This is a genomic window from Nitrosomonas ureae, from assembly GCF_900108305.1.
Taxonomy (GTDB): Bacteria; Pseudomonadota; Gammaproteobacteria; order Burkholderiales; family Nitrosomonadaceae; genus Nitrosomonas; species Nitrosomonas ureae_B.
Genome location: NZ_FNUX01000012.1, coordinates 57,311 through 97,925 on the forward strand (window position 1 = coordinate 57,311; position 40,615 = coordinate 97,925).

General features: G+C 46.9%; 30 protein-coding genes and 1 pseudogene (1 of these 31 only partly in view). 12 read left to right on the forward strand and 19 right to left on the reverse strand.

Going from position 1 to position 40,615, the window contains the following annotated elements; translation table 11 throughout:
- Positions 1 to 65: the 3' portion of a tRNA (adenosine(37)-N6)-threonylcarbamoyltransferase complex transferase subunit TsaD gene (tsaD, locus tag C4S39_RS08345; protein ID WP_103966565.1), read on the forward strand. The gene continues 970 nt to the left of window position 1, outside the view; the window shows 65 of its 1,035 coding nt (coding positions 971–1,035); the start codon falls outside the window, past its left edge; its stop codon occupies positions 63 to 65.
- A gap of 88 nt (positions 66 to 153) precedes the next feature.
- On the opposite strand, the gene plsY is transcribed toward tsaD, so the two are convergent.
- Complete coding sequence (plsY, locus tag C4S39_RS08350; RefSeq protein WP_103966596.1) at positions 154 to 768, reverse strand: glycerol-3-phosphate 1-O-acyltransferase PlsY; 615 nt, start codon at positions 766 to 768, stop codon at positions 154 to 156.
- A gap of 107 nt (positions 769 to 875) precedes the next feature.
- Here plsY and C4S39_RS08355 point away from each other — a divergent pair, with 107 nt between their 5' ends.
- Both C4S39_RS08355 and C4S39_RS08360 read left to right on the forward strand, forming a co-directional pair.
- Positions 876 to 1,271: a dihydroneopterin aldolase gene (locus tag C4S39_RS08355; protein ID WP_103966566.1), complete on the forward strand. Its 396-nt coding sequence runs from the start codon at positions 876 to 878 to the stop codon at positions 1,269 to 1,271.
- A 145-nt stretch (positions 1,272 to 1,416) separates the two neighbouring features.
- Entirely contained in the window at positions 1,417 to 1,695 is a 279-nt protein-coding gene (locus tag C4S39_RS08360) for a hypothetical protein (protein WP_103966567.1), read from the forward strand.
- Between the two features lie 242 nt (positions 1,696 to 1,937).
- Here the strand turns inward: C4S39_RS08360 and C4S39_RS08365 are convergent, their stop codons facing one another.
- From C4S39_RS08365 to C4S39_RS08395, 7 genes are all read right to left on the reverse strand, one after another.
- Positions 1,938 to 6,482: a hybrid sensor histidine kinase/response regulator gene (locus C4S39_RS08365; RefSeq protein WP_103966568.1), complete on the reverse strand. Its 4,545-nt coding sequence runs from the start codon at positions 6,480 to 6,482 to the stop codon at positions 1,938 to 1,940.
- A 40-nt stretch (positions 6,483 to 6,522) separates the two neighbouring features.
- Positions 6,523 to 8,628 (reverse strand): methyl-accepting chemotaxis protein, encoded by a 2,106-nt coding sequence (locus C4S39_RS08370; RefSeq protein WP_103966569.1) that lies wholly within the window; start codon positions 8,626 to 8,628, stop codon positions 6,523 to 6,525.
- Between the two features lie 305 nt (positions 8,629 to 8,933).
- A complete protein-coding gene (gene ilvA / locus C4S39_RS08380) occupies positions 8,934 to 10,445 on the reverse strand; it encodes a threonine ammonia-lyase, biosynthetic (RefSeq protein WP_103966571.1) in 1,512 nt (503 codons plus the stop codon).
- Between the two features lie 274 nt (positions 10,446 to 10,719).
- On the reverse strand, positions 10,720 to 10,881 hold the full coding sequence (locus C4S39_RS15150) for a hypothetical protein (protein ID WP_181023794.1): 162 nt from the start codon (positions 10,879 to 10,881) through the stop codon (positions 10,720 to 10,722).
- 26 nt (positions 10,882 to 10,907) lie between these two features.
- On the reverse strand, positions 10,908 to 13,436 hold the full coding sequence (mdoH, locus tag C4S39_RS08385) for a glucans biosynthesis glucosyltransferase MdoH (protein ID WP_103966572.1): 2,529 nt from the start codon (positions 13,434 to 13,436) through the stop codon (positions 10,908 to 10,910).
- Positions 13,429 to 14,964, reverse strand: coding sequence for a glucans biosynthesis protein MdoG (gene mdoG / locus C4S39_RS08390; protein WP_103966597.1), 1,536 nt, complete (start codon positions 14,962 to 14,964; stop codon positions 13,429 to 13,431). Before mdoG ends, mdoH begins: the two co-directional genes overlap by 8 nt.
- 548 nt (positions 14,965 to 15,512) lie before the next feature.
- Entirely contained in the window at positions 15,513 to 16,583 is a 1,071-nt protein-coding gene (locus C4S39_RS08395) for an AI-2E family transporter (RefSeq protein ID WP_103966573.1), read from the reverse strand.
- 706 nt (positions 16,584 to 17,289) lie between these two features.
- On the opposite strand from C4S39_RS08395, the gene C4S39_RS15795 reads away from it, so the two are divergent.
- Positions 17,290 to 17,418 (forward strand): hypothetical protein, encoded by a 129-nt coding sequence (locus C4S39_RS15795; protein ID WP_258039359.1) that lies wholly within the window; start codon positions 17,290 to 17,292, stop codon positions 17,416 to 17,418.
- A 303-nt stretch (positions 17,419 to 17,721) separates the two neighbouring features.
- Here the strand turns inward: C4S39_RS15795 and C4S39_RS08400 are convergent, their stop codons facing one another.
- The 3 genes from C4S39_RS08400 to tadA form a co-directional block, all read right to left on the reverse strand.
- Complete coding sequence (locus C4S39_RS08400) at positions 17,722 to 18,015, reverse strand: hypothetical protein (protein WP_103966574.1); 294 nt, start codon at positions 18,013 to 18,015, stop codon at positions 17,722 to 17,724.
- A gap of 885 nt (positions 18,016 to 18,900) precedes the next feature.
- Entirely contained in the window at positions 18,901 to 19,380 is a 480-nt protein-coding gene (locus C4S39_RS08410; RefSeq protein WP_103966598.1) for a L,D-transpeptidase, read from the reverse strand.
- A complete protein-coding gene (gene tadA / locus C4S39_RS08415; protein ID WP_103966576.1) occupies positions 19,370 to 19,861 on the reverse strand; it encodes a tRNA adenosine(34) deaminase TadA in 492 nt (163 codons plus the stop codon). Before tadA ends, C4S39_RS08410 begins: the two co-directional genes overlap by 11 nt.
- A gap of 141 nt (positions 19,862 to 20,002) precedes the next feature.
- Between tadA and prmB the strand changes: the two genes are divergently transcribed.
- The gene (gene prmB, locus C4S39_RS08420; RefSeq protein ID WP_103966577.1) at positions 20,003 to 20,899 is read left to right on the forward strand and encodes a 50S ribosomal protein L3 N(5)-glutamine methyltransferase; all 897 of its coding nucleotides are present in this window, start codon (positions 20,003 to 20,005) and stop codon (positions 20,897 to 20,899) included.
- 810 nt (positions 20,900 to 21,709) lie between these two features.
- Here the strand turns inward: prmB and C4S39_RS08425 are convergent.
- Together C4S39_RS08425 and C4S39_RS08430 are read right to left on the reverse strand one after the other, a co-directional pair.
- Positions 21,710 to 23,467, reverse strand: a complete 1,758-nt coding sequence (locus C4S39_RS08425) for a GNAT family N-acyltransferase (RefSeq protein ID WP_103966578.1) — start codon at positions 23,465 to 23,467, stop codon at positions 21,710 to 21,712.
- 272 nt (positions 23,468 to 23,739) lie between these two features.
- A complete protein-coding gene (locus C4S39_RS08430) occupies positions 23,740 to 24,714 on the reverse strand; it encodes a Gfo/Idh/MocA family protein (RefSeq protein WP_103966579.1) in 975 nt (324 codons plus the stop codon).
- Between the two features lie 307 nt (positions 24,715 to 25,021).
- On the opposite strand from C4S39_RS08430, the gene C4S39_RS08435 reads away from it, so the two are divergent.
- Together C4S39_RS08435 and C4S39_RS08440 are read left to right on the forward strand one after the other, a co-directional pair.
- Complete coding sequence (locus tag C4S39_RS08435; RefSeq protein ID WP_181023796.1) at positions 25,022 to 26,140, forward strand: radical SAM protein; 1,119 nt, start codon at positions 25,022 to 25,024, stop codon at positions 26,138 to 26,140.
- Positions 26,141 to 26,147: 7 nt separating this feature from the next.
- Positions 26,148 to 28,040 (forward strand): alginate lyase family protein, encoded by a 1,893-nt coding sequence (locus tag C4S39_RS08440; RefSeq protein WP_103966581.1) that lies wholly within the window; start codon positions 26,148 to 26,150, stop codon positions 28,038 to 28,040.
- A gap of 162 nt (positions 28,041 to 28,202) precedes the next feature.
- Here C4S39_RS08440 and wecB read toward each other — a convergent pair whose 3' ends face one another.
- The 4 genes from wecB to C4S39_RS08465 all read right to left on the reverse strand — a co-directional run bounded on the left by wecB (position 28,203) and on the right by C4S39_RS08465 (position 32,078).
- Complete coding sequence (gene wecB, locus C4S39_RS08445) at positions 28,203 to 29,261, reverse strand: non-hydrolyzing UDP-N-acetylglucosamine 2-epimerase (protein ID WP_103966582.1); 1,059 nt, start codon at positions 29,259 to 29,261, stop codon at positions 28,203 to 28,205.
- Positions 29,258 to 29,821 carry an SGNH/GDSL hydrolase family protein gene (locus tag C4S39_RS08450; protein WP_103966583.1) on the reverse strand — a complete coding sequence of 188 codons (564 nt, stop codon included), beginning with the start codon at positions 29,819 to 29,821 and terminating at the stop codon, positions 29,258 to 29,260. Before C4S39_RS08450 ends, wecB begins: the two co-directional genes overlap by 4 nt.
- Before the next feature lie 491 nt (positions 29,822 to 30,312).
- Positions 30,313 to 31,068, reverse strand: coding sequence for an alpha/beta fold hydrolase (locus tag C4S39_RS08460; protein ID WP_103966585.1), 756 nt, complete (start codon positions 31,066 to 31,068; stop codon positions 30,313 to 30,315).
- Complete coding sequence (locus C4S39_RS08465; protein ID WP_258039360.1) at positions 31,065 to 32,078, reverse strand: M14 family zinc carboxypeptidase; 1,014 nt, start codon at positions 32,076 to 32,078, stop codon at positions 31,065 to 31,067. The genes C4S39_RS08460 and C4S39_RS08465 overlap by 4 nt, the downstream gene beginning before the upstream one ends.
- A 224-nt stretch (positions 32,079 to 32,302) precedes the next feature.
- Between C4S39_RS08465 and C4S39_RS08470 the strand changes: the two genes are divergently transcribed.
- From C4S39_RS08470 to C4S39_RS08485, 4 genes are all read left to right on the forward strand, one after another.
- Entirely contained in the window at positions 32,303 to 33,112 is an 810-nt protein-coding gene (locus tag C4S39_RS08470; RefSeq protein ID WP_103966587.1) for a UDP-2,3-diacylglucosamine diphosphatase, read from the forward strand.
- Positions 33,113 to 33,118: 6 nt separating this feature from the next.
- Positions 33,119 to 34,045 carry a patatin-like phospholipase family protein gene (locus C4S39_RS08475; RefSeq protein ID WP_103966588.1) on the forward strand — a complete coding sequence of 309 codons (927 nt, stop codon included), beginning with the start codon at positions 33,119 to 33,121 and terminating at the stop codon, positions 34,043 to 34,045.
- Between the two features lie 200 nt (positions 34,046 to 34,245).
- Positions 34,246 to 35,289: an MJ1255/VC2487 family glycosyltransferase gene (locus tag C4S39_RS08480; protein WP_103966589.1), complete on the forward strand. Its 1,044-nt coding sequence runs from the start codon at positions 34,246 to 34,248 to the stop codon at positions 35,287 to 35,289.
- Positions 35,290 to 35,318: 29 nt separating this feature from the next.
- Complete coding sequence (locus C4S39_RS08485; protein ID WP_103966590.1) at positions 35,319 to 36,311, forward strand: diacylglycerol/lipid kinase family protein; 993 nt, start codon at positions 35,319 to 35,321, stop codon at positions 36,309 to 36,311.
- A gap of 114 nt (positions 36,312 to 36,425) precedes the next feature.
- Here the strand turns inward: C4S39_RS08485 and C4S39_RS08490 are convergent, their stop codons facing one another.
- On the reverse strand, positions 36,426 to 38,549 hold the full coding sequence (locus C4S39_RS08490; protein ID WP_103966591.1) for a PhoX family protein: 2,124 nt from the start codon (positions 38,547 to 38,549) through the stop codon (positions 36,426 to 36,428).
- 272 nt (positions 38,550 to 38,821) lie between these two features.
- Here C4S39_RS08490 and C4S39_RS08495 point away from each other — a divergent pair.
- A pseudogene (locus tag C4S39_RS08495) lies at positions 38,822 to 39,060 on the forward strand (transposase); the annotation flags it as partial.
- A gap of 263 nt (positions 39,061 to 39,323) precedes the next feature.
- On the opposite strand, the gene C4S39_RS08500 reads toward C4S39_RS08495, so the two are convergent.
- Entirely contained in the window at positions 39,324 to 40,454 is a 1,131-nt protein-coding gene (locus tag C4S39_RS08500; protein ID WP_103966592.1) for a DUF3616 domain-containing protein, read from the reverse strand.
- Positions 40,455 to 40,615 lie beyond the last annotated feature (161 nt).

The window sequence follows — 40,615 nt, forward strand, 5'->3', positions numbered from 1 at the left end:
CCAGCAGTTTTACCGTCAAGGCACGCTGGGATCTGGAAATGCTTGAGATACCGGAAACTGATTAGGGAAGCACTGATTAATCCGGCGAACGGGATGAGGCACGAGCCGCGTAACGAAGTGATTCGCTCGTGCAGCCAATGAATCAGCGTTTTCTTAAATACCGGGAGATTTTTTTTCGCCAATGCGACCTTCCTTGCCTGCCAGTAAGTTAACAATATTCGACTGATGCCGCCAAATCAGTATCAATGACATCAACAACACAGCTAATGTATTGCTTTCAAAGCCCAACAGAGTTGCGGCATATACCGGAGCCAGCGCGGCTGCAATTAAAGCCGATAGCGAAGATATGCGCCAGATCAATGCGGCCAGAATCCAGGTTCCGATAGCCAGCAAACCCAACCAGAAATCCAATCCCAGCAATACACCCACTGCAGTTGCCACACCCTTGCCACCCTGGAAACGTAAAAATACCGGAAACACATGCCCCAGAAACACCGCCAAGGCAACCACCGCCACTGCTTCGTTCCCCAATCCCCAGGATGGGGCGTAAGTTTGTGTCAGAATCACTGCAACCCAGCCTTTTCCGGCATCGCCCAGCAGAGTAAAAACCGCCGCCGCTTTCTTGCCGCTACGCAAAACATTGGTCGCCCCAGGATTTTTTGAGCCGTACGTGCGCGGATCCGGTAATTTAAAAATCCAGCTGGATATCACGGCAAAGGAAACCGATCCCAGAAAATACGCCAACATAGCACATACCCATAACGTCATGTAATTAGCACCACCCGGACAAAATAGAATAGAATCGCGACTTGTTCGCACCCATGAAGCTTTTGATACCTCCAGAATAACCCCCATATTTTAGCGCTTAATCACCGATGGATATTATTTTTCTGCATGACTTCAAGGCCAAGACCCTGATTGGCATTTACCCCTGGGAACGCATCGTTCCGCAAACCATCCAGATCGACCTGGAAATCGCACTGCCCACCAGCCATGCCTGTCAATCCGATAACATTGCGGATGCACTGGATTATGCTTTGATCATTGAAAAAATTAATGAGATTCTGGCGACACATCATTTTTCACTGCTGGAAGCATTGGCCGAGCATATCGCACAAACTGTTCTGACGGAATTTCAATCCCCGTGGATCAAGGTCAGCGTTGCCAAGCTTGGTATAATACGAGGGGTTAAAAAGCTGGGAGTGCGTATCGAACGGACATCCGACGCTATATCTGAGATTCGTTCGCACATAAGTTTAGTTAACAGCTAATCAGGGCTTTAGATACGAGCTCGCACCTTTCCGCTTTCCTGATTTCAAAACCATATACTTGCGAACGCCTGGTACAAATCTTGCCGGTTGTCCGTTTGCTTGACTTCAAGCAGACATCTTCGCATCCAAATTTGAAGGAGATGCAATGAAATATGAATTGCTGGGTGAATATCACGCCTTTATGAAACAAGCCAAGAGTGCAGCGGAAAAACGCTTTGCCATACTTCACAATCTTGCGGTACAAATACGCAGCTTAGCTGAAGATCCGATCCGGACAATTGATGCGGAAACAGAAGCAATAGAAAGAGCAATAGCCGAAGCTAAAGCAGCGGAATTTGAAATGACTGCCGCAATCGGCTGCGTCAATGAAACCGCCAAGTTATGCGGAAAGGAAGAAATTACGACAGGCAATTTCAAACGTTGAACCGTAAACCCAGGAGTCCGGAAACTCCTATGTTTCTCCACGCCAACGCAATAAGCAACCAAAATGGTGACGGATAAAAAACAATCGGAGCGGACGCTACGCTGCGCTGCGGATTGATCTTCTGCAATTTTGCGGTCTCTATAAGAGAGACACCGTATCAACTTCCTTATGCCGGTTTCGTAATCGCCGGGGGCAAATATACAAAACGACTGCGTGCATGGAATTCACACTGCTCGCGCCAATTACATTTTATTTTTCACCAGACCGGACAAATAATTTAACAACTCCTCTTCTTTATAGGGTTTACCTAGAAATATATCAACGCCTAAACCCTTGGCAATCTTGCGATGCTTTTCTGCGGTTCGTGAAGAAATGATGATCATCGGAATATGAGCTGTTTCCGGGTTTGCGCGTACCTTTTCGATCAATTCAAAGCCGTTCATTTTAGGCATTTCCAAGTCAATCAGCATGACGTCAGGGATGATTTCCCGAAGGCTTTCGGTCGCTTCGATGCCATTTTTCGCGATCACCACATTGCAACCTTCACGTTCCAGAAGGCGGCAGGTTACTTTACGCACGGTTAATGAATCGTCCACTACCATGATGGTGGGCGTTTTGACAGATTTCTTCTGTGTCGCGGCAGCTAATTCAGGCATCGGTGTACTGAGTGTTTTTTGTACATCGCTGCGTTGCATCAATTTGACCGGATTCAGGATCAGAATGATTTCGCCGTCACCGGTGATGGTGGCGCCTTCGATGCCGGGCGCATGAGCGAGTTGCGAGCCGGCATTCTTGATCACCACTTCGGTATCGCCTAGAAATTCATCAGTGTGAATCGCCAGATATTGGGTACCGCTATGCAGAAATAACACCGGGTTGTGCCGGGCAATCTCCGGATTGTGACCGGATTCGCCCAATAAATGCGCCAGATGGGAAAACGGATATTTTTTTCCGTTAAATTCAATACAATGATCCTGATAGATTGTCTTTAATTCCTCCGGATCAAATTCCCGATGATGCTCCACAATGAACGCCGGTATCGCATAGGTTTGTTTTCCCGCGCGGATCATGAATGTCTGCGCCACGGACAGCGTGAGCGGCAGAGACATCGTGAAGCTTGTACCTTGATGCAGCGCGGAATGGACGCTGATGCGGCCACTCAGCATCAGGATTTCATTCCGCACGACATCCAATCCAATGCCGCGACCGGAAATTCCGGTGATGGAATCGGTAGTTGACAGACCTTGCGCGAAAATCAATGACGTGATCGCATCGTCGTCCAGGGCCTCGTTTTCCTGAATCAATCCAAGCCGTTGTCCTTCCTCGCGGATACGCGGCAGACTCAAGCCACGGCCATCATCGCTGAGCGTGATAATCACTTCATTGCCTTGCTGGCGCAATTGCAGGGTTATTTTCCCGGTCTCGGGCTTGCCCGCCTGTTGCCTCTGCACCGGTTCTTCGATGCCATGCGCAATGGCATTGCGTAGCAGATGTTCGAGTGGGGGGTTGATTTTTTCCAATACATTGCGATCTATCTCAACTTCCGCGCCAAGAATTTCCAAATGAACTCTTTTTCCCATATCCTCAGAAACTTGTCTGACAATGCGGTAATAACGCTCGGCATAATTGCTAAACGGTATGGTGCGAATCTGCAGCAAGGATTGCTGCAACCGGCGGTTGATGACGGATTGCTGCGCAACGGATTCTTCAGCGGCATGATGTGTCGTGCGTAGACTCTTTTGCACGGTAATTATGTCATCAACACTTTCCGCCATCAGTCGCGTCAATTCCTGCAAGCGGGAAAAACGATCGAATTCGAGAGGATCGAATGCATGTTGATTTTCATGTTGTTGCGCAAGGTGGGATTGCATTTGCGTTTCCGCCTGAATTTCCACTTCGCGCAACTGATCATGCAGGCGGTGGGTGCTTTCGGCAAGATCCTGCAAAGACTGCTTGAAACTGTTCAGTTGCGCTTCAACTCCGGATCGCAGAATGCTGGCTTCTCCGGAATCATTCATCAGCCGGTCAATAAGCTCGGAATTGATGCGTAAAATGGCCTTGGATTGAAGCAGATCTGTTTTCTCGGGTGAGGCGTGATTCTGCTCTGATGAATCCGCTACGCTAGGGATATCGACTGGTTCCGAAACCGCAGGAGCGCTCATACTTTGCAGCTGTTCAATCTGGCTGCTGATGATATCAAATTCACTCTCGAGCTGATCCAATGCAGAATCCGCTATGTTACGCTCATGGAAAGCCGCTTCGACATGACTTTCCATGGCATGAATCGAGTCGCCCAGCAATACCGCTCCCGCCATGCGGGCGCTTCCCTTCAGGGTATGCAGCAGTCGTAGCATCGCATGGTGAATATCATCATCTTCCGGCAACATGCGCCAAGCTCGCAATTTGCTGCCAATTTGCGGAACAATGTCATAAGTTTCTTCAAGAAATGCCTGAAGCAGCTCCCGGTCGATCTGCCCAATAGCATCGGAAGCCGGAGTAGATCCCGCTGATGGGGGGCGAGGCGATACCTCCGGCAATGCGATCAATTTTTCGGATGTCACTGCGAGCTCATCGGCATTGGCACCAGCGCTCATAGTCCCGGCTTTTGTCTGTTGAACCAGCAATTCTTTTGCCGCCAGCAACAATGTCTTAGCGTCAACATGAACAGCGCCCTGTTCACGCAACTCTCTGCACCATCCGGCATAAGCCTGGTGCGCACGGGTGATCAAGTCTGTTAATTGATCGGTAATCGGTCTTTGCTCATCCAGCCAATGATTCAGCACTTGCTCCAGATTCCATGCAACATCGCTCATTTCCTCCAGCTTGACCATGCGGCCGCTGCCTTTCAGTGTGTGAAACTCTCGCCGCAAGCTGGAAAGTGCATCGCGATTGGCAGGATCGGCACAGCACCTCTGTAGATCACAGATCATTTCCGCCAGTACCTGATCCGCTTCTTCCAGAAAAATCTCGAGCAACTCCGAATCAACATCGGTGCTTGTTGCTTCATTACGCACTGTTTCCGGTTTAGCTTTGGTAGCGTGCAAGGCTACATTTTCCGGATTCGGTGGCAAGGCGTCTTTTTGTATCGCTGTCATTTGAAACAATGCAAGCGCTTCCTCGATAATCTGAATACAATCGGGTTGCCCGCTCCTGAGCGCTTCAATAAAGAAACCCAGGCTGCTTAATCCATCCACAAGCAGAATCTGTTCTGACTCAATGATTTCATAATCCGGCTCTAGCAGTCTCTCGACCAGATTCTGGCAAAATTTCGATAAAGTTTGAGCGCGCTCCAATTGCAGCATCACCAGAGCGCCCGAAATTTGCTTGAATAAACCTGAAAGCAAAGACAATTCGTATCGTTTGCTTGGCTCAAAAAAGAATTTATCCAGAATGCACTCGATTTGCCCCAGATTGGTCAGCATTTCTTGTGCAACCCGCGCCAGCAAATCTTTATCCTGCGTATTACTTTCTAACGCATTAAAAAAAGGAAGCGCGGGTAATTCGTTAACGTTGACATCGCCAGCGGTAACGCCCTGTAAACGGGAAACCAGTACATCGACCTGATGTGGCAGCTCCGGCGGCAGTTTGTAGAAATCATCGAGAATGCTCTCAATCGTCAATAAAGCGGTAGCCATTTCCATGGCCAATTCCTCGTTCATGTCTTGCGGCTGGGCATGCAAATACACGGCGGTATTGCTCATTGCTTCGATCAGCTTTATCAGCGGCGCACATTCCGTTTGCTGCGCTTGGTGCAAGAGCCAGTCGATATACTCTGACAACGAAACCAGACTTTCCTGATCCCCGGCACAAAACTCCCGCCAGATATCATTGGTTTGCATCAACGTACTACGCAATCTCTCCAATACGGGATTCAGAAATTCCGATTGTTCAAAGGTCACTGCACCGGTGGCTGACAGACTTGGCCAAGCAAAGCTGCGCTTGATTTCATCAATGCGCTGCCCGGTCGATGCGCTATGCGCCAGGTGATACAGCAATTCACGCATTAACACTGCAGGGTTACCCGGTGCTTCGGCAGCAAGATGACGAATCGCTTGCTCAATTTTCCCGCACAACCGCCGGATCGTGAGGTCAATATGAGTACTATCCAAATGCAGCAAATCTTCCAGGAAACCAGCCGCCACCCACCAGAAAACACGTTGCTCGGGAGTTCCCGGGAATGTCTCGATCTGATTCACAGCCACTGCCATTTGCTGCAAACCCTGCTGATCCGAAGGATCACGCAGCCACTTCAATAAGCCGGCCTGATATTCGGCGCCCAACTGTTTGGCGAGGGATTTGACGGATACTGCATCACTATGCACGGCTTGGGCTTTCAGCGCCGGATTCACCGTTAATCGCGGGAAAAACAAATCGCTCTCGGGCGCATTCTCGGAACCATACACTTGCATCAATGCGCGATAAGCCGGAAACAGCCGCAGCGCATTTTCTTCGGCGCCATCGATGAGTTCGTTTAAATAGAACAATAAGGCTTTGGTGGATTGTCTCAGCGCGTCGATAACCGGCGCACTAATTTCAATCTTTTTATAAATCAGTGCATCAACCGCTTGCTCCATCTTTTCGGTGACAAGGGTGATACTCGTCAGATTGAGCATCTCCAGCAAGCCATCCAGCTGATGAATATAATCCCGGCAGTCTTTGATCAGCTTGTCGTTGCCGGGATGCTGGCTATATACCTCCAGATTCTGGTCTATCAATGCAAATATCTGATAAATACCGTCCTTGATGCCGATAATGGCCGAAATGTTAAGTTTGGGTTGAGCGCTCATTTATCCGTACTATCAGTTCATAGTGAGATCAGCAATACCATCACACCTTGAAATTAGACACCGATGCTTTCAGCTCGGATGCAAAACCCGTAATCTGTTTAATCGATCCGGTGGTTTTCAGGGTTCCTTGGGTATTCTGGCGGGTAATATGAAGAATTTCTTCCATATTGGCAACCACCTTGTGCGCTGCCCGGGTTTGCGTATTCGTCACATCAAAAATATTCGCTACTAATTGAGCGAGCCGCCCGGACACTTGTTCGATTTCCTCCAAAGCCCGTCCGGCCGCATCCGAACGCTTTGCACCTTTAGCCACACCCAGCGTGCTTCGCTCCATCGCAGCGATGGCATCCTGAGTATCACCCTGAATGGTAACAATCAATTCACCGATTTGCTTGCTGGCTTCTGCCGAACGCTCGGCAAGACGCTGCACTTCCTGTGCTATCACAGTGAATCCATGCCCCGCTTCGCCGGCAGCAGTCGCTTGCAGCGCTGCATTCAACGCCAGAACATTGGTTTGGTCCGTGATATCGGTAATCAACGCGACAATCTCGCCAATTTCCTGCGAACTCTCACCCAGACGCTTGATCCGCTTCGAGGTATCCTGGATATAGGTGCGGATCTCATTCATCCCGGTAATTGATTCACGCACCGCCGATGCGCCTTTCTCCGCCGTAGCCAACGATTGTTTCGCCACCCTGGCAGACTCCGTCGCCATATCCGATATTTCGCCGATCGACTCAGTCATACTCAAAACTGCAATCGTTGTTTGTTCGATTTTCTCCGTTTGATGTTGCGCCGCAGTCAGTAATCCGGATGAAACCTGTTGCGCCTGATTGGATGCTCCCACCACTAACGCGCTGGCCTGATTGACTTGCTCCACCAGGGTATGCAATTCCTCAATGGTACAATTGATGGCATCGGCAATGGCGCCGGTGGTGTGATTGGTGATATCGGTGCGAACCGTCAGGTCGCCGTCGGCAATTCTTTTCATATCATCCAGCAAGGTCACAATGGCTTTTTGTGTTCTGGCCACTTCGTTGCGGCTGGCCAAATCTTGATAACGCGCATTCTGACGCACTATCCGGATAAAGAAGATCAAGGCAAGCGACGCACAGGCACCGAGTATTATCATCAGCGTATTTAACCACGAAATCGTATGCATGGTTTGCGCTTGAATCTCATCGCCCAGCTCACGCGCACTATCCAACATAACATCGCTCTTGCCCGCCATTGCATCTATTGCCGACTGCACCGTTGCTGCAGCGGAGATCTCTTTCTGAATCACATGCAGGTGGTCGTCGAATTTTCTTACCTGGGCATAGACATGCGAAAGTAGATCCTGGATCATTTCATCCCGGCTGGAAGCTATACCCAAGCCGTTATCGCCTTGACTTAACGCATGCGTGATCGCCGAAATATGGGCATGATCCTGCGTCAATTGCGCACTAACTTCCGCCAGTGACAATTCCATTGGCAACAGCGTTTTAACATTTCTTGCAACGTTGCGCGCATGCATCCTTATGACCTCGACCGTGCGGATTTCATGAGACAGATTGCCAATTTGCACCATACGGCTGATTAATTCTTCACTGCGCCGGTTAAGCTGACTATGCGCAATATGGATCGCCCGGATACTGCTAATGAGCTGCAACAGTGATTCTTCCTGACTCAAAATCAGATGGATGTTGCCTTCCTCAATTTGCCAGTTTCCAAGATACGCATCCAGGCTCGGCGACAATGCGTCATCAACAGCGGAAATAGTCGCGCCATGATACGAACCACCCTGTGATAACAGTCTGATATATCGATTCATTTGATTCCGGCTATCGTGCAATAGTGCAAAAGCTGAAATATTGCCGATGGTTATTTGCTGTGCTGCATTTGATGAGCGTAAATGCTGCAATTGCAACTGTGAAACGAATTCGGGTTGCAACCCATTGTTTCTGGCCTGCCGCACACTGCTTATCAGTGTAATCAGCAGCAATATAGTGAGAAACATCACGACGAGGCCGAGTATCCAACTGTGGTTAAGCAAGGAGATTTTTTTGGGAATATTCTTTTTCGCCGGTAGCGATATAACCGGCAGCTTCTTTCCTATCGCGACCAGGCTGGTCGTTAATTCAAATTTAGAAAAATTGTTTTCCATTGTTTTCTCCGGCTTTAAGTTCAGCTTGCCCGAATCCTCAGGCACATTGGCGGCAAAACGCTTTCGGTATTGCCACTATCAGCCGCTAGCTTAACCGCAGAAACAGGCGATCAAAAACAGAATAAGGCCTGGAAAATGGTGTCTTTTAGGCAAACGCTGAATAGTTTGGCGGGCACGATGAGATACAAGGCGGAGGGAGCGAAGACCAATGGGACCTATCCTGGTGATAAGCGAATTTTCCAGCACCGCCTAACGCAACGGAATTTCACAAGCAGTATGTGTGATCCCAATCGCATCATGGGTGACTAAGCGAGAAATAATTTATACGCCGGATTTCTGGTTTCGTCCCAATAACGGTAGCCCAATTGATCCAGAAAAGCCTTGAAGCCGGTTTTTTCTTCGGGAGGTACTTGAATGCCGATCAGCACGCGACCATAATCGGCGCCATGATTGCGGTAATGAAACAAGCTGATGTTCCAGTTATGGCTCATGCTGTTCAGGAAATTCATCAATGCGCCGGGACGATCGGGAAACTCAAAACGATATAGAATCTCGTTCTTCACTTCGCGCGCGCGCCCTCCGACCAAATGCCGGATATGCAGTTTGGCCATTTCATTGGCGCTCAGATCTTCGGTCGCCAGACCGCTTTGCTTCAATTCGCCGATCAGTTTCTGAGTTTCCTCTTGATTGCGTACCGATACGCCGACAAAAATATGCGCCACATTCGGATCGGCATAGCGGTAATTAAATTCGGTAATACTTTTAGCTCCGAGCAAATTACAGAACTTCTTGAAACTGCCGGGTTGTTCCGGAATCGTCACTGACATTACCGCTTCACGCTGCTCACCAATTTCCGCGCGCTCGGAAATATGCCGCAAACGGTCAAAATTCATATTGGCGCCGGATGCGATCGCCACCATGGTTTTATGCGTAATTTTTTCACGTGCGGTATAGGCCTTGATACCGGCAATCGACAGCGCACCGGATGGTTCCATAATCGTGCGCGTATCTTCAAATATATCCTTGATCGCCGCGCAGATGGCGTCGGTATCAACCAGTATCACTTCGTCAACCAATTCGCGGCATAAGCGGAAGGTTTCCTTCCCCACATGCCGCACCGCCACGCCATCCGCAAACAACCCTACCTGTGCCAGCTTGACACGGCGGCCACTCTGTAATGAACGGTACATGGCATCGGCATCCACCGGCTCAACGCCGATGATTTTGATTTTCGGATACAAGCGTTTCACATACGCAGCAATTCCGGCGATCAAACCACCACCCCCAATCGGCACAAAAATGGCATGAATCGCGCCAGTATGCTGGCGCAGAATTTCCATACCGATCGTTCCCTGTCCGGCAATGACATCCGGGTCATCGTAAGGGTGGACAAATGTGGTTTGTTCCACTTTTGCCAGTTGCACGGCATGGTCATACGCATCCTGATAAGAATCACCATGTAGCGCTACTGCGGCGCCTAACGCCATGACCGCGTGCACTTTGATTTGCGGCGTCGTTGCCGGCATCACGATGGTTGCAGAACAATTGAGTTTCCTGGCCGCCAATGCCACCCCTTGCGCGTGATTACCGGCGGAAGCGGCAATCACGCCGCAATTACGCACTGCAGGCGATAGTTTGATCATCTTGTTATACGCACCGCGCAACTTAAAAGAAAAAACCTGCTGCAGATCCTCCCTTTTCAACAATACCTGATTATGGAGGCGTGCGGATAAATTGGCGACAAGCTCCAGCGGAGTCTCGATCGCCACATCATAAACCTGCGCGGTCAGTATTCTTTCAAGGTAATTGTTTTTCATGACGAGAAGTGGATAAATTCGGATACTATTTTAATCCGGAACGGGGAAAGGGATTTTATCACGATCACGGAGAACATAAATTTTGTTGCTCAGCGAGCTATTATTAAAAACAAAGCTACTATCTCTTGCATTGCATGGAACAGCTTGTAAATAGCGGTGAAAATGTACCACTTAGGTGGAGTTGTCCCATTTTAACGGACTGTCTTTCACTGCGTCGAGAGAGTCTCGGTACGTGAAAGAGGATTGCAGTTTATCGCAATCTGGTTTTGCTTTTTCAATCTTTTTTCAAAATTGTTGGGTGATAAGTATCCCAACCCGGAATGCCTACGAGTTGGGGTGTACCAGGACTCGATCCAGATGAATATGGACAGCCTTGCTTCAGTTTTGTTTTTCCAGGAGTGGAAAGCAAAACAATTTCAACAGTTAATTGCAACATAACCGGTATGTTCTTTAATGTTCGACTTATTTCGTTTTCGGCGCCAACGGATTTAGCATCAGTTGCTGATAGTAATTCACCCACGAAAAGTATTTCTCCGGCATGGCCCATACGCGATAATGCAGACGTGACATGATGACGGGATCGCTCAACAGTACCAAACGGCGATCGAGATTGAGTTTATCCGGGGTTTCATTCAGCGCCTGCTCAACATGACGATCGCGGGCAATCTCAAGCACTTTACTTTCGCGGTGGCGCGCGGTGGCCATCGCTGTCGCCAGTGCGTTGAAAGATGGATGAAACACGGCGTGCATAAAGCCGTCGCCCAGCGTGCGGTTGCGATTCATCACCAGATAGTTGTCTGTATCCACCAGTACCTGAGGCGGCGAATACTCTTCCGGAATCATGAACAACTTCCAGCGCTTAGCGCGCAGGCCAACGGACGCGCGGCTGGAAATGACCGACACGAGCGGTGACAGAATCAACGAGAAGACAATAGGCGCCAACCAGAACAAGAAGCGCAGATCAAGCCACGCCATCCCTAGGGCCCATACCAGCCCCAGCAAAAGCTGAGAACCATGACGCATAAAGGCTTCACTCCACGGTGTGGAATCATCGTCACGTTGTGGCGAGTTCCACACCACCTCCCAGCCAAGGAACGCGCTGATCACGAATACGGTGTGGAATAGCATACGCACCGGAGCCAGCAGCACCGAGAAAAGCACCTCCAGCAACAGAGAGATCGTGACGCGAACGAACCCACCGTACTCTCTCGTCCCCTTGCACCAGATAAGCAGAATACTCAACAGTTTGGGCAGGAACAGTAGCGCCATGGTCGAGGCTAACAACGCGATCGCCAGTTCCGGCCGCCACTGCGGCCATACCGGAAACAGCTGGCGCGGTTGCAAAAAGTATTGAGGTTCCGTGAGCATATACACCACCTGCAGCACAGTGGAAAGTGCAAGGAACATAAACCACAGGGGCGCGGAAAGATAGGACATGACGCCGGTGAGGAATACCACACGATGTACCGGATGCATGCCTTTTACCAGGAACAAGCGGAAATTCATCAGGTTGCCGTGACACCAGCGGCGGTCGCGCTTAAGCTCATCCAGCAGATTCGGTGGCAGTTCTTCATAAGAACCCGGCAGATCGTAAGCGATCCACACCCCCCACCCCGCCCGACGCATTAATGCCGCTTCCACGAAGTCGTGAGAGAGAATGGATCCTGCGAAAGACCCTTCACCCGGTAGAGGCGCCAGCGCACAGTGCTCAATAAACGGTTTCACGCGGATGATGGCATTGTGGCCCCAGTAGTGCGATTCCCCTAATTGCCAGAAGTGCAGGCCGGCAGTAAACAGCGGCCCGTAAACGCGTGTCGCGAACTGCTGACAACGCGCGTAGAGGGTATCCATGCCTGAGGCTTTCGGCGACGACTGGATGATTCCGGCATTCGGGTTAGCCTCCATTAGGCGCACCAGACTGGTCAGGCACCCCCCTGACATCACCGAATCCGCGTCCAGCACCACCATGTAGCTGTACTGGTTACCCCAGCGGCGACAGAAATCGTCAATGTTGCCGCTCTTACGCTTCACGCGGCGGCGGCGGCGGCGATAAAAGATCTGGCCTTCACCCTGAACCTCTGCAATCAATTCCATCCACGCTTTCTGTTCCGCAACGCAGATATCAGGATCGTAGCTGTCACTTAGAATATATATATCGAAGTGCCGGTGTTGCCTTGTCGCCTTCACCGATTCCCAGGTAGCACGCAATCCGGCAAATACGCGATTCACGTCTTCGTTGCAGATAGGCATGATCAACGCTGTACGGTGCTCGGGATTGAGTGGCACATTCTGTGCCATCGATGCGGAAAGACTGTATTTGTCTTTACCGATCAGCAGTTGCAGAAAGCCCATCAGCGCCGTCCAGAAACCGGCGGATATCCAGCAGAAGAGGATAGCGAAGAGGATCAAAATACCGCCTTGCAGTATATAAGGCAGCAACTGCATAAACGATACCCACGCATCCTGGCCAATCATATCGGCCAGGTTGATCAGCGCCCAACCCTGGTAAGGAAGGATAGTTTTCATATACCAAGTCGCAACCACGGTTTGCGACAAAGTCAGCAGCAACAAAATGTAGCGGCGGATGGTGCCGACGGTGCGCCATTTCTGTTCGTGAACCTGCTCTTCCTTCGCCAGTCGCGACTCATACCGCGGCGTGACATCACGCCCGCTCAGATTATCCCAGAATCGCCCAATTGGATTAGTGCGCCACGGTTCCGGCGACATTGATGAACGCGTCACTTTGGGCATCATTTTCAGTTGTGTACGCTTTTCATCGTCTTTAATCAGTTGCCCGCCAGCCAGAGAATCAGGCCAACTCATCTCAAGTCGCGCTTTCACAGACCCCAGCGGCGAATCATCTTCACGCTCATAGTGACGATGATCAGGATCTAGCGCCCGATGAAGGGCGCGGATATCCGTTGTTGGAAGGGTCGTTTTCTCTGCGGCAGTCAGCGGCAGCGCGTCAATATACTCAGTTACCTTATTCATCAGCAGGCAGCTGATAGCTCCAGGTTTCACTCAGCGTCTGGTCACCGTTGACTAATGCAGCGCGCATCTCAGTGATTTTCTTCATATCTATCACTTTTACACGTAGCGTCAGGCGCCAGCCTTTAATGACCGGATTGTAACGCACACTGCTCTCGACAATATTACCGTTGTCGTCAATACTGACCTGAGCTGCAACAGGAGTATCCTGCGACAGCTTCTTCATCGCCGCACCGGTGAAATCGACGACGAAGGCAATCGTGCCATCAGGTCGACGAATGAGATTAGACTGTTTTACATCACCCGTTGAGCGAAGAGTTTGCACGACATATGCGTTATCCGGCGAATGCAGCTTATCTTCGTTGCGGCTGAAGGTGATGGTATACTTGAAGTTCATTTCTTTACCCGCTTCCGGCAGTTGATCCGGCGTCCAGAAAGCGACGATGTTGTCGTTGGTTTCATCATTTGTCGGAATTTCCACCAGCTCGATTCTACCTTTACCCCATTCCTCTTTCGGCGTTATCCACGCACTCGGACGCAGATCGTAACGGTCATCCAGATCTTCAAAACGCGAGAACTGGCGGCCACGTTGCAGCAGACCAAAGCCCTGCGGGTTTTCCATGGAAAAACTACTGATGGCCAGGCGTTTCGGGTTGTTCAGCGGACGCCAAATCCATTCGCCATTACCGGCGTGAATCGAAAGACCATTAGAATCGTGTAACTCAGGACGGAAGTTCGTCGTCGGAGAAGGCTGGTTAGAACCAAACAGGAACATACTCGTCAACGGTGCAATGCCTAGCTTGCCAACCTCGTCGCGCAGATAAACTTTCGAATGGACGTCGACCATGATATCGCGGCCAAGAGTCATGACAAAGCGATAAGCGCCCGTCGCGCGCGGAGAATCGAGTAGTGCATAGACTGTCAGATGCTTGTCACTCGGTTTAGGCCGCTCGATCCAGAATTCCCGGAACCGGGGAAACTCTTCGCCAGAAGGCAGAGCGGTATCGATAGCTAGCCCGCGTGCTGAAAGACCATAAACCTGGCCTTCGCCAATCACGCGGAAATAGCTGGCGCCGAGCATACTAAGAATTTCATCGTTTTTATCTTTGCTATTGATCGGAAACAGCACTTTGAAGCCGGCAAAGCCCAGATCTTTCAGCGCGTCTTTGTCATACTCGATATTGCCAAAATTGAAATAATCAGAACTGTATTCGATTTTATGTACCGACGTGGCAGTTACTTCATTAATTTCGACGGGCGTATCGAAATACATGCCCTGATGGTAAAACTCAAGCTTGAATGGAGTCTTCAGATCACTCCAGTAAGCTTTATCATGAATAAACTGAATCTGCTGATAATCCGCATATTTCATGTCGCGAAACACGGAGGACAAGTTGCTTTCCGGTGCTTCATAGCTTTTGCCGGCTAATGATTGAGCCTGTTTTGCGACATCATCGATAGTAAAGGCCCAAGCCGACGAGACATACAGGGCAAATATCACTGCCGCACCCAACCAGTGCATTTTCATCATTTGAGGTTTATGTTTCATCAGTTCATCCTTTGTGTGATTATATTGATCCGGTCCATTCTAATGAATACTCAGACAATCCAGCAACAGAATTGCCGCCTTGTTCAGCGCTCTGCTCATGGATTAAGCAAGTAAAAGTGTGAAGCATGCTGATTCTCCGGAAGTCCGAAGTTTCATAAAATGAAAACATGAAATGAAGGATGAAAATAGAATTATCTCGTACTCAATATATTCAGGAATCTGCCACAGTTAGCAAAACGAGTGCAGCCCATTCAACAAAATCAATCATTTGATCTAAGCTGCAACATGCAGAAACAAATAATGGATTTTTTCAATTTTTCCAATATTTAGAGCAATCCAGCATTAACGATCATCTAGCTGGTAAACATGTTAAATGCTCTACTTCTTTAATTATCTGTTGCATTCCTTAATCGCTAGTCTCAGTTCATTGATTAATCCAGGATAAACGCAAAATAGGACAACTGACAAAGAAGCATGCAAGATTTTTAACGACTGAAGAGCAGTAAGTGCAAATCCCCTTTCCTTCACGCTCAGCATATTCCAGATCCTTCCCTGGCGTTTAATTCGTCCCAGAAAATAGGTAATGTATCAAAGGCATAGGCCCCCACGAACAATCCTATAAAAAGACCAGGAAATCCAAACAATAGGGCACCTCCAATCACACAGACAAAAGCGACAATTGGTGGAATTTTACTTTTACCAAAAGTGGCGATCCATGATCTCAAGATATTGTCTACCACACTTGTTAAAATTCCCAACACACCTAATATAATTGCAGCGGTAGCGCTGTCTTTAAAAAAAGCCAAAATCGCAAAGATAAATGCAACAGGCGCTGCACCAACTATTGGGATGAAAGATAAAATCAACGTAACAAAGAGAACCACAAAGAAGTCCCCCATTTGCAGCATACTCACACCGGCAGCAACCATCAATGACTGTACGCCACCTGTCACAATATTGGAAAGGTAAACCTGCCTGGAATCCCTTATAAAAATATTAGTTAGCTCTTGCATACGAGCTTCAGAAAATCCTGTTATTTTCTGAAAAAAATTCTTTACGTGCTCAGCATTACCAAGAAATGAATAAGTGCAAAGAATCATAATGATAAACAGCACGACCAATGCCGGAAGGCTGGCTGCAACTTCTCGAAAAAAATCCAGCAGAAAATTATTGACCACCTCTAGATAATGATTTATTTTTTTCTCATTTAAGAATTCCAAAATATCGTATTTCGAAGAAAACTTTTGAATTGCCGAAACAATCTCGTTATGCATATTCAAAACTAGTTCATCAATACCCTGATCCTTTAATTTTTCGTTAAATGACATCTTCTCAAGTTGAGTGGTGACAGCATCTGTGCCTTTGATAATAAAATAGAAAAAAGGAATAGAAATAAAGGTTGTAAAAAGTGTAGTAAGCAAAGCAGCAACATGATTTCTTTTCATGCCTTTTGACTCTAATTTAAGCTGCACAGGATACAGCGTCAAAGCAATCGTTGACGCAAAAATTAGTGGTATAAAAAAGGGCGAGATAAAAACTAATAACGCTATCGAAAGGATCATAATATAAGTAACTCTGATAACCTTATTTTCATTAGTCATGGTTTCTCCAGAAATCAACTTGTTTATTTGCCTTTATAATCTATGCTCAGAGCTTATCTTCACGATTAGTCATGCATCCTATAACTAGTGGTTTAATGCGGTCATGTGGCAATTACGTATCCCATCATCATGAAATGTATGAGTCAAATAAGCATTAGAACCTCTCGATAGGAATTCGACTTTCCATGCTATGCAGTTAAAACGATCACACAATTCTTTGTAAGTATTTTATCGATGCCCCGGTAAATTCCAAGCAAGAATGCATGACGGTGAACGAAGGCACCCATACCCATGTGTAACCATTCTTCAGCTCTTTGGCATGGCACCTGGGAGCTTTGAGGCTGCATTTTTCCGATCTCAGCCTTTTTAGTGAGAACATCACTTCGCAACCATTTTCAGGCCTCACCGCAACAAACATGATCGCCGCCGCAGCGAATCTGGTGCAACGCTATTTCAAAGCAGCAATCACGATGGGTTGCGGATACTTACATTTCCTTCTAGTCAGGCTTCCTGTACTTGGCTGTAATCATTGATGTATTCAGCTGCAAGGTGACAGGCGCAGATAACTCGAATAGAACATGACGACAAGCCCTGGTGATCAATGTTCGCAAACCAGTTGAAGTAATTCACCTCAGTGCTCAAAGTAGTTAATACGCCTGCGTTGTGTTCGGTCCAGCGATGCAAGAAAATGGGCGTACGCTCCTCAATGAGTAGTGTAAACGCAATGGCTGACAGCTTCTTTGCCAGCCTGAAATGTGACCTGATCGACACGCGTGTCTGGAAAAACAAATCTGAAGCAAGGCTGGCCATATTCACCTGGATCGAGCGCCGGTAAAGCCCGACCCACAGGCATTCCGGGATTGGATACTTGTCGTCAAATAATTTTGAAAGAAAATTGAATGAGAAGAATCACATCACGATAAACCGCAATCCGCTTTAAAACTGTTTGTCAAAATGGGACAACTCGAACCATTTGACTACACCTGTGTTATTGCAGATCATCCTTTCAAAATTATTAGGAAAAGCTACTAACTTCCCAACTCGTTATTTGTATCCAGGATTGACCCGGAAACCAGTACAGCAGAACTTGAACGCATTTTACTTGCTTAGATAGGCTGACTCGGAAAAAAAGTAAGTTTTATTTATCCGTATTTTCTCTAACGCTATCTGCATCATCTTCTAATCTATCTGCGGTATCCTCGGCGGATTCTCTTATTTGTTTAGCCTCCTCCTCTTTTCTATCGGCTATCGCTTCACCGGTTTGTTCAGCAGCTTCTTTGTTTTTATTATCTTCTTTTCGAATTTGATCGGCTCTGTCTTCCAAACGATCAGCTTCATTTTCTGCCGTATCACTGGCAGAACACGCAACTGTTCCAAATACAATAAAGAATATAAAAATTACGAGAAAATGAGTATTTATTATTTTATTCATTGCCTTATCCTAAATTAATTGAGATTTAAAAATTAACGCCATACATCATGAGGGCGTTCATAAGACTAATTCGATAAATTTACTGAGTCTGTTCGCCAGCATACATACGTAAGAAAGTAAGAAAGTATTAAAATTAAAGCGAATAATGAAGCTTCTGATTAAAATCAGAAAGTAATAATGAAAGCTTGAAATTAAGCTGCAATAAGCATTGAACCCAAATAATGCCTGAATGCCTGGCAGCACGATGCGGCATTCATTTAAAAGAAATTCTGCAGATTTTGTTAATGAAACACTCTCTTCGCTTTTTAGTTACTTTCTGATCCTGCATATCCATAATTTTTATTTATAAAGCACCCGCTTTATTTAGTTGTAATAGCAGAGAATTAAATTTTAATCAAAAAATTAAACGATAGTCTCAAATTGATTTTGTAAACGTAATCAGTTATTACCTGGCAAATTTAAATTTATCATTGCTTGCAACTTATAAGAAATACAGTGATACCTATGATGGCAGTCTCCTGGTTTTCCGTCGCGCACATAAACCGCTCAAGCGTAGACGCCGCTCATTTGTATTTTTGGCCTTCGGCGGGTATCTTGATTTTTGTGCCGGGAGGTATGGCATAGGCATCGGATATTTTATTGAGTTGCTGCAAGCGGGATACATTGCCTACTGATCAAATGCTGCTCGGAAATATTCCAGAGATTATCTTCTGTCCTCACGCTATAGCTCCCTTCATCCGCAACAACCTGGGTGGAAAATAAAAGCAAGCTAGTTAACAATACGCAGCGAGCAAATCCGAATCTTTTAAGGATCAATCGAGATTCCATTTTTCCTTCCGAATGCAATCGCTTATTCAGAATGTTAAGGAAAAATCAATCTATTTTCTATGCAATTATCTCAACTTCTGTTCCTGGGCTGACTTGATCAAACAATTCCACCAAATCGTTATTGCGCATGCGGATGCATCCGATGGATCCGGGCTCGCCCATTTCCACGCTATCCGGCGTGCCATGTATGTAGATATAACGGCGCATGGTATCCACCGAACCGAAGCGGTTAAAACCCGGTTCACAGCCGGATAACCATAAAATACGCGTCAGAATCCAATCGCGTTTAGGAAATTGCGCAGCGAGTTTCGGTGAATAAACTTCGCCGGTTGGACGCCGCTTAATAAAAACCGTATTGACCGGTTGACCGGTTCCAATCTTGGCGCGAATGATATGTTTCCCGAGCGGCGTGCAAAAACTGCCATTTTTTTGCCCTGTGCCGTTCTTTGCCGAGGAAATCAGGTATTGGCGGGTGATTTGTCCCTGTTCACCCATTAAATCCATTTGTTGTTTGGCAATATAGATATTAATTTTCATTTTCATGTATATTCCGTTGCGCTGCATGACGTCTTTGTGCAAAAAACTGCCTTAACAATGTACCGGCTTCAGGCGCCATGATCCCGGCATCGACCAGTAAATGATGATTCAATCGTGTTTCCGCAGGCAAATCCAAAACACTGCCGCAGGCACCGGTTTTGGGGTCTGCAGCGGCATAGACCAGACGCTGGATCCGCGCGTGAAAAATCGCGCCGATGCACATTACGCATGGTTCCAATGTGACATACAACGTACAACCCGGCAAACGATAATTGGCCATATGACCACCGGCATCGCGCATTGCCATAATTTCGGCATGTGCAGTGGGATCGGCGGTAGAAATCGGGCGATTATAACCACGCCCGACTATGACGCCGTGCCGCTCTACTACGGCGCCCACCGGAACTTCACCGTACTCTTGCGCTTGCTGCGCCAGTTCCAAAGCGGCTTGCATGAAATAATTATCTGTCTTGGTATTCAATGGGGCGCATTCAAAATAATTAACAGGTGTGATTCCTTCGCATCACGGTTTTTATGCTACATTGCGGTTCCGTATCCATAGCAATCACCATTCTCGTTGCCTCAACATGAACATTTTAGCTTCCCGGTTTCCTTATTACTCATGATTACCCAAGTTCATTCGCAACTGCGTACCATCCGCGATTTATTACGTTTCGCAATCAGCCAATTCAACAAGACCGGCCTGCATTTTGGCCACGGATCGGCGAATGCGTATGATGAAGCGGCGTATCTTATTCTGAAAAGCTTATATTTACCACTGGATCAGCTGGAATCGTTCCTGGATGCGCGTGTCACGACGGATGAATGCAAACACGTACTGAAAATAATCGACTCCCGTGTCAAAGACAGAATTCCAGCAGCCTACTTGACGCATGAAGCCTGGCTTGGGGAATACAGCTTTTATGTCGATGAACGCGTTATCATTCCCCGTTCTTTCATTGCCGAATTGCTGCCAGCACAGCTATTTCCATGGATCATGGATCCCGATACTGTTGCCACCGCACTTGACCTCTGCACCGGCTCTGGCTGTCTCGCGATTTTAATGGCGCACAGCTTCCCCAATGCCACGATTGATGCCACCGACATTTCCGCCCAGGCGCTTGCCGTAGCACATAAAAATATACAGGATTACGGGCTGCAAGAACGAATTAATCTGATTGAATCCAATCTGTTCTCAGCGTTACAGGAAAAGCGTTATGATCTGATTATCAGCAATCCGCCTTACGTCAACGCTGAATCGATGGCGCAATTACCTCAGGAATATCGGCATGAACCGGAAAATGCGCTTGCCAGTGGCATAGACGGACTGGATGCAACACGCCAGATTCTGCAACAAGCCATCCGATACTTAACTGACGATGGAATCCTGGTGGTTGAGATCGGACATAACCGGGCAGCATTGGAACAAGCCTTTCCGGAATTGCCGTTTACTTGGTTGGAAACCAGTGCAGGAAATGAGTTTGTATTTTTGTTGCAGCGTAACCAGCTAATCCGGTAACCAAGGTATTATTAGCCCATCTGCTGAACAGTAACGCACCCATTAAGAATCAAATAACCCAGCATTCTTCGCTCCACTCCTTACAATTATATTTAGAGATTATCGATCAGATTTTGCCGGACTGATGCATTCAGTCTTATAAATTTTTCTGGACAAGGCTATGTGATTCTGGTATTAAGAAAGCGGTCTTTTCGTTTTGTTTTTGAATGACCGAAGAGCTGTTTCACTTAACTCATATATCATAGGTCTTTAATTTTATAGGAGATAATGGACATGAAATACTCTCTATTAATTGCTGCTACTATTTTCGCTTTCTTTTTAACTGGATGCGGTGATCCGAAGCCAGGCCAATATCCACCAAGCCTCTATGATGGCAATAAGCAAGGGGATTCTCAGTAAATTGTCATTATGGATTTTTTGAACTTTACAGAGAATCTTTTTGAAATTGATGCAACGGCAAAATGAATTTAAACCGCAACAAACTGTTAAATTTTATTTGCTAATTATAGGGCCTGGAATTTACGCCAGGCCCTATCCAAAAGTAACCCTAGTGTTTTTACCGGCACAACGATCCTGCATATCCCAGTAATCTTTTCATAATCAATCGATTGCGCCAGAAAACAGAAATCCAGGCTTCTGTTATGTCTTTGGCAACTGGGAAGCCGGCACACAAAACTCATTTCTCCGATGGCGGCTTATCTTGCTAAAAACATCAACTGTAATGGCCGCACTCGCATTCTGCGATCTCAATGAATCCATTGATCCGGTTTATGCTCAAGAAGCTTTATTCGATGAGCGGCTTGCGCATGATCAGGCCGAATGGAGATTCTGCGCAACTCCGGCATGGCTCTCGATATAGCGCTGATGTTTCTTTTGCTTAATGGCATCAATATGCACCAGAATCAAGGCATCCACACAATTTGAAAATTTTGGATCGATATTAAACCCCAGAAACTCACAACCGCCCGGCTCGCACAGCTCCACGTACTGCTTATACAAGACCGGAATTTTTACGCCGAGCACATCCATTTTCTCTTTGAACTTTACATACGCTTGCTTATATTCCACCTCATTTGCAACCTGCCTGAATGGCGCAAAATCAACTACCGTATCAAATTCAAACGACAGCCTGGGCAGTGCAAGCTGCATGTCATTGCCAAAAAGCTCTGTATAAAAACTGGCAATCACCTTTTGCGCAGACTGCGGTAGAGCAGTACTCATCGAAACCGGTCCAACCAGATAGCGAATCTCCGGATGCTGATACAGATAAGCGCCAACGCCATACCAAAGGTAATCCAGGCTGCGTTTTCCCTGATATCTGGGTTGAATGAAACTGCGTCCTAACTCGATCGCCTGTTCGAGATAAGGCATTAAAACCGGATTAAACTCAAACAGGCTATGCGTGTACAAACCTGCCTCCCCCCGCGCTTTAAGAATCTGTACCGCTTCACCGATGCGATAGGAGCCAATGATTTCCAGTTCGTCTTCGTCCCATAGAATCAGGTGACGGTAATAGCGGTCGTAACTATCGATATCCAACGCGTTGCCGGTGCCTTCCTGCACCTGACGGAACGATAATTCACGCAACCTTCCTATTTCCCGCATCACACTGGAATTGGGCATATAATCAAACAAATAAATATGCTTACCATCCTGAGTTTTGCCAATCAGCTGCGATGCTTTCAGTTCTTTGCGGATCAACTTGGTGCGGACAGGATGAATGATATTTTCGATCGGCTTGAACAATTCCTTTTTCTTCTTTTTCCCAAGCAAATAGACTTGCTTGCGCATCAGCTTTGCCGCCGCTTTCTTGGACAGATTCATCGCCGCAATCGATTCCCATGGAATCGGCTTGCCGACACGGAACAAAATCTCACCACCTTTCTTATTGAACATTTCGTTGACCAGCATCATCGTCCCGAGGGGTTTGTAAATACTCGATAAGCCGTAAAACAGGGTGGAATTCTTGCCACCGATATACACCGGCACAATGGGCGCCTTGGTTTTCCTGGCTAAGGACAAAAATACGGTGTTCCACCTGCCATCACGAACCCCCAGCGGAGAAATACGCGACACCCCTCCGGTGGGAAACAAGATCACCGCCTGCTCAGACTCCAATGCCTCGATGATCTGACCCATGCTGTCACGATGAGTGGCGGATTGGGATAAATTATCAACGGACAGAAACAAGCTCTGCAGCGGATCAATACAGTTCAGCAAGGTCGTTGCAATGATTTTTACATCGGTACGGATCTCCGATACCAACTTCAACAGCGCCAGTCCATCCAAAGAGCCCAGCGGATGATTGGCCACGATCAATACCCGGCGCTGATCCGGAATGCGCGCACGATCTTTGCTGGATACCTGGAACGAAAAATTAAAATGCTCCAGCACCGCATCGTTAAACTCTAATCCTTCCAAATGCCGGTGCGTTGCAATAAAACGATTGATCTCTTCCTGGTGCAGCAGTTTCTTCAATATCGAAGAAGCGGCTTTCATCAGCGGTTTATCATTGATCTCATCTGTATGCTGAAAATAGTCTTTCAGTATTGCATCTACATCCAGCATAATCCTGGCTCCATTTCAGAAATTGGATGCCTTATAGGATAGCCAGGTAATATGACGCGACGATGACAATCAGTTAATAATCAAGGCGCATTGCATCATGCGTTCAGCCCGATAGCGGAATGTGCTCCATTTCATCAGTCACAAGCTTGATGCTTCACAATTCGAGATTCTCAACGCAGCGATCAAAAGTGCAATTGAAAAAGAAAAGGCAATTTGGTTCCGATGCAATGCGCAGCAATAAGACAATCGATGATTCTTCTAATTACATGCAATCATTCGCCAGGATATTGCAAGCCAATTTTCTCTCTGATCTGATCCATCGTTTCCATCAAAGCCAGCGATTCGGCAAGAGTCACTGTTGGGCTTTCCACCTTACCCTCCCGAATGCATTGACTGACTTCAGCAGCTTCGTATTGATATCCCGCTCTACCCCAAGTAACGTGAGGCAATTTTCTTGAACGCCAGAGAACAGCCAGGCGGGCACGCCAGAACATTGGCATCCAAATCATTCCCTGGGTACCCATAATAAAAGCGTTATGCGGTGTGCGTGTTTGAATAGCGCTTGATAGCAAAGCAAGCTGCCCTTGCGGATATTGCAGCATGATACCGGCCTGCTCGTCGACACCGGTTGCACCGAGGGATGCCAACGCTTGAATTTCCGAAGGCCTCGAACCGAACAGATGAGATGCCAAAGCGATTGGATAAACCCCGACATCCAGTATTGATCCACCAGCAAGCGCAGGATCAAATAATCTACTTTCGGATTGGCCGGCTGCCCTGAACCCGAGATCGGCGTTGAGTATCCGAACTTTCCCGATCAATCCCTCCTTGATCCACTGCATCGCCCGCCTATACACAGGATTAAATCTCGACCACATGGCTTCCATAAGAAAAAGCCGTTTCTCGCCTGCACAAGCAATCATCTGTCGCGCTTCTGCCGCGTTCAGTGCGAATGGTTTCTCACATAGCACGTGTTTTCCATTTTCCAGACACAGAATCGTATGGCTCTTGTGGAAATTATGGGTTGTAGCGACGTAGATAACGTCAATTCCCGGATCTTTTGCCAACGCTTCATATGCGCCATACACGCGGGGAATTCGATGCTTCAACGCAAATGCTTCCGCCCGCTGGATTGATCGTGCAGCCACAGCAACAATTTCTGTGCCCGGAGTCTTCCTGAGATCGACAGCAAAGCGGTCAGCCATTCGTCCCGCGCTTAATATACCCCACCGGACCAATGCAACCATAAAAAAACTCCTTTATTTAATAGACTGAGGCGATTCGGTTTTTTCCATCGTTGCCGATAATTCTATCGCAATATCATTCAGATAAAGTGTGATGTGATGTTATTGATTAGCATCAGCTCTCAACTTGAATAGTTTTTATGGCTGAGAATTGAATATAATCTCAGCCATAAAAACAATGCCTGGTTTCAGTAAAAACCCGAGACCTGATGCATCAATAACTTAAAGAGCCTCTGAGATTTGGATTGCGTTGCTGTTCAGTTCAATTCGATCCATCACTTTTAATTTTAAAACAGAGGAATCACTTACCGTGCTTCACCACACAAAAAAAGTCGAGATTAATCTGGGCTATGCGTGCAACGCTAAATGCCCTTTTTGCTATTACTACGATTCCGTCATCACGAAATCCAATGAAAACACGCTGACTACAGAACAAGCGAGAAAACAACTCAAACAAGCGAAAATGCTTGGAATACAAGAGATAGAGTTTACTGGCGGAGAAGTGACGCTGCGCAAGGATCTGCCCGAATTGATCACATATGCCAAGAAAGAACTCGGCTTTTCCATCGTCTGCCTGATTACCAACGGCATCAGGTTAGCCAAGCGGGATTATGTCGCCAGTCTCGTTGCTGCAGGCATCGACGACATTTTGTTTAGTGTTCATGGTCATGATGCGCCGACGCATGATGATCTGACCAAGGTTCCGCGCAGTTTTCACCATATTCTGCAAGCTATGGATCATGCCAATGAGTTTGGCTTGAGGGTGCGCACGAACACAGTGGTGTGCAAAACGAATTTTATGCATCTGACTGAAATCATGCAACTGCTCATTAGAAAGAAAGTCGATAACATCAATTTTGTGATGTTCAATCCGGTTCTGCAAGCAAAGAATATCGATATTGTCAAAGAAGTGTATGTCAATTACGCGGATGCCGGCAAAGAGATCATTAAAGCGATCCAATCGTGCGAAACCGAGCTCCCTCATTTTAATGTAAGGTACATGCCCTTTTGCTTTCTTCCCGGCTATGAGCAATATGTGACGAACATTGATCAAATGACCTTTGATCCGGACGAATGGGATAATTTCGCAAGTTTCCGGATCAGAAAAGGCAGTCTGGTCACCTGGCTTTGCCTGATACCCGGCATTCTAAAAATACCGTACCTTGCTTTTGTTGCCCAATACGGTTTCAGGGCCGTATGTACAGCCGGGATCAGCCGATTCTATGTCTTCAAGGATAGAATTAAAACTCAAAGCTGCAAAAAATGCGCCTATGAGAAGGTATGCGATTACCTTTATCGGCATTATCACGATATCTATGGCGAAAAGGACATAACTCCCATATCCGGGAAAAAAGTGTGTAACCCGGCCTGGATTATGAATGCGGCAAAAATCCGCAAACCGGGCGAATTGCCTAAAAAGATGAATTGAATCAGAAATGAACCTCGATGAATCTTTATACCGCCTCCGGAGACAGGCATCGCTTGCTGTCATGTGGATCAAGCAATGTACGGGTTATGGCTTACCTTTTAACAAGAAGGTCAAGCCGGAAAACCATACCTTTTGCCGCAGTAAATTATCTTGTCTTCCGCAACTTCCCTGGTTTTATGAAAATCTGGCGCTATCTGATTTCATTACAAAAAATGACCAGCAAGCGTACATTATTCCGAATCCGGCAAATCTGACAGTTTCCGTCGACGATCTATGCTGGCACAAAGCACCGGAAACCGGACGCTCCTGGCCCCTGAAATTCTTTGCGCGAATCCCTTTTGCCCCGGGCAATCCAATTGGGGATATTCAACTTGCTTGGGCACGTTCCCGGTTACAAAATTTGCTCATTCTTGGCCTGATCAGCAATCTGACGGATGATCTTTGCATCAAACGCCAAGCTGTCCAATACATGGAAAAAATAATGCTGTCATGGATTGATGGAAACCCATGGCTGAAGGGAATAAATTATATTTCCACTATGGAATGCGCACTCAGATTAATCAGTGTCTGCCATGCATTTGATCAGATAAGAAATGAAAAAATCAATCCGCAAGTCTGGCAGGGACTGGTGTACCTTGTGCATAGTCACGCCTATTTCATTCGACGGAGGCTTTGTCTCTATTCTTACGCCGGCAATCATACTCTCGGAGAATGCGCGGGACTCGTTTACGCCGGCCTTCTCTTTCCCGAACTACCCGACGCAGAAGAATGGCTGGCTGTTGGTTTAACCATCATGGAGCGGGAAGCGAATGTTCAAATTCTCCCGGATGGAGGAAATCGCGAACAATCCTTCCGGTATCTGGCGCTGATTGTCGATCTATGCGGACTTGTCACCTGCCTGTTAAGACATCGTGGCAGATCCACACCTGACGGTATCGAGCAAGCCTGGATGCGTGGTAAGGATTATTTGCAAGCATTTGCCTCATCACCTGACAATTTACCCGCAATAGGCGACAGTGACGATGGCTATGCATTATCTCCGTATCTTCGGTTATCGTGGAAAAATAGCCTTCATGCATCCGAATTACTAGCCGGTTCGCTGCAAATTTTTGCAGCCTCCGGGTACTCGAAAATTCCAGGCGCAGCAAATCATGGCACGATGCGGCTCAGCCATGGAAAGCTTGGCCTGGCAAGTGCGTTCGGGCATGGGCATGCCGACGCTTTGTCTGTTTGCTGGGATCTTGACGGCAAATCCATATTAGTCGACCCAGGCACATACCTGTATAACGGGGATTCGCATTTCAGGCGTTACTTTCGCGGCACATCCGCTCACAACACCATTGTGGTGGATGAAAATGATCAAGCATTGCAAGATGAAAAAAACGCGTTTGGCTGGTTAAGCGCATACACTGCGAAATTAATATGGCACAGTGCAAATCTTGACGGCAAAACGGTACTTCTGGCCAGTCATGATGGCTATTCCGCTAGCGGAGTCATACACTGGCGGGCACTGATCTATGATGATCAATCCGGAAGATGGATGATATGGGATCGTCTCGATGGTATGGGCGAACATACTCTGGCATTGCATTGGCATGTTGATGCACATGCCGGAATGACGAATGATGGGATCATCATAGACTGCATGAACAGCTCATGGTTCGTTAGCGTGAAAGGCGGAAAGTCCTGTTTGTATCGCGGGAACGAGCAATTGCCATTGGGCTGGATTTCCAGAAAATATGGCACAAGAGAACCCCTTAACATCCTGAAAACAGAAATCCGCACTCGTTTACCCCATGAATTCCTGACGATCATTACCCCAATGCAAGGAAATCAAACCCAGTTTCCTATCGATGATAACTTAATCGATAGACTGCGAAACAAATGCTCGGAATCCTGACTTCAAGCTAGAAAACTCGATAAACAGTTAAACTCGAGCATTGCGATAGTGCTTTGTGTAATACAAGTAAATTGACGCACACAACTAAGAAAACACTGAATAATTGCCTGCGCTCCGTTTGCCTTGCATCTCATCTTGCCCACCAAATTATTTGGTGTTTCCTTAATAATCGCGCCAATTTATAAAATTCTGGCGCAAAGTTTGAACCACACGATCACCTACTCCACGATCGCCATAGACGGGTGGAAACTGCTGATGACCCAAGCTTTTTTGCGAACATATCTTGTCCCGAATTACTATAGGAGAGAAACCAGTCAGCACATTGGCACCCGCTTTAATCGTTTCGGGCCGTTCGGTGTTATTTCGCACCGTCACGCACGGGACGCCAAAAATGTAGGCTTCTTCCTGTATGCAGCCACTGTCCGTAATGATGAGCGATGCAAATTTCTCATAAGAAAGCGATGTAAAGGGATCAACCGGATCAATCACCGTTATGCGCGACAAAAGATCAAAGCTGAGTTCATAATTTTTCATAGCCGCCCGTGTCCGCGGATGCATGGGAAAAATCATTGCATCAAACTCATCCACCAATGCGTTGAGGGCTGTAAAAACATCAACCATTCTTGTGCGGCTGTCGGTAAATTCCTTGCGATGCAGGGTAATGTATGCATACGCATCGGTACGCGGCTTAACCAATTCGGCAGAAAAGTCATGAATTAAATCTACCGTGGTATTGCCGACATTGAAAATCCGGCCACGCAAATCCTGAATTTTATCTAAATATTCAGTATGATATTGCGTATAGGTAAACAAATAATGCGCTGCACTATCGACCATGATGCGGTTGCGTTCTTCGACCATGCGATTATCATAAGCCCGCAGACCCGCCTCGACATGCGCTAATCCAACATCAGAATAAACAGCAGCAACGGCACCCACAATTGATGCCGCAGTGTCCCCGTTGACCAGGATCAGATCAATTTGCTGCGTGCGAATGATTTTACATACCCAATCAATTGCCGCCCCAATACTGTAAGGGCGGGGATAGATAAAATCCGGCATATAACCCATTTTGGCAAATACCACCTCACGGAGCAGCGGATCCTGATGCTGATTGGTATGCAGAACGACAAAATCCAGATTTGCTTCGCGCAGAGCCTTGACGATGGCATAATTTTTCATGACCTCGGGACGAGTGCCAATGACAATCCCGATTTTCATCGCTCTAGAATGGCTTTGGCAAATGTTTCGGCGACAATCTGATTGCCCCGCTCATTGAAATGAACGGAATCCACGTAGCAGTCGCGACTTAATCCATCAATCGGTGTGTAATGAATTCTTTTATTTTCGGTTGAAATTTTCCTGATTGCATCATTATATCGATTACGCCGTTCTACCGCTTCTTTGCGGAAGAATATATGGCCATCGGGAAAAATGGGAGGGATTTCACCGCAAAATATAGCCTTGTATTTCTTGATCAAAAATGCTCGAACAATCTGCCGGTAATATTCTTCAAAAAGCTCCAGGGGTGTTTCATTTCCCACATCGTTGGTACCTATGAGCACGCATACCTGATAAGTATCGCTGATGAATTCAATTTCATTACTGAGCAGAAACCATAAATCCCGGGCTGTATATCCATTAACGCTTCGATTAATCGTACGCCATTGATAAGGCGTTTGCTGAGTGAGCATTTGAGCCAGATATAACGGATAGCATCCATAAGTCCGCGCACCAAAGGTTTGGCTATCCCCAATGCACAGCAGATTCTGATAATGCATATTACATTTTCCCTAATTATCGAATACCTACCATGACTGCAATGGACTTAATTGTCGAGGGGCATCTGGAAAAATGATGACGAGATGAGTGCATGAGCCTGGCACCCGCCTTTCTCTGGAAGGGAGAAGTTTCTTGATTTTTGAGTGAATAGGCATGAATTTGTTTTCATTAATTTTCTTTTTAGGAAGCACTGATTAATTGGCTGCACGAGCGGATCACTTCGTTGCACGGTACTCGCGCCTTCGCCTATCTCGTTGATATGTCTCAGTTGCTGCGTTCCGGGCGCCTCGTGCTTCATCTCGTTCGCCGAATTAATCAGCGCTTCCTTTACTTCGCAGGATTCTTCCGGTCACAATAAATTACATTAATAAATAAACAGCGATTAAATTATTTTCCGAATCCGGACATGCCGGATTTTACTTTACTTATCAGTTCTTCGATACCGGCACTTAAAACACTGATGCTGTGCCACGCTAGCTATGGATAGTATTCAGATTTTAGCAAAATTAAAAATACCCCATTGTTTGATCACATTTATCAACCATGCCGGATCATCCAGCGGCAGATCATGTCCCGCCGATTCATGTTGCGCGTAATCTGCACCCCAAGCTTGTGCCAGTTTCAGACTGCAACGATAATCCACCAGACGATCAGCCCGGCTGGTTACAACAAGTAGCGGTTGTTGCGGTTTTGTGGAAATGGAAAACTTTACGGCAGCAAAGAACTGATTTCTGGCGCTTGCCCTGGATACCGGACATTGCTGTTGCCACTGCTGCCATAATTTCAGCAGTGTGTTGTCATGTTGATGACGGTTTGAAGTCAACCTCAGAATATCCGCTTCCTTTTGCGCTGCGGACTGAAGAATCATGCGCAGGATTTGCGGATAAGCCGTCCAGCGCAGACGATGATAAAATGGCGACAATGGTCTTGCGCTGGTGTTGATCAGCACCGCAGCCTCAACTTCATCGGGGTAGCGTGTCATCCAGTCAATCGCAATCATTCCACCCATTGAAAGCGAAATCAGCCTCAGTGGTTGACCGCTGCCTATTTGCTGACGCAATGTCTCGGTCATCCCGGCGATGGTTTCCGGACTGGTTGCATGATAGCGCAGACCATTGCCCGGAATATCGGGCGTGCTGATAATGGCATCAGGAAAGTGTTGTTGCAGATCGGTAATAAAACTCCCCCAATGCCTGGCTTCCCGCAATAACCCGCGTATCAGCACAAAATGCTCACAGCCTTTCATGCATACCAATGCGTTAGCGCCTGCTGTTCCAGTTCCTTCGCATCACTGCTATTGATCCAGCTTTGATACGAGAGTGTGGCATGCAGCAAGAATTCCATCAGAATCAGATGACTTCTTAGCACCCGGCTAAGTCGATGCGGCTTGATCGGATGATACAGGCCAAGTAATTGACGCAGTTGTAGCGGATTCTTGCGAATCCAGCGCCATGAGCCCATTTCCAGCGTCAATGGCAGAAACACATTATCATTTTCGAGTGACTTCATATATAAAAAATCCCATAAATCGCCATGTACCAGATAATGTTGCGATTGCGGCTCAAACAGATAATCCTGATGGGGATAGGTCTGCATAAACAGTTTGCGCAAATAGCACACTTCCTTTAAATGTTTGATCGGTTCCAGCCTGCTTCGGGCATAAGGAAACCAGATCTGGTTCCGAAAACCGAAGCCGGAATGGCAGTCGAGCGCCAGGCTGAACGGTGCCGGCAAAACTTCTTTTGCGATAAAATCACACAATGCCTGCGCTTCGGGTTGCATCGAATCATTCGCTTTTCCACGATACCACGGCAGAACAGAAGAAATCCGATGCCCTCCGGCAAGTAAAATGGTTTTTTCCTGACTATCCACCGGCGCATTGCGCATTAAATCGACCCCTTGGCCATTCGCGCGGGTTTTATTCAGCATCCCGATCGGATTAACAATAGGCAAAAAATGAATGCGCACCCGCTGCAGAATCTCAGCCAATACCCGATCCCACTTCAGGCGTTCCAGCAGACCCTCGAGAAAAGCAATGACCACTTGCGTGCCGATGCGCTCCAAACCGTGAACACCGGCAACATACGTTATACACGGCACATCCGGAGCGCGATTACCGAGGGTCAGTGCGTATACTGGCAGCTCATCATTGTCATGCGACACCCGGCAAAGTATTTGGCTGTGCAAATACATCGCATTGTCTTCTTGCAAAATGGCTTCAACTTGTTCCAACTCTGGAAATGATTGTTTAATCATGAATGGAGTGCGCATCTCTTATGGATTGAGTGCCAGCAGAATCTTGACACGACAAAAGATAAATCTTACTTGAATCCTTTCCTTCGCTGCAAAGAATCAACACAAAAATAATTCTGCCTTTCTTTTTTCACAAAGAATTCATCAATATTTCATAAATGCTTCAAGGAAGCTTAACAATACCGCTTTATGCTGTGCACCATCACTCATTCACTTAAAAGGTACTTATGATCAAGCATCAGACTCCTATCAAGGTGAGAAGCGTTTGGATTTCCGATGTGCATCTCGGATTTCGCGGTTGTCAGGCGGAAGCCCTGCTGCATTTTCTGCATTCGGTTGAAACCGACTATCTCTATTTGGTTGGGGATATCGTCGATTTCTGGAGTCTCAAGAAAAGCCCGTTCTGGCCTCAGCATCATACCAACGTGATTTTCTCCATTCTGGGCAAGGCCAAGCATGGCACCAAAGTAATTTATGTGCCGGGCAATCACGATGAAGCTTTGCGCGATTGCGCCGGGCATGTATTCGGTAATGTGGAAATTCACCAGGATTATGTGCACACCACAACCGATGGCAAGAAGTTACTCGTCATGCACGGCGATGAGTTTGACATGATTGTAAGAAATAGCCGCTGGCTCGCCAAGCTGGGCAATATCGCCTACGACACCTTGCTCGATCTCAACCACTATATCAATGGCTTGCGTAAGTTCCTGGGTTACTCTTATTGGTCTCTTGCAGCCTATCTGAAGTTAAAGGTAAAAAATGCGGTCAGTTATATCAGCAGCTTTGAAGATGCGCTGGCGCATCTGGCCAAGGATCGCGGTGTTGATGGAATAGTGTGCGGTCACATTCATCATGCCGAATTGCGGGAGATCAATTCGGTGTTGTACTGCAACGATGGTGACTGGGTAGAAAGCTGTTCCACCCTGCTGGAACATCTCGATGGATCCTTGGAACTGGTTTTCTGGTCCGAGCGATTTGAGCAATACAAAAACCACCTGGAAGAAGAATTGCTGGCTGGCAAAAATGCAGCTTAAATCCATTTGAACCGCTCACCGCACTCAAAAACTGTTTTAAGCCTGGATGGCGGCGGCAGTCATCTGCTCATTCAACTCGGCGTCCTGGCATGCCTTGAAAATGATACCGGCACATCGACCTACGACTTATTCGATCTGATTGCCGGATCGTCGTCAGGCGGATTGATGACTTGTTTGATCTTGGGACATCGCTGGAGCGCACATCGCATCATTGAGAAAGTGCTGCATGAGAAATTACTGGAAAAAATGATGACAGAGCACCGCTTCAGCCGTTTGATGAGTAAACTGCAAATCCGCCCCAAGTATCGAGGCATTCCCAAAAAACTGACGTTGCAAAAGGAATTGGGCAATCTAAAACTGTCATCGCTCGACAAGCAACTATTCATTCCCTGTTTCAATCTCAACCAGGATCAACTGGAAATTTTCACCAATGACAGTCAACCGGATTTTTTGTTAAGCGAAATCGCCGATGCGTGCACTGCTGCCCCTTCGTATTATCCGCCGGTACTATTGCAAGATGGCGGTTGGCGCATCGATGGCGGTATCGGCATGAATAACCCCGGTCTAAGCGCGTATCTTTATGCCCAGAAATGCTGGAATCAAAACCCAATCAAAATGCTATCCATTGGATCCGGCTGGCGCAGCTTCATAGTCAACGGTACGAAGGCCTGCAAATACGGTGGCCTGCAATGGTCAACGCAAGGCATCGCTTCGATCATCCTCAGGGAAAAAATGTTGGCCAATGTCAGAACGACCACGGAAATTTTAGGTAACCAAGTGCTGTACATCAATCATTACCTGAAAGACTATGACATGCCTGATCAGATGGATTCAGCCAACAATAAAATTGTCCAGAAAAAAGCTCTGGACATTGGGAAACACTGGTATGTCCTGCACCGGGAGCAGATTCATCAATGGCTGAAAAACCAATAACTGTCAATAACTTATCCACTGACAACCGCAGGATCGATCCACGCCAGACCCGCACAATTCATACCAGCGTCAACTGTCACAAAACAACCAAAAAACAGTCATTGTACTGTCATAGTCAGCCGCTAGACTGCACAGCGTTCTATTGAATAATTCATGATACTGAATCCAATGCGAAAGACTCATCCATATCACAAACGACCATGAAAATATTTTACGGAATCCAGGGAACGGGAAACGGCCATATTACACGCGGAAGGATTATGGCCAGGGAACTGCATGCCGCCAATCTGGAAGTTACTTACCAACTCAGCGGCAGACCACGGGACAAATTTTTTGATATGGAAGTTTTCAATGGTCATCAATGGCGCCAAGGATTAACTTTCGTTACGGAAAAAGGAAAAATTAATCATTTAAAAACCGTGTGGCATTCAAAGCCCTTACGCTTTTTTAACGATATTAGGGAACTGGATTTGAGCAGTTATGATTTGGTCATCTGTGACTATGAGCCGGTCACCGCTTGGGCTGCACGGCGGCAAAACAAAAAAACCATTGGAATCAGCCACCAATACGCGTTTCATTACAACATACCCCGTGCTGGAAATGATCCGGTCTCTGAAGCCATTATGCAAAATTTCGCCCCGGTCGATACCCGCATAGGGCTACATTGGCACCATTTCCATCAGCCCCTGTTACCACCTGTCATCGAAACGCCTTATGTGCCGCAACAAATTCAGAAAAACAAAATCATTGTCTATTTGCCTTTTGAAGATCAGCAGCAAGTCATGTCAATATTAGCGCCTTTCAAGTCATTTGATTTCTTTCTGTACTCCCCTGAGGTTATTCCTTCCGTGCATGCGCATATCCACTGCAATCCCTTATCGTTGCAAGGCTTTCAGAAAGATTTATCGGATTGCGCAGGCATTATTTGCAATGCGGGGTTTGAGTTAGCCAGCGAATCACTGCAGCTCGGCAAGAAAATTCTGGTCAAACCTCTGCATGCGCAAATGGAACAAGCTTCAAATGCTCTGGCTTTGCAAACATTAGGTTATGGGCGAATGATGCCTATCATGGATGCAGCAATCATTGAACAATGGTTACATGAGACCCGCGCCATCCGCGTAATTTTCCCCAATACAGCCAGACATTTGGTGCAATGGATCAAGGACGGTATGCCACAGATCAATCAATCATGGTGCAATCGGATTTGGTCCGAAGTCAAGGTCATTCCCGTTGAAATATCATAAATTCCAGACGACTTGAATTCACTACACTTATGAACGCCAATCTCCTGTTTGAACCTAATCAATTGATTATAAAAATACCTTCACCGGAAAAGATTTTGATTATTTACAACCCGATATCCAGCGCCGGCAACACGGAAGCACTCGCGAATAAGCTGGATGAGGAATTAGCGTTTCACGGAAAAATTGTTGAAGTATTAACATCCGAGAAAAAAACCAAGGGCTATACCCGCATCACAGAAAAAATTGCCGCCAATGATCTGATCGTGATCGTAGGCGGAGATGGAACCATCAGAAAGCTGCTGGATTTGATTAATAAAACGAACACGCCTATTTACGCCATCCCGGGTGGCAACGAATCATTATTCGCACGCTCTTACGAAATGACGACCAAGACCGATGATTTGATTCAAGCAATCAATTCAGGAACATGCCTGCAGCAATTTTATGGCCTGATCAGCGGTAAAGGAATTAAGGGCGGCAAGCCTTTTTTCCATATGGCCTCGATGGGGCTGGATTCGCTGACCGTCAAAAATATCGGTAAGCGCAAAGGCCCTCTGAATGATTCAATTTATATCTGGCATGGACTCAAAGCCTTGTGCTCCTTGCATCATCCCACTGTCTCAGCGAGCGTTGACGGCCAGCCCGTCATTGATCACGAATCCGGATACGTGATCGTCGCCAATAACTCAGCTTACGCCAAGAACTTACAACTCGTTCCCGCTGCCAACCCTTCCAGGAGCGAGCTAATTCTCGGCTTTTTACCCGGAGCACGACACCAGCACGAGCTGGTTAAAGCAATGAAAATTCTGCAACGTAAACCCGCAAAACTACCCATGCGGTATTTCTCAGGAAAAAATATTTCCTGCACACTGCATGAGAAATCCTATCCATTACAAGTCGATGGCGATTATTTCCGCAATCGCGATATTGAAGCTGAAAGAACAATCGAGTTTAGCGCCAGTCCAAAGCCCATAAGGGTATTGATTCCACCTTTTTTCAGTACCAGTTGCCTCTCAAACTGAATCAAGGGCGTCCATATATGCCTTCAACTGAAATTCTCGATTCGGGTTAGTAAGTTCATTCCCCACCCCGGGAGGTGAAAAGTGAACTTACTGCTCCAAAATTTTTATCTATCCTTAACTTCCGATCACTCCGCCATCATCCTTAGTAATCACTATCACCGAAGAACGGGGTTTCGACGCGGATGACCCTGTAAATGTCGTCGGCCCATTGTAACCATTATCTGGCCACGTGGAATTATCGGTGAAGCCGATCTTCCAATCTTCGCCTGGGTGCTGAATGCCCACAAACATCGTTTTACCATCAGGCGTGGTAATAACACCGGTTACCTCGCTATTGGGCGGGCTGGCAAGAAAACGCCTGGTTTCACCGGTGAATGAGTCTGCGCACATCATCACATTACCGCCGATGTTCACCCAATCTCCACTGGCATCACCTGCCTGATCCGTCTGAATCCACAAACGTCCCTCCTTATCGAACCACAAACCGTCAGGCGCACCATAATCATCCCCATTGATACTGCCCACGTAACCATCATGACCGGCAGAATCATAGCTGCTGCCCAAACTTTTGGCGTTAGCCTTGTCACCGCATTGCGCAAAGATATCCCATTTAAAGGTAGTGGCAGTCACGCGCCTTTTATCTTCCCGCCAACGGATAATCTGACCGAAATCATTATCAGGACGCGGGTTCGCAGCATCCACCGGCGGATTGGCGCTACCTGCGCTACTGGTTCCATCAATATTATTGCCCGAGACAGGTGTATTGCCACGACGGCTATTGTTGGTAAGCGTCATGTAGATGTCGCCGGTGATAGGATGAACAGCGCCCCATTCAGGACGATCCATCATGGTGGCCCCCAGGCGATCGGCTGCCTGACGCGTCTTGATGAGCACTTCCGCCTGATCGGCAAAACCATTCTTCCGCGTCAATCCATTCTTGCCCCATATCAGGGGCAGCCATTGACCGCTACCATCGGCATTAAATTTTGCTACATACAATGTGCCGCGATCCAGCATATTCCGATTCCCGGAACGGTCTTTTCGATTAAACTTTTTGTCGCAAACAAACTTATAAATATATTCATTTCTTTCATCATCCCCCATGTAGAAAGCAACATGATCCTTATGATCGATCACAACCTGCGCGCTCTCATGCTTCATTCTGCCCATGGCAGTGCGTTTGATCGGGGTGCTCTTCGGATCCCACGGATCGATCTCCACTACCCATCCAAAACGATTCGGTTCGTTGGGATGCAAATCTGCACGGAAACGTTCGTCAACTTCGTGCCAGCGATAGCCGAAACCGCCTTTAACCACGCCGTACCGAAGTTGACTCTGAATAATTCTAAGCGTGCGTTCTGGATCCGGTTCTCCCGCCATCTCTCCGGTTTCATTGGAAAAATAACCATTCCAGTTTTCTTCGCAAGTCAGATAAGTACCCCAGGGCGTATATCCATGAGCACAATTGTTAAGCGTCCCGAGAACCCTGGTACCGTGAGGATCGGCCGCCGTTTTCATTAACTCGTGCCCGGCGGCGGGACCACTGATCTTGCACAATGTATTTCCCGTGATACGACGATTTAAACGCGACTGCCGATTAACTCGCCACTGGTGATGTTCCTTATCAATCGTAACAATATTGATGCCATGAGCAGCTTGTTGAGCGCGAACCATATCGAGCGTGATCGCAGCTGTGGCGTAATTGGCTGCGGGAACAATATTATTCACCAAAGGAGGGTCACAATATTCACTATTGGTAACCAATAATCCACGTTTATTGCCAAATGGCCCGGGGAAAGGAAAATAGTGCATACCGTCCGTGTGTGCGCCATAGCAATGCAATTGGGTTGTTTCATCCATAGCACTTGCCGTATCCCAGTGAGATTCAGACGTCAAGGAATCCCCCCATGAAACTAAGATTCTGGCTGAATAACCTGTCGGCACAGTCACGCCATCCGTCATAGGTATCGTATTGGCGCTGACCGATGTAAATCCGATTGTTCCAAGGGGGTCCAGGCTGCGTGACACTCCGGTGCCATTTAATACTTCCCCAATCGCCGCAGTACTGAGTACGGATAAAGCGGTCACGGTCGCTGTAGCACCCGCAGAAACCACAAGAAAATCACGTCGCGTAAGTTTCTGTTGCTCAACGATCTCTTGCAGCGTGCTGTTACCACTGTCATTACTGGTAACATCGCTAGGATTAAGTTTTCCATCCGGATGAAGTTTGCTGCTCATATCTTGTTCTCCTCGCATTTTTAAAGGTATCAGAAATACCTTTCACTTTAATCCTCAGAAGTGACAGCCCTATAACAGTCAAATTAAGAGTTAGTGACAAATGAATTACATGTTGAGAACTTGAGCAGATCAAGTAAAACCGGAAGCCTAGTTTGGAGTTATCCCCTTAGAACGGACACATTATGTTCAGTTTAAATGAGAAGAAATATTGATCTGGTTTAATGAAACCGGACAGTCCAGTTAAGAGAAAATAGCTTAATTGGAGGAAGAAAATGACAGCAAGAAAGCAATACACAAAGGAATTCAAATTAGATGCAGTCGGTCTGGTATTGGATCAGGGCCATACGACATCGGAAGTATCTCGAAGCCTGGAAATCAGTGCAATATGCTGATGAGGTGGATCAGGGAATACCAGGCGGATGAAGCTGATCAGTCATTCCGGAGTAATGGGAAACTGACCCCGGAGCAGGAAGAAATTCGGCAGTTGAAGGCGCATATTTATGAAATGAAGGGTTTCGATCTTTAAGACGAACATAGGCCGCAACATTTGATTGAGCTAAATCTGGTCTATCGATATGATTTAAATATAGATCGTCGTCGTAAAAACAAGAAGAATCAGATTCAAGTTCGATGCCTGAGGGCGTACGTTGCAATCAGAGCTGTTCGGAGCAACTGGGTTCAATTCACAGCGCCCAAAGCGAGTACCACATCGTCTAGTATGGGCTGTCAGCAATTTTTCATCAGCAATCAAAATAAATTCTAATTTGCTGTAGCTCACAAATCAACGATATCCACTATAACCGAAGCCGGTTTGTGAAAACGTTTTGTACTGGGCGAATCGTATCCAATCATCAAGTGTTTCTTGTCAAACAAAGCAATCGCTTCAGCATGATCAGCCCCTGCTTCAACCTGCTTCCAGGTTGAGCCTAGGCATTGTTGCACAAGCACATATTCTGAACGCCAGATAAACTTCTCTTCATCGTCACTCATTTTTCCAAATGCCTTGCGCGCTGCTTTCCATCGAAAAATTAATGGTGGTGAGTCAAGACCTGTAGTTGGGCCGGCAAGAATTAAAAGATCATCGCCATCCCAGCACAAATCACGAATCCCATGCCCAGCCAGATCCAAAAAATGGCGACGATATTTAAGCCCAGTGGGGCCAATTTTTGTCAGTTGCAACTGATCTGCTTTCGTATCAGGTGAATCAATCCGCTCCGGCGCTAATTCAAGAACAATTGCAATTCCTCGTAGCACTGGCCCGCGCATTCCTACAAGCACTCTTCCATTGCGCGCACATGCTAAGCCCTCAATATCAATGCCATTGTCCTTGCCAGGAATTCCATCATTTTTGTCACAAAAACGAGTGAATAGCGTATCGCGTCTAATCTCATCCAGCAGTTCACTTGTGGTTGCATCACATCTAAGCTGAGCTGCACGTGTGTTGTTATCCCCCTCACTCAGAGAAAGTCGGAACTGCTTATTTTTGTTTTTATGCAGGAACACGCAACCTAGAAAAAATCGATTTGCATCTGGTTCCACTTTACCGAGTAGTTCCAAATTCTTCTTTGTATCAAACGTTGCCTTCGCCCTGCCACGCTTCAGACTATGCGATCCAACCATCCATAAGAGCTGATTTGTACAGTCAAAATCCATTCCTTCAAGATCAATTTCCATTATCTGGTTTGTCTGTTCTTGCAGTGGTGGAATTGGCAAATCAAACCAACCACTCAAATTGATCAATTCTTTGAGCTTAAAGCTAGTGCCGTCATCAGATTCTTTAAGTCTGGCTAGATCGACCCCTTCATCGCCTGCTGCAAAAATAGAATCCCCTAAACGTACAAACGCTGACAGAGATTTCGATATTCCTCCCCCTTCTTTCTCAAATTCGAGCTTGATTTCTTTCATTGATTCACTCCAGTAAAAATTTACTTAACGTACAAGGCAGCCTTCGCGACTAGGCTTTTAGTGTCATGAACCGCCCCGATTTTTCCGGAGACTCGTTAGTTTGAGTCAAGCTGTGATGCCTGACACTTTCAGTTGCGAATAATACGCTCTTTCCAACTCTG

Excerpts from the sequence above, each read along its gene's own strand:
- plsY (WP_103966596.1), bottom strand. The coding sequence starts at position 768 with ATGACGTTATGGGTATGTGCTATGTTGGCGTATTTTCTGGGATCGGTT.
- C4S39_RS08355 (WP_103966566.1), top strand. The coding sequence starts at position 876 with ATGGATATTATTTTTCTGCATGACTTCAAGGCCAAGACCCTGATTGGC.
- C4S39_RS08360 (WP_103966567.1), top strand. The coding sequence starts at position 1,417 with ATGAAATATGAATTGCTGGGTGAATATCACGCCTTTATGAAACAAGCC.
- C4S39_RS08365 (WP_103966568.1), bottom strand. The coding sequence starts at position 6,482 with ATGAGCGCTCAACCCAAACTTAACATTTCGGCCATTATCGGCATCAAG.
- C4S39_RS08370 (WP_103966569.1), bottom strand. The coding sequence starts at position 8,628 with ATGGAAAACAATTTTTCTAAATTTGAATTAACGACCAGCCTGGTCGCG.
- ilvA (WP_103966571.1), bottom strand. The coding sequence starts at position 10,445 with ATGAAAAACAATTACCTTGAAAGAATACTGACCGCGCAGGTTTATGAT.
- C4S39_RS15150 (WP_181023794.1), bottom strand. The coding sequence starts at position 10,881 with ATGTTGCAATTAACTGTTGAAATTGTTTTGCTTTCCACTCCTGGAAAA.
- mdoH (WP_103966572.1), bottom strand. The coding sequence starts at position 13,436 with ATGAATAAGGTAACTGAGTATATTGACGCGCTGCCGCTGACTGCCGCA.
- mdoG (WP_103966597.1), bottom strand. The coding sequence starts at position 14,964 with ATGATGAAAATGCACTGGTTGGGTGCGGCAGTGATATTTGCCCTGTAT.
- C4S39_RS08395 (WP_103966573.1), bottom strand. The coding sequence starts at position 16,583 with ATGACTAATGAAAATAAGGTTATCAGAGTTACTTATATTATGATCCTT.
- C4S39_RS15795 (WP_258039359.1), top strand. The coding sequence starts at position 17,290 with ATGAGTAGTGTAAACGCAATGGCTGACAGCTTCTTTGCCAGCCTGAAA.
- C4S39_RS08400 (WP_103966574.1), bottom strand. The coding sequence starts at position 18,015 with ATGAATAAAATAATAAATACTCATTTTCTCGTAATTTTTATATTCTTT.
- C4S39_RS08410 (WP_103966598.1), bottom strand. The coding sequence starts at position 19,380 with ATGAAAATTAATATCTATATTGCCAAACAACAAATGGATTTAATGGGT.
- prmB (WP_103966577.1), top strand. The coding sequence starts at position 20,003 with ATGATTACCCAAGTTCATTCGCAACTGCGTACCATCCGCGATTTATTA.
- C4S39_RS08425 (WP_103966578.1), bottom strand. The coding sequence starts at position 23,467 with ATGCTGGATGTAGATGCAATACTGAAAGACTATTTTCAGCATACAGAT.
- C4S39_RS08430 (WP_103966579.1), bottom strand. The coding sequence starts at position 24,714 with ATGGTTGCATTGGTCCGGTGGGGTATATTAAGCGCGGGACGAATGGCT.
- C4S39_RS08440 (WP_103966581.1), top strand. The coding sequence starts at position 26,148 with ATGAACCTCGATGAATCTTTATACCGCCTCCGGAGACAGGCATCGCTT.
- wecB (WP_103966582.1), bottom strand. The coding sequence starts at position 29,261 with ATGAAAATCGGGATTGTCATTGGCACTCGTCCCGAGGTCATGAAAAAT.
- C4S39_RS08450 (WP_103966583.1), bottom strand. The coding sequence starts at position 29,821 with ATGCATTATCAGAATCTGCTGTGCATTGGGGATAGCCAAACCTTTGGT.
- C4S39_RS08460 (WP_103966585.1), bottom strand. The coding sequence starts at position 31,068 with ATGAAAGGCTGTGAGCATTTTGTGCTGATACGCGGGTTATTGCGGGAA.
- C4S39_RS08465 (WP_258039360.1), bottom strand. The coding sequence starts at position 32,078 with ATGATTAAACAATCATTTCCAGAGTTGGAACAAGTTGAAGCCATTTTG.
- C4S39_RS08470 (WP_103966587.1), top strand. The coding sequence starts at position 32,303 with ATGATCAAGCATCAGACTCCTATCAAGGTGAGAAGCGTTTGGATTTCC.
- C4S39_RS08480 (WP_103966589.1), top strand. The coding sequence starts at position 34,246 with ATGAAAATATTTTACGGAATCCAGGGAACGGGAAACGGCCATATTACA.
- C4S39_RS08485 (WP_103966590.1), top strand. The coding sequence starts at position 35,319 with ATGAACGCCAATCTCCTGTTTGAACCTAATCAATTGATTATAAAAATA.
- C4S39_RS08490 (WP_103966591.1), bottom strand. The coding sequence starts at position 38,549 with ATGAGCAGCAAACTTCATCCGGATGGAAAACTTAATCCTAGCGATGTT.
- C4S39_RS08500 (WP_103966592.1), bottom strand. The coding sequence starts at position 40,454 with ATGAAAGAAATCAAGCTCGAATTTGAGAAAGAAGGGGGAGGAATATCG.